This window comes from Bradyrhizobium sp. WSM2254 (genome assembly GCF_000472645.1).
GTDB lineage: Bacteria > Pseudomonadota > Alphaproteobacteria > Rhizobiales > Xanthobacteraceae > Bradyrhizobium > Bradyrhizobium niftali.
The window spans coordinates 56,786-114,456 of sequence record NZ_AXAB01000028.1; the positions used below are offsets into that span (position 1 = coordinate 56,786).

The window sequence follows — 57,671 nt, forward strand, 5'->3', positions numbered from 1 at the left end:
TACCTCATCCGCAACCGGGAGCGCGTCGTTAGCAAAGACGACCTCATTAACGCCATTTGGAATGGGCGCAGCGTGTCGGATGCAGCGTTGACGACCCGCCTGAATGTTGCCCGGAGCGCGGTTAGCGACACCGGGGACGAACAGCGCCTCATCAAGACGTTGCCGCGGAAGGGCTTTCGTTTCATCGGGTCAGTGCAGGAAGAAGGGGGCGATAGCCCGGCAGTCCCTGACAACAGGGTAGAGCCAGAGACACTTACCCTCGCGCTGCCCGATAAACCCTCTATCGCCGTGCTGCCGTTCGAGAACATGAGCGGCGATCCCGAGCAGGAGTACTTCGCGGACGGAATGGTGGAAGAGATCACTAGTGCTCTTTCGCGGTTCAAATGGTTGTTCGTGATCGCGCGCAATTCGAGCTTCACCTTCAAAGGCAAAGCTGTAGACATCAAGGAAGTCGGACGCAGACTTGGCGTCCGCTATGTCCTTGAGGGATCTGTGCGCAAGGCGGCGGGGAAAGTTCGCATCGCAGGGCAGTTGATTGACGCGGTTACAGCGGCGCACATCTGGGCGGACAGGTTCGAGCGCGACCTGACGGATGTTTTCGCTCTGCAGGACGAAGTCACGGTCGCGGTTGTCTCAGCCATTCAGCCAAAGTTGCTTCAAACGGAAATAGGGTTGGCGACGCGACGACCGGAGAGCCTCACTGCCTATGACTTCTATCTCCGTGCTATGCAGCAGTATTACCTGACGACCCGCGAAGGTTTGGCCGAGGCGATCAGGCTGGCGCATCGGGCTTTAAAGCTAGACCCGCGGTTCGGCTTTGTCGCGGCACTCGCAGGTTCCTGTCACTTGCGAAACGTCCTGTGGGGCTATGCTGCTGATCCCCAATTCGAGCGCAACGAAGCAATTCGGCTTCTTCGCTTGGCATTGAGCATCGACGATCATGATCCAGATGCGCTGGCGCTGGCTGCGGCGACATCGGCCTTCATGGTCGGCGATTGTGAAAGTGAGATTGAATTGGCTGACCGGGCGGTTGCGCTCAACCCAAATTCATTTGTGGCATGGAGTTGCAGAGGCCAAGTCTATAGAATTGCAGGGCTGCACGAGGAAGCGATCCGCAGCTTTGAACGGGCCATTCGCATGAGCCCGGTAGATCCGCGGCTACACCTGCTGTTTGCTGGGATGGGGAGTGCCCTTGTTGAGCTTCGTCGATTTGGCGAGGCCGTCGCCGCAGGGAAGAAAGCCCTTCGTCAGAACCCCTCCGATCTAGTGGCTTACCGCTATCTAGCATCCGCTTTTGCCCATCTCGGACGTGAGGCTGAGGCCCGTGAGGCGGCGGCGAGTGTGCTTGCAGTTGATCCCGCCTTTACAATCTCGGCATTCATCGCGCGGGGCGGGCAATCAAACGCGAAGCTGTTGATCGAGGGCCTTCGCAAGGCGGGGTTGCCAGAGTAAGCCCGTGATCGCTTGTGCGGACGGTTGATTGAGCGCGAGACGCAATGTCTGCAATTGGCCCCTTTGAGACATGTCGCCGGCGCGCGACTATGTCCGCTGTTGGGGTTAGACCGGAAGTGAACTACATGCGGCCAAAGTGACGCGATTGACCCCAAGCGGACCTCATGCATGGTTCGCTCCTATGCCTGCTATTTAGGGGCATAGCGGACAAGCTGCGCTCAGCATGAGCGATTTCGACTTTGGCCCCAGAGAAGACTTTCGGCAGCGGCGCAGCATCCGTGAGGCCGCCTGTGCTGCGCCACGGTCACCATTTTTGACGGTACATTCCGCGGATGGCGCGTAGTCGAGCACGCTTTCCGCATCTGCAAATCGGTCTCGAAGAAACCGACCCTTAAGCTTTCAGGTCCGTGATCCTCATAATTGCGACCACGTTTCCATCATTGTACGCCTGCTCTTTTGTGTCCTTGTTGCAGGTCCAGACAAAGTTTTTCTTGCCCGTAAAGGTCTTGCCCTCCTGATCGAGCCGAAGCTCCCCTTCGGTGACGTGGCAAACCATGGCATTCATCATCGGCGGGCCCATGGTCTTCGAACCCGGCTGCATGATGACGTCGCGCATTGAGACGGTCTTGAAACCGGGGATGAGGGATGGTGTCTCGCCCTCGTATTCACGCACCACCACTCCTGGCCACGGCGTCGTATCCTTGTAGCCCGCGGTTTGAGCAGCGGCGGGCTTCATCACGGCTGCGGTGGCCGCTGCCAACCCGATTCCCAATGCAGACCTTCGATTGATCTTGCTCATCGCTTTCTCCTGAAGTTACTGCAACGCGCCGCGGCAAAAGCGGCTCACGCATTTCGTGGACTGTGAATTGTCGTGCGAGACCGAAAGGGTGCGGTCTCATAAGGGTGCGTACCTGCCGACAGCATTAGTTCTGCTCGTTCGTCCCGAACGGCGACTTCGGCACATCCCGCTTTAACGGCAACTACATTCTACGCCGCCTGGGGCGCTTGAGAAACAGGCGGTTTCGTTTAAAGACCCGATTGGCATACCGCCCAAAGTCGGCGCCTACGGCTCCAAGGAGTGTCCGGAGCTGGCCCTAATGCGAAGTCAGAGCGGGCTCTGAGACTGTCGGCTTGTCGGGGTAGACCGGAAGTGATTGGCCGGCTTCGCAAACGCCGCTTTTGACCCAACAGAGACATGACCCGGCTTGAAAAAACATCCCAAGAGCCTATCCGAACCCCTTCGGGCATTAGTCTGAGATCCTGACCTTCCGGGGGCAATAAGGCTGCGCGAGTTCATCACGCGTTGTGGGCGACATCCGCCACACGCGGCTGTCACAGTTCTCTAGGTGGCTATCCACCGCTACACGGGGTTAAGCTGTCGATCGAAGGCCATCGACGTAAAGGTGGGTACCGCTGTAAAATATGGCGTCGTCCAACCCCTCGATCGCCACTCAGCTAAATCATTTGTGCCCTCATATCTTTGATAGAGGTCAAGAGAGCGGCACTCAATGTCAGTTCTGTTCAGGCCAGTCCATTGGTGAAAAAGGCAGGAAGCGATGAAAACCGCGGCTCCTATGATGAGGGAGAGAGCGCAGCCACTGCGGGCCGAGAAGGAGCGAGTTTCCCGCGGCAAGAAGGTAACCCCGCAGAGCCGCGGGCCTGATCCCTCGCTGGACGAACTCTTGGCGTTTGAACGTCTGCGCTTTGATCTCTCCTCCCGCTTCGCCAACGTTGCCGCTGACCAAGTGGTCGCAGAAATTGAAATTGCGCTTAAGCGACTCTACGAGTTTCTGGGCTTTGCTCGCGCTACCTTTGGGGAGTTCAGCGATGCAGGCGAACTTTCCGTTCTGTGCTCGGCAGCCGCTGAAGGGTTAGAACCGCTTCCGCGTGGCCCGGTATCGCCTTTCAGAAAATGGGCTGAAAGAGAGCTATTCTCTGGGCGTACAATCGTATTCCGATCATGGGAGGATTATCCCCCCGAGGTATCCGCAGCTGCCGACGAACACTATCGCCAACGCGGCATTGTCCCGCAGCTTTTAATTCCCCTGACCGTGGGTGGCAAGATCGTTGCAATGATCGCTCTTGTTGCATTCCAATCCAGTCGGGATTGGCCGGACGAGTTCGTCGCGCGGATAAAAGTCATTGGAGAAGTGATGGCCCAAGCGCTAGTTCGTAAGCGCTCCGAGGCCGAGCTTCAGGCCACGCAGTCTGAGCTTGTACGAGTTAGCGGCCTCACAGCAGTTGGACAGATGGCGGCCTCGATCGCGCACGAAATCAACCAGCCACTGAATGCGATCGTAACAAATGGCAGTGCGGGCCTGCGCTGGCTCTTGAATCCAGCGCCGGATCATCTTGAGGAAGTGCGCGCCGCGCTCGAGCGCATCGTTAGGGAGGGCAATCGGGCGAGTCAGGTAATCGACCGCATTCGGGCGATGTTTAGGAGCGATAGCCGGGAAAAGGCGTCGGCGGACATCAACCGGCTGATCCGCGAAGTCCTTGCTCTACTGGATTTCGAGTTGCGAAGGAGCGAGATTTTGGTGCGGGCCGAGCTGATCCCGGAGCCGTTGATGGTGTTGGCGGATCGGGTGCAAGTCCAGCAGGTTATCGCCAACCTGATTACAAATGCGATTGAGGCCATGAGTACGGTGAGCGATCGCGCGCGAATACTGCGCGTAACATCGGCGATCAACAAACCTGATGCCGTCTCAATCAGCGTCGAGGACTCCGGACCAGGAATTGATCGAGAAAACCTTGGCCACATCTTCCACCCGTTCTTTACGACGAAGCCCCGGGGCATGGGGATGGGCCTGGCAATCTGCCGGTCGATAGTCGAATCTCATGGTGGCAGCCTCTCGGCGTCGGCGGCGTATCCGCACGGCGCCGTTTTTCGCGTTGTTCTTCCGATCGAAATGACGGACGGCGAATGAAGGAAGACGATCCCAAGAACCAGCCGGTCGTTTTTGTCATCGACGACGAAGCGCCCCAGCGCGACGCACTCAGCAGCCTGTTTCGATCCGTCGGATTGCAGGTCGAGGTATTTGCTTCCGCCGCGCAGTTCCTCGCACACAAGCGTTCCGACGTCGCCAGTTGCCTTGTGCTCGATGTCCGGCTGCCTGACCTGAGTGGACTGTATTTTCAAGCCGAATTGGCCAAGGCGAACATTCACATCCCGATCGTTTTCATGACCGGCCACGGCGACATACCGATGACCGTGCGGGCGATGAAGGCCGGCGCGGTCGAATTTCTAACCAAGCCATTTCGTGACCAGGACATGCTGGACGCAGTACAGGCCGCCATTGAACAGGACCGGAACCGGCGTAAAGACGCGAGCGATGTCTCCAGATTGAAGTTGAGTTTCGATTCTTTGACGGCTCGCGAGCAGGAGATCATAGGCTTTGTGACCTCCGGTCTGATGAACAAGCAGATCGCTAGCGAAATGGGAGTCAGCGAAGTCACCGTGAAAGTCCATCGCGGCAGCGTGATGCGCAAGATGGGCGCAACATCGTTCGCCGAGTTGGTGCGGATGGCAGAGGCATTAGGCGTTCGCGGCAAGCCAAAATAGTATCCTATACCTATGTATAGTTTGTTCAGCCTTTCCGTCCTTCATCCTTCCGAGTGGACAGTGTCGCGTTGCGCCTAACGGCGCTATGTCTTCCGTCCCCGAGCAAGGACTCCAACAGTGTGAAGGTTCCGCTGATCTCCATTGTTGACGATGACGGACCTAATCGAGAGGCCACGGAGGCGCTCATTCGGTCGCTGGGTTACACTGCCGTCACCTTCGCTTCCGCTGAGGAGTACCTGCAGTCCGACTGCGTTCGAAGTTCTTCGTGCCTCATAACAGATCTGCAGATGCCGGGTATGAGCGGAGCCGAGCTGCAGGATCGGTTGATTGCTGACGGCCACCAAACGCCAATCATTTTTGTGACCGCGTTTCCTGAAGACAAAATCCGCACGCGCGTCCTGGGAGCCGGAGCGCTCGGCTTCCTGAGCAAGCCTGTCAATGACGAATGCCTGATCCAATGCCTGGACAAGGCACTCAGGAGTCCTGGGGTTCGCTGAACACTGGTTCGGCATCAGTCCCGCTATCCCTGCTCAGAACACGCCAAGTCAGCGCTTGCCAGGCCGCATGTTCGGCCGCGCGAAAATGTCCAGGCTATACCGACGTATAGGCTCTTTAGACGTTTCCGGTTCCAATCGTTACCAACGTACAATGGATTGGCGCGACAATTCTAGTCTCCTCGTCGAGCAGAACGGCAACACGACGGGGACACAACATGACTCCAAGTGTCGCGCTGCATGGCATGAGAAGGCTCGAACTGAACAGACAATGTTCAACCCGGGAAAGGAAGTAATCATGTCTCGTCGACGCGGTATTTCGCTTGCGGCCATTGTCATCGGAATTGCGTGTCTGGTGACTGTTTCGTCTGACGCCTTCGCGCGTCCTGGACGTGGAGGTGGTGGCTTTGGCGGTCCTGGAGTTGGTGCCGGTGGCGCCGGACGCCCCGGGATCGGGGTTGGAGGTGCCGGACGTCATGTCCATCACCATCACGTCTATCGCCATCCCGTAGCCCGTGGCGCTGCAGTAGTAGGCGTCGGTGCTGCCGCTGCCGGAGCTTATTACGCCAGACCACAGTGCGGATACTACCCTTACCCACCGTGCTATTAGCTTAGACGGAGGGATAGTCGCTTACGTATCGCGGCACTTCGCCGTGTCTCGTCGACCTCAGCGAGTTCGCCATGACTCATCGCGCTCGATGTGGCTCAAGATCTGGCTATCAACCCGGCTTCCGAATCGCTTGTTTGTTGTCCGTCGCCGTCTCGCTGGCTGGTTGCAGCGATCGGAGCGAGGGATCGTCCAAGCCGCCGACGCTGGTTCGCACTGAAACGGTGCGGCTTCAGGGTCGCCAGCGATCGGCCACGCTGACGGGCGACGTTCAGGCTCGCGTGCTCGCTGAACTCTCCTTCCGCGTCAGCGGCCGGGTGACCGAGCGGCTGGTCGATGCGGGAGCGCATGTGAACGCCGGAGACGTGCTGGCGCGCATCGATCCAAACCAGCAGCAGGCCGATCTCGACGCAGCGATCGCGAAGGTCGCGGGCGCAGAAACCGACCTCCGCGTCACGTCGGCCACCTTCGCGCGACAGAACACCCTGTTTGCGCAGGGCTTCACCACGCGTTCGTCGTTCGATCAGGCGCAGGAGTCGTTGCGCACGGCGCAGGCATCGCTCGAGTCCGCCAAAGCAGAGGTCGGCACCGCGAAAGACAATTTGAGCTACACCGAGCTGCGCGCCGAGGCCTCGGGCGTGATCACGGCGCGCAATCTCGAGGTCGGCCAGGTCGCCCAGGTGGCGCAGTCGGCGTTCACGCTGGCCCAGGACGGCGCCCGCGACGCCGTTTTCGATGTCTATGAGTCGATCTTTTTCGAGCAGCCGGAGACCAGTGCCATCACGTTGGCGTTGGTCTCGGATCCGGCCGTTACGGCGCAAGGACGGACCCGCGAAGTCGCGGCCACCATCGATCCGAAGACGGGAACGGTGCGGGTCAAGGTCGCGATCGATAGCCCGCCCGCGAAGATGACGCTGGGAAGCCCCGTCACGGGAACGGTGCGATGGACGCCGCGGAACCGGATCGTTGTGCCGTGGAGCGCGCTGACGGCCGCCGGCGCCGCGCCCGCGGTCTGGGTGGTCGACCCCGCGGCCAAAACGGTGTCGCTGAAGCCGATCGCCGTCGACAGCTACGAGACCGGAATAATCGTGATCAAGAGCGGCCTGGTGCCCGGCGACCACGTCGTCACTGATGGCGGCAAGCTGCTGAGACCGGGACAGAAGGTGACGTTCGGCGCAGAGGGAGCGTCATGATGGAACGCGGAATTCGTGTCGGTGCGGTGCTTGCCATCTGCGTGGCGGCAGCCGGATGCCAGGATGAAACGACCGTATCGCTACCGGTGCGCCCGGTGTTGTCGACCATCGTTACGCCGGTTCAGGCCGAGGATGGCAGCATCGTCGGTACGGTGGAGCCGCGATTCAAAACCGATCTGAGCTTCCGCGTGCAAGGGCGGCTGATCGCGCGCCCGGTCCATGTCGGCGACACGGTCGACAAAGGACAAACCGTAGCGGCGATCGATCCGATCTCGCTGGAACTTGCCGTGCGTTCTGCGGTTGCGGACGTGGCGAGTGCTCAGGCCAAACTGACCAACGCCAGTGGTTTCGAAGACCGCCAGCGCACGCTGCTCAAGACCCAGGTGATTCCCCAATCAGAGATGGAAAGCGCCGAGCAAGCCACCGCCTCCGCGCAGGCGACCTTGGCCCGCGAACAGGCCGATCTGGCCAAGGCGCGCGAGAATCTCGGCTACGCGCAATTGAAGGCAGAATTCGCCGGCATCGTCACCGCGGTCGGTGCGGAGGTCGGCCAGGTCGTCTCGTCCGGCCAGGCCGTCGTGACGGTCGCGCGCCCCGAGATCCGCGAAGCCGTCGTCGATGTCGCCGACGACGTGGCCGACACGTTGCAGATCGGCCAGCCTTTTACGGTCAGCCTTCAGCTCGATCCCGAGATCCGGGCCGAGGGCAAAGCCCGCGAGATCGCGCCGCAGGCCGACGCCGTGACGCGCTCGCGGCGCGTTCGTATCACGCTCGACAACCCGCCCACGACCTTCCGGCTGGGGACGACGGTGACGACGGCGGTCACCAGCAGCCGCCCGGTGCTGCGGCTGCCGGCCTCGGCCATTCTCGCCAAAGACGCCAAGACGTTTGTGTGGCTGGTCGATCCGTCCAAAAGCACTGTGGCGCTACGTGAGATCACGAGCGAGCCGGACGATGGCGGCGGCGTGCGCGTCGTCGCCGGCGTCGAGGCCGGCTTGCGCGTGGTGACCGCGGGCGCGCACAGCCTCGCAGACGGCCAGAAGGTCCGTTATTGAGAAGGAAGCTGCGCCATGAAGTCGTTCAACCTCTCCGACTGGGCGCTCGAGCATCGTTCGCTGGTCTGGTATTTCATGGTCGCGTTCATGGCCGCGGGGCTGTTTTCCTACCTGCAACTGGGCCGTGAGGAAGATCCCGCGTTCACCATCAAGACCATGCTGATTAGTGCGCAATGGCCCGGCGCGTCCGCCGACGAGATGACGCGTCAGGTCACCGAGCGGATCGAGAAGAAGCTCGAAGAACTGGAATCGCTCGACTATACGAAGAGTCTGACGGTCGCCGGCCAGACGACCGTTTACGTCAATCTTCGCAACAGCACTAAGGCGCGGGACGTGGTTCCGACCTGGCTGCGGGTGCGTAACATGATCAACGACATCAAGGGCGAGTTTCCGCAGGGCGTGATCGGTCCAAGTTTCAATGACAGGTTCGGCGACGTCTTCGGCAACATCTACGCGTTCACGAGCGACGGGCTGAGCCAGCGTCAGCTGCGCGACCGGGTCGAGTACGTCCGTTCCAAGGTTCTCACGGTGCCGAATGTCGGTCGGGTGGATACCATCGGCGCACAGGATGAAGTGATCTATCTCGAATTCTCCACCCGCAAAATCGCTGCACTGGGGCTCGACGAGCGCGCGATTCTGACCTCGCTACAGGAGCAAAATGCGATCGCGCCCTCGGGCATTTTCCAGGCGGGCCCGGAGCGAATCAGCGTGCGGGTGGGCGGGCATTTCACGTCCGAGGCGAGCCTGAAGGCGGTCAATCTTCGGGTCAACGACCGGTTTTTTCCGTTGACCGACGTCGCCACGATCACGCGGGGCTACTCCGATCCCCCGACCAAGCTGTTCCGCGTCGGCGGAGAGCCGGCAATCGGGCTCGCCATCGGCATGAAGGCCGGCGCCAATCTGCTGGAATTCGGCGCCGCGCTGAAAAAGGAGATGGCAAAGGTGGTGGCCGACCTGCCGATCGGGGTCGGAGTGCATCTGGTGTCGGATCAGCCGGTGATCGTGGATCACGCGGTATCCGGCTTCACCAAGGCGCTGTTTGAAGCCGTCGTCATCGTGCTCGCCATCAGCTTCCTCAGCCTGGGGGTGCGGGCTGGGCTAGTGGTTGCGATATCCATTCCGCTGGTGCTCGCGATTACCTTCCTGGTCATGGCCGCTGCCGGCATCTCGCTGCAGCGCATTTCGCTCGGCGCGCTGATCATCGCGCTTGGCCTCTTGGTGGATGATGCCATGATCGCGGTCGAGATGATGGTGGCGCGGCTGGAAGTCGGAGATACGCTGAAGAAGGCGGCGACATACGTCTACACGTCGACGGCGTTTCCGATGCTGACGGGAACGCTGGTCACGGTCGCCGGCTTTATTCCGATCGGCCTGAACGACAGCAGTGCCGGCGAATTCACCTTCACGCTGTTTGTCGTCATCGCAGTGTCCCTCGTGGTGTCGTGGATCGTTGCAGTGCTGTTCACACCGCTGCTGGGCGTCACCATCCTGCCGGATACGATGAAGGGCCACCATGGGCAAAAGGGCCGGTTAGATCGCGGCTTCTCTCGTATTCTCGGCCTCTGCATGCGCTGGCGTTGGGCAACCATTGCGGTCACGCTTGCGGTGTTCGGTTTGTCGCTGGCCGGCATGGGCTTCGTGCAGCAGCAGTTTTTTCCGGCCTCCGACCGCAACGAGCTGATCGTCGACATGAACCTGCCGCTGAACAGTTCGATCGCCGAAACCGACGCGCAGATAGCTCGTTTCGAGCGGGAAGCGCTCAAGGGCAATCCGGCGGTCGATCGCTGGTCGAGTTATGTGGGACAGGGCGCGCCGCGTTTCGTGCTGTCCTTCGACGTGTTGGCCGCCGATCTGGCGTTTGGCCAGGTCGTCATCGTCACCAAGAGCCTGGAGGTGCGAGACCGCCTCAAGACCGAATTGCAGGCCTATTTGAAGAAGACGTTCCCGGGTACCGACGCCTTCGTCAAGCTACTCGATATTGGGCCTCCAGTCGGACGGCCGGTGCAGTTCCGCATGAGCGGTCCCGATGTCGCCGGTGTGCGGGAATCGTCCCGGCAACTGGCGGGCATCCTGAGCACCAATCCGCATCTCGGCGACGTGGTGTTCGATTGGGCGGAGCCCGCGCGCGTCGTCAAGGTCGATGTGCTTCAGGACAAGGCGCGCCAGCTCGGCGTGTCCTCCGAAGACATCGCTACGGCGTTGAACGGTGTGCTGGACGGCACCAACGTCACCCAGGTGCGCGACGACATCTACCTGATCAAGGTGCTCGGCAGAGCCAAGGCCGGCGAACGCCGGTCGATTGAAACGCTGCGCGATCTGCAATTGTCCGGAACCAATGGTCAGTCGGTGCCGCTCGCCGCCGTGGCCACGCTGCGCTACGAGACCGAGGATCCCACGATCTGGCGGCGGTCGCGTCTGCCGACCATCACGCTGAAGGCGGGGATTCTGGATTCGGTGCAGCCGGCCACCATCGTCGAACAGCTCAAGCCGCAGCTAACGGACTTCACCGCAAAACTGCCGCCCGGCTATTCGCTGGCGACCGGCGGCAGCGTGGAGGAGAGCACCAAAAGCCAGGCGCCGATCCTGGCCGTGATCCCGCTGATGTTGTTCATCATGGCGACTTTACTGATGCTGCAGCTACAGAGCTTCCAGCAACTATTCCTGGTGTCCGCCGTCGCGCCGCTGGCCCTGATCGGCGTCGTGGCCGCGTTGCTACCTAGTCGCGCGCCGCTTGGCTTCGTCGCCATCCTCGGTGTGCTGGCGCTGATCGGCATCCTGATCCGCAACTCGGTGATCTTGATCGTGCAGATCGAACAGTTGCGCGACGAAGGGAAATCCCCATGGGAGGCCGTGGTGGAGGCGACCGAACACCGGATGCGGCCGATCATGCTGACGGCTCTGGCGGCCAGCCTCGCGTTGATCCCCATAGCGAGCGAGATATTCTGGGGGCCGATGGCGTATGCGATGATGGGCGGCATCATCGTCGGCACGGTGCTGACGCTTTTGTTCCTGCCGGCGCTATACGTCGCCTGGTTCGGGATCAAGGCGCCGGTCGATTCGCAAGCGCTACCGGCAGAACCGAAGGCGTGAACGAAAAACTGCCGCCGGGTTTCACGCACGAAAGTGGTCAAGAGAGATCCCAGCGATGTCGGTGAAAAAAATCAGGACTCCGGCAGTGTACCGTTCGATTCCGGCAGCGCGGCGTTTGAATACATACGCGACGTGCAGCAGTGCAATTTGATGTTCTGGGACGTCATGCGCCAACGCGGCAACCAATATCGTGAACATCAGGCCGAAACGGTCCCCCACTTTCTCGACTATGCGGTCGAACTGGTTGTCGATGGGCGTACGCTCGAACGCCCCGTTCAATTATGGATTGGTTCGCATCGTCCCGCCTGAAGGTGTAGAGATTGATCCGACGCGCCGTCCGTTTATGGTGGTTGATCCCCGCGCAGGGCACGGCCCGGGGATCGGCGGGTTCAAGGCTGACAGCGAAATAGGTGTGGCCCTCAAGGCTGGGCATCCCTGCTACTTCGTGGGCTTCTCTCCGGATCCCACGTCTCGGCTAATAACTTGCCTGGCGCGTTCGCTCAGGGTGGTTTGCTGCGGTGCATGAGTCTGGTTGTGGCCCATTGCGTCGATTGGCAAATGTCCACTTTAGCGCCGCTTGTGGGTGCGAAGCGGACGGTCACCCAACATGGCCGAATGGTCGCGAACCCCGCTGGCGAGGGGCCCATGCTTCGCGACCATGTATAGCCATCGCATCGACCTAGCAGGCTGTCCACCGTCTTGCGCTTGAAACGCGTGCTGGACGGCACAGAGATCGACAAAATCATCTTGGACGTGGTGACGCGCAAAGCGCTCGCGGTCGAGCAGCAGCGCCGGGCTGTCTGGCGCAAGCGCGATCTGGCGGCGAGCCGCTTTCGCGCGAAATGTGATCACGCCAATGACACGCCGCTGCCACGTTCTGCGCCAGATCGGGTGAGGTAATGGGCGACGCAACGAGATCAGAAGGCACGGCGGATGTAACCGGCTTGATGATCTGAACGGCCCCGGCGCGCTTTATCGCCGGGGCCGTTCACATTCTTGCTTACCGCTGATGCCCTAAACCGATGCCCATCGCACGAGCCTTCTGTCGCAGGGAGCCCTCGGAACGCTTCATCAGTTTCGACACTTTGGCAACGGGCGTGCGGGCTTTGGAATGTGTCCTGAGCAGCTTCACGTCTTCTTTGGTGTACTCTTTGCGCTTGCTCTGAGTCGTCTTTGCCACTTGATGCTCTCCACGTCGATTGATGATGGGATTGCGTAGATATGAGCGTTGAACTGCTTCATCAAGTGAACGCGTGTGAATGGGCTAAAAACAGCCTTCACAATCCATGTCTCCAACGCAACAGGTTCGTTGCCTCACATTCGTCTATTCGTCTACCACGCAAGGTAAGCACGTTTGCTGGCATCAAATACCTTTCTACAGGTATTGCTGTTCTAACTGTTTGCTTGATCTGACTCTTGTCCCTGCTGGACGCCCCGACCTCTCAACGCCTCATAAAGCTGCGCGGGCCCTAGCAAGTGAGCCAGCGGCAGACACGCATGGCGAAGTCACGGGTGAGACTAATAATGCCGATGTTAATCGCAGGTCAACAGTGCTGTCGCTTGACAGTAGCTCGCGCCGTAGACGCGACCGCGACGGCGGGGACCGCGATGTAAATGGTACCTAGGGCAAACGGCTCAGGCATTATGTCGAATGGAAACTTTCATGATGCTTGAAGAAGAGATCAAGCTTCACAGGTTTGCCGGTATCTCGCCAGAACAAGCTTTTACCCATACTGCCCGCCACCGCGAGGCGGTGGTGGCCGCCGATTAGAGTATGATCATCCGTTGCTATGGCGATGATATCGCCGTCTTCATCAACGATGGCTTTCATGCGCCGCCTCCAATGCAACGCGCCGGTCAGCGCAGCCGCGATGGTACGCAATCTATCTAACCTCGTGTCGGCCCTCCGCGTTCCAACCAAGAAGAATCATGGCTTCCGTAAGCCCCATCGCGCACCGCCTTTGTGTACCGAGTGGCACAAAATTTAATCGAAAGAACAAAATGGGCGGCTACGTCGGTTTTAGGCGCTTCTATTTCGATAAAGAAGTGGGGGGCATTAGGAGTGCCGGCTACAGTCGCTTCATATCCCTGAACAAAGGGCATTTTGGTCTCCTTTTCTGTTTAACCGGGCTCAACTTGCCCGCTTCTCAGCGTCCCCGCTCGCCCTGAAATTCGCAAGTAGCCCGTTTGCGCTCTCCCCAATCTTGCGCCTTGCAGCGACCGGGTCGAAGGTTTGTCGATGCATCGACTAACGTGATGACCAGCGCATGTTCACAGACGGCCAACGAAGCTCCGAAACGATCGCAGACTACCGCCGCGAGGCCAACCGACTGACGGCGCAGTACCTGCGCGAGCCGACCAAGGATGGGGGTCGATCATCTACGATAGGCCGCTTCTCCAGACCGCCAGTTCGTTCTTGAGCTCACACGAGCGCTGGGGCCAGAACACGATCCGGCGCTTTGCCGCGGCGCTCCATCAAGAAGTTGAGGAGCTGATCCTGGTGGGAGAAGTGACGAACAAGTCTAGACTTCAGGTACCCCGCGATATGCGCATGGATGTACGCAGGGGTAGGAACCACAGGCAGAATTTATTCGATGTCAGCCGGATCGCCGTCTCTCATGTTCGCAGACCAAGCGCGCGGTACCTGCTGCCTGGCCATTAGCTCGATAGCTTCCGAGAAGAGCTGTTATCGGAAGTAACTGGAGCAACCTTCAGCTACGGGAGGACTGCAAGCCAGCGAGTTCAGGTGTCCCGGCTTGGACTGAAAAGAAGGAGATTGGGGCGCTTCGGTCGCTTGTGAATCCAAGAGCGCCGAACTTGAATGCCAATGCCCAGCTAAGCGGTTTTGGCTTCTAATCGGCCCAAGATCGTAGCGAGCGTCTGGAGCTCGTCGTCAGTTGCTCTCGTAAGATCATATGTTGCGATGCTGCCAGAATGCACCATTGCCTGGGGCGCCTTTCCGACCGCGCGGTCAAAGATTTCTCTGATTGCTCCGAGCTTAACGGCTTCGCTTTCGGCAGCCATCGACATCGACCCAAGTTGCTCGATAGCCCTCGGGACGAATTGCATTGCTAGCTCCTTAAGCTCGCGCGTAACCCTATCCCAGAGGCGACCGTAGTCTGATCGCGTTGCCGCTTTCTCGATTTCATCGATGAGAACAAGCGGACAGGCGATACGCCCTTGCGCGATGGCAAGGAACGGATGGCACGGCTCGGCCGAGTACCAGCGGCGGTCCGTACCTCCAAAGACCGCGCCATCCGAGCGGCTGCCGTCGGTGCGCCAGACGCTGACACCCAGGACCTCGCCGAGGCGGCGCGCAAACCGGCTCTTTCCGCCCCCGGGCTCGCCAACAATCAGGAGAGGGCGCAAATGGACCGTGGTGTGCCCGACGAGATCGGCCAGCGCAAAATCGATGACGTCGGCTGCGTACGGGAACTCGAACAGCAGAGCATTGCGCGCCTCGTGGAGCGGCGGCACCTCAACGAGCGGCAAAGCAGTATTGATGACGCCCTTTAGCGGGCCGAGGATTTCCTTGAGTTTGGTGTTCTTCATCTCCGCCTCGGACAGACGCGCGACCACGAGATGATGGTCGGGAATGGATTCCGCGGCCACGGTGGCCTGAGGCTCGACGGCTTCGGCCCGATCTTCAGCCGCCCGCTTCTTTCTGCGTTCTTCTTCTTCCTTGAGTTTGCTTCGTAGTGCCGCCTTGGCTGCCGAGATACGATGCTCTGCCATGCGGTGTCCGACCTGCGCGGCGTTCATTGCTGCAGAGAACTTCCCCGGCAAAAAATGCGTGCAGGCCGGCAGCGCGGCCCAGCCGTAGGTGAACAGCTCGAGATCGCAGCGCACCTGCTCTTCGATTCGCAACGAACTCACCTGAAATGCCTTGACCAGCGCCTTGGCGACCCTGCGATGCAATTCGAAGTGCTCGTCGTTACGCGGTGTCGGCAAGGTCACGAGCCGAATGCTATCGGCAAGGCTCCTGAGATTGGGCTCATTCTGGGCAGCCGCGCGGCGGTCGAGTTCAGCTGCGAGTGCCAATCCGTTGGCCAACGTTGGGGCCAAAGCCCATGCGACATTGTGAGGCAGCCCCGGGCAAAGTTCGTTGATTTCCGGGATAAGCCGTTCCTGAACGTGATCGGCTCCGTCGACGGCGAGCATGGCATAGCGCAGAAGCCTGGGCAAACCCTTGAGGCGTTCGTCCCAATCGGCCGAATCCGCAGCCGCGCCAGTCGAGACCGCGTCCTCGGCGGCCGGCAGGTCGAGATCGTTGCTGTCGTCGCTCGTTGTGCTCATGCTTCGGCCTCCGCACGGTAGTTGGCTGAGTCCGCCACCGCGCTCTTGTTTTGGTCGGAGTTTTGGAGGACGCGGAGCGCGCCCTCGCCGGAATGGCTGGCAGCCCGCCCGCACCAAAAGGCCGACAACTCGGTTGCGAATGGATGGTCGAGTTCGACGCGGTGAAGGAGATTCGCAACGACCATGGCGGCCGTCGCGTCGCCAGCGAGAGCACAGCGCAGCAGCGCCGTCATGGCAATGTCGACGGTGAGTGTCTCCTGGTGGATGGGCATCAGCGAGAGTGCCACCCCGACGGCCGAGGTGGCGTCGTCGCGCAACGCCGCAGCAAACTCGTCGTGGCGGTCCATCACGCAGATGGTGTCGAGCGTGTCGATCACCAGCTGTTGCTCAGCATCGCGCAGGAGATCGGAGGGCAGGGTCCGCCACCACGCGAGCCGCGACACATCCTGAGCGGTGATGGGCCACCCGGAGATGGACGGCCTGGAGATATTCCGGGCCGGACCAGGAGAATCGCTAGTCGGGAGCGGGAGGTCTTGATGCCGGCGCTCGCGCGCCGGCATTTCCATTTTGTTCGACATGATTGATCCCTCAGCCCGCGATCAAGATCGGTTCGGGATAGCGGGGATTGACCCATTTGCCGCTGCTGACGTGCGCGCCGGTCACGACCTTCGCCGCGATGGCGGCCGAGGGGAAGCAGACGGCCACGCGGAGGCGCGCCCGGTCGTCGATGCCGGGGATTATGGCCAGTGCGTCGGCCGCGGCGAGTTCGGCCCGGCGGGTGTGCAGGATCGGGTTGACGCTCGGGTTCACGAGGCTGCGCACCTCCGACCCGGCCGTCACCACGAAGCCGTCGCGGACCGGGTAACCCCGCGCCCAGAGGTCGCCATAGGCGAGCTCGAGCTCACTGCCGAGCGGGGGCAAGCCCGTCACGTCGATCTGCATCGGCCCGGTGTCTTCGGGCCCGATCGCCATATCGGCGTCCGCCGTTTCCGGCTTGCGGCGCTGGCTCGCGAAGTTACTGCGGAGCACGCGGCATCCCGCGTCGAACAGCAGGCGCTCGCCGTGCTCAACGAAGTGGTCGAGCGAGGCGCGCTTGTGATTGGGGAGCTCCAGCACTTGCGGGTTCGTCCCCTTCATGATGTCGACCAAGTCGGCCTGCTCGGCGATTTGCGTGAGACGGAACTGCAAGTAGATGGCGGCCGTCTTGTCGAACCAGGCACGCTGGTACCCGGAGATGACGTAGACTTCGCGGGCGAACGCTTTCGACGGATCGCCGGAATGCTCGCAGAGCCTGCGGCCAGCGTTGCCGGTCTCGCCGATGTAGGCCGTCGCATGATCCGCAAGTATGTAGCAGGCCGGCACAGCGGCGAGAGTGAGTGAGATGTCTCTCACCATCGCGAACGGGAAGGCCGAGACGGTGAGGCGACCGACGTCGTCGTGGACCTCCCGAAGGTCGGCGATGCCGCCCATCGGACGGTGGATGTTGCTGGTGCAGGCGGGCTGCATGGAGGTGTTGTTGAAGAAGAAGGACATTGTGTATCTCTCTGGGTTGAGAGATCACGAGGCCAACGTCGTTGAACTAGACCGAACCTTTGAGCCGTCGCGCCTGCACTGCGGAATATCGCAGTGAAAGATGTTCGGCATCATCGGCTGTTTGATCTACGCTTTCCAGCTGAGAGCAGATGCGGGGCATCCGCGAGCACGGCCGTGGGCGTGGAACGAAAGCGATCGATCAGTCCATGTGGCGCGTCTGCGTCACACGACGTCGGGCCTCGCGATCTGGTTCTAGCCGATGAACGACTGGCTGATGGGGCAGGTCATGTCGGTCGCCAGGGCCACTGGATTGGCGGTGGGTGCGATGCCGACGTCGGTCAAATGGGACCGAACCTGAAACACCAGAGAGGGAGGGGGCAGAGGCGCCGAATCGGCGCTATAGTCGCGGTTAGCCATGATCGATTTCCTTACAATCGCTTGTGGTTAGGCTGCCGTTCGGTGTTCCACCACCGGCGGCAGCCGCTTAGTCCCCCAAATATGCTCATACGTGCGGCGAGATGCCAGTCTTACCGCGATGGAGTGGTTAACGCACGGTAGGAATTGGGCGCGTGTAGCCGCTACGGCGGCTCAGCCCGGCTTTGCAGGGCTGAAGCGCCTAGCTTGTTATCCTAGCAGTTGCTGATGCGCGTTCGCCCGAATCGCCGTTGCATTCAACTTACCAACCCACTCTCCTGCAATCGCTCGATGCAGCCTCGCCCGATCGGCTTCTCGGAGATGGTTTTGGGAATCTCGCCGAGGACCTGGATAATCTCGGGTATGCGAAAACTAGAACGAAGGCGCTGGCACATGGGTTGCGTGCGTGGCAATCGGAAGCAAGATCGGGCCACAGCTGCGCGCCAAGACTCTCTAGGCGCGCGATCGGATCCGTTTAGATAGCAAGCTCGTTACTTATGCCGAACACGCGCTGTGGCTGCGAAAATCCGGCAATGGGAAATTCGCCGAGATCGGTCCAGCCGTGGGCCAAGACACCCGCAAAAGCGCTCGACGCCACAATAGTACGGCCGAGCTTACCGGCGATCTTCTCAAGCCGCGCAGTGAGATTGACCGAGGGACCGATGCAGGTGAAATCGAGCCGACTCGAACCACCGATGTTGCCGAACAGGATTTCACCGATGTGGAGCGCGACACCGAAGCGAAAACGCTCTATGCTTTCTCCGGTGGGATACTGCATGGCATCGACCGCGGCCTTGGCTTCGCGAGCTGCATCGAGCACCCGGCCGCAGACTTCCCCGAGATTGCCGCCATCCCTTGCGATCGGAAAAACCGCGAGCAAACCGTCGCCCATGAATTTGAGAATCTCGCCGCCATGCTTGCGGATAGCGGGTACCTGACAGTCGAAATACTGGTTGAGGATATCCACCACGTTCTCCGCCGCCAGGCGGTCGGAGAGCGCGGTGAAGCCGCGCAAATCCGACAGCCAGATCGCCGCTCTCATGGACTCGGCATGACCTCTGCGAATTTGTCCGGCCATGATGCGCTCGCCGGCTCGGTTGCCGACATAAGTATCGAGCAGTGACGCCGCGGTGCGGCGCAGAGCGAATATTTCTGCGAGTCGCGTGAAAGGCAGAAGGATCGACCGCAACACAGAAAGGTGCTCGTCGGTAAATCCGCCCGGCTCCTTCGTGGCCCAACTCGTCGCGTGCAGCGTGCCGTCGGTAAACTGCAGCGGCAGGGCGATGTACTCCGTCACGCCATCCGCACGCAGGTCGTCAAAGAAAGGGAAGCGCCTGCTTTCGGGATCGTCCAGCCGGTAGCCGACCTCATGACCGCTGGCATAAAGGATCGCGAACGGACTCTGGTTAAACCGCTCCGACTCTGGAAGATCGAATCCTGCTGTGTCGATGGCGACGCCGGCATCCGGCCGCCAAACGAAACTTCGTCCGAGCGCATCTGGATGTAGTGTCTGGACAAACACACCAACCCGCCAGAGTGGCACACCGGCGTTGACGAGCCGCTCACAGATCTCGCTCAACACGATGTCGGGAGATTGTGCGCCGCGTGCGCCGGCCATCAGCCATATGGTGAGTTTCTCAATTTCTGCCGCATTCATATCCGGTACCTATTGGCTCCTATCATGAAGCCGCTGGTGGCGACGGTCGCATCGCCAATTTCAATTGAAGGATCCGATTTCTGTTGAAGTATCGCATTCAGGCATTGGACCGGTACGGCGTGGATCATTGATGCTCTGTAGCTAATGCGCGATCCACACGGTCATGCCCGGTTCGAGGCCCGATACCTCCTTCTCCGGATCGAGACGCAGGCGCAGCGTGTTGCGGTCGTGATCGCCGATCACCCGTTCGGCCTGCCAGGTGGCGAACACGCCGAGAGGCCGCAGCTCGGTCACAAGCGCCTTGGTTGCGCCATCCGCGCCGTGCCGCCCCACGCTTACCGTGTCGTTCATCGCGACGCGACCGAGGTGGTCCTCGCGCACATTGAAGGAGAGCCACTGCTTGCCCGCCGCCTCGACCATCAGGATCGGCTGGCCGGCGCGAACGTTCTCGCCCACCTCGGCGGCGATGACGCTGACCGTGCCGTCGGCGGGAGCGCGCAGCACCATCTTGTTGAGCCGGCGCTCGAGCACGGTGACGGCGGCGGCCGCGGCCTGCACCTGCGCATCGGCAATGGCGCGCTCCTCCCGGGTCGGACCCGCCACCGCCGCATCGTAATTGGCCTGGGCCTCCGCGACGTCGGCACGTGCTGCCGCTACGTCGTTTTCGGCCTGGTCGAGCGACTGCTGCGATTCGAAGCTTTGCCGTGCGAGCGTGCTGGTCCGCGTGAGCTGCGCCTGCACATAGTCGAGGCGGGCGCCTGCCTTGGCGATGGCGGCCTTCAGGGAATCGACCTGTTCGCGGCGGATGCCGGCATAGACGTTGTTACGGCTTGCGACTGCGGACGCGAACGCGGCACGCGCCTGGTCCGCCTGCGCCGTCAACTCAACTGCCGAGAGCCGCGCAACGACGTCGCCTCCCTTCACATGGGCGCCTTTCTCGACCGCGATCGAGGCGAGCTGGCCGTTGACCTCCGGCTCCACCCTGACCTCGGTCGCCCGCACGACGCCGACGATGGCCGCGGGCAGTTCGGAGTGACGCGTGGCATAGATCAGTGCGGCCGCGACGAGCGCGAGCGGAATTGCGAGGAAGGCGGCAGCTCTAACGTTGGGCATGTCCCTGTCCTCTCTTGACGGCAAATGCCGAGATCACCGCGAGCGCGAAATAGCCGAGCGCCAGGCACCACAATGCGAGCCAGTCATGCGCAACCTCCCAGATGCCAGCCCCTAGCTGGTTGATGCGCACAAGGCCGTTGATCGCGGAGTCGGCCGGGAACAACCGGCCAAACGCAAGGGCGACGTCCGGGATCGCTTCGCGTGGCCACGCAAAGCCGGCCATGAAGAACTGCGGCAGGCTGGTCGCCAGCAGCAGAATGGTTGCGTTCTCCGGCCGCGTGAACCAGGCCCCGACCGCCTGTCCCATGAAGCTCGTCGCCAGCAGAAATACACTCGCGAGCGCGAGGATTTGCGGAAGATGGCCGAGCGTCGAAAACCCATAGATGCGCGGCAGCACGATGACGTAGAGCGCAAGGGCAGGGAGGTAGATGGTGAGGTGAGCGACGCCGCGGCCGAGCACGCCGGCAAAGGCTGAGCCTCCCGCCGCCAGCGCAGTGCCAGTCAACATCGCCGCGCCGATCAGCAAGGTCTGCTGCAGGATCAGGATGAACGCCGCCGGAACGACGTAGCTCGCATAGCCGCCTACAGGGTTGAAGATCGGCTGCAGCAGCACATCGGCCGGGCTCGAGCTCGCGAGCTTCGCCTTGACGAGGCTTCCATCGGAGCGCGCGCCGCGCGAAACGAGCTCGGACGCCAAGGTTCCGATGGCGGTGGCGACGCCGCTGGCGCTCGATCTGAAGATGAACAGATAGGTTGCATCGGCGTAGACTGGGACGCGGGCGGTGATGCCCTTGAGCACATCGCGCTCGGTGTTGGGCGGAATCTCGACGGCGGCAAAAGCCTGCCCGCGATCGATTGCGTTGCGCGCTTCGGCAAGCGTTCGGGCGCGAACCGTCACGCTCAAGGCGCCGCTCGCATCCAGTGTCTCGACGATTTGCCGGCTGAGATCACTGAGATCATTGTCGACGACCGCGATGGGAAGCTTACGAAGGATCTGGTTCAGATAGGGTTGTGGATAGTAGATGCCGTAGACCAGGGGAGCGAGAAACAGCAGGCTGAAGGCGCTCCGCGTTCCCAGCACGCGGCGCCACTCTGCCTTGAAGGCACCGCCGATGCCCGCTGGCGCTTCTTCTGTTTCGGTCGGCTCGGTAGTTCGCGCCGTTGCAAACCAGCTCTTACGGGTGACGTTGGCCATGCGCAGCCATGCGAGGCCGGCAAAGAGCAGAGCGAGACCGGCAAGTGCGGCGAAGGGAATGGCGGAATCGGCGATCGGCAATCCCCGTGCGGCCTGTCCGAGCAGGACAGCCATGTACCAGCGCAGCGGCAGGATCGAACTCCAGGTCTGCGCAAAGGCATTCATGCCGATGGTGGGAAAGCCGACGCCGGCGTAACCGAATGCAGGAGAGGCGATCAGACCTGCAAGTCCCAGTCCGGTCGCGAGATCACCGACCAGAAGCTGGAGCAGGGCGCCAAGCGACAGATAGGCAATGATCAGCAGCGAGGCCGCGGCGATCATCAACGGCAGATCGCCCTTGAAGGGGATTTCAAGCACACCCTCGAGGAATAGCGGCTCGGCCAGCACGATCAGAAAGAAGATGCAGAACAGCGGTGCGAGCTTACCGGCGAGCGCGACGAGCGGATCTCCGCCGGCGCTCTCGAGCCAGGCTCGCACGTCGCGGCGGCGGAATTCGGAGCCGACCGAATACCCGGCGGCAAGCGTGATCACGACATGAATGATGGTCGGCAGCAGGGCGCGCAGCAGAAACTGCGCATAGTTCTTTTGCGGATTGACCAGCGCCATGGTCTCCGCCTTGAGCGTTCCCAAGGACGCCGGTGCAGGCGCAGCGCGGCTGGCGGGAGCGGCCACTGCCGCCGCGGCGGAGAGCGAATCGCTCAGGCCCGAAGACGCGATGCCGGACGGGGTCAGGAACTGCTGGTTGTAGAAACCGACGACCTGCGGGCGGCGTGCGGCCTGCAGGTCGCGCTCGAAATTCGGCGGGATATAGACGGCCGAAATCGATCTGCCGGAGCGTATGTCCTGCACGGCCGTGGAGAGTGTGCCGGAGCGGTCGACGATCTTCAGGCTCGGAGACGCCGCGACATATTCCGCGAGGGCACGCGAGGCGTCCGACTTGTCCTCGTCGACGACTGTCACCCCGAGCCCGCGAATGACTGGGTGACTGAAGACGGTCGTGAGAACCACGAACGCAAAGAGAGGCACGCCGAAGATCAGGAGCAGCGCGACGCGATCGTGAAACAGCCAGCGGCACTCGCGGCGCGCGACCAGCAGGAATCCGGGCTTTGGCGCCGATGTCATTGCCGCGACCGCCAGTCAAGATAGGCGCTCATTCCGGGCCTGAGCTCGGGTACCGGCTGGACCGGGTAGGCGCGGATCGAAAACGTCCGCAAATCGAAATCGCCGGACGCACGCGTGGCGCGCCAGCTTGCATATTCGCCCTTGGTTGCGATGAGCTTGACCTCGACCGTGACGCGTCGATCGTTGAGGGCGGGTACCCGGACGTCGAAGTGGTCACCGACCTTGAGGCCTTTGACGAGATCCTCGCGAAGGTCGAAATGAATCCAGACGTCGGCGAGATCGATTAATGTCACGAGCGGCACGCCCGGGGATACATACTCACCAGGCTCGATATTGCGCTGGTAGACCTGGGAAGCGACCGGAGCGTAGACAACAAGTTGATCGATGACGGACTGGACGCTTTGGATATCGGCGTTGGCCTTCTCGACATTGGCCTTCGCGATCGCCCGTTCTTCTTTCGTGTAGCCGTTGACCGCCTGCTCGTAGGCCGACTTCGCTTGGTCGACTGCGCGCTCGCTTTCATGCAGCGCATCGGTCACTTGGTCGAGGCGGGCTTGCGGCGCATTGCCTTGCTCGGTCAGGGTATGCGTGCGGTCGAAGGTCTTCTGAGCCAGCACCAGCGCTGCCTGCGCGCGCTCCATTTCCGCCTTGCGCGCGACGATGGTCTCGACGCGCGTTCCGACCAGGACGTTGGCGAGTTGGGCATCCGCAACAGCCTTTGCCGCTCGCATCTGCTCGTGTTTGGCCACTGTCTCGGGATTGTCGATCCGCACCAGGACCGCGCTCGCAGGAACGTTCTGGCCGCGTTGGACGGGTATCTCCTTGACCCTGCCATCGACACGGGCCGCGATGTCCAGTCGCGTTGCATCGGCTTCGCCCTGCACCAGCAGCGGTTCCGGTCGCAAGAGATAGAAGGCCGAAAGCGCCACGACGCCGATTGCGACGAGGCCGACGATGATCGACGGCACCCCTGTCGGACTGCGCGCGGCCTCCGCCTTTGCCTCGCTTGGCGCGCTCTGCTCTTTGTCATCTACGGACGGCATGTCCATGCCAAACGTCCTTCCGCTACAGCAGTGGCTGTTTCTCTGTCGTTGCCGTCAGGCCGCAAGCCTCGGGATCTTGCCGGCTTGCAAGGCGCGATGAATCGTCACCGCACCTGTTCGTGTCCGACTTCCGGCATGACGGCGCCATTCTCCATCGCCTGGCTCGGTGCAACCTTCCTGGAGCACCACCGAGAGATTGCTGTCGGAGATTCCGGTGTTGTCCTGGAGCATCTTCCAAGGGGCCTGGACGAGCCTGGTCTTCAGCTCAGGCGCGCGGCCGGTGCGGATGGTCCCGATGATCGAGGCGATCGGCGAAGGGTTTTCCGCGACGTAGGCGTGACCTCGCGGATAGGTCAAAAAGATCGAGTGGACCAAATTCGCCGGAACCTGATTGGTGGTCGTATGGATGCGAACCAGCTCGGCAGCTATGAACTCCCGCTGCTCGGCGGACAGCAAGCCATCCGGTGTCGTAACCGTGTAGAGCGGCATGCGCTATTTCCTCGTGGTCCCGGCACGCATCGATCGCGCGACGGGAGAACCCTCATCTCTCGGGGATCAAACACCAGGGAGATTCCCTCAGCTTGGACGTCCTTGTCGCGGCTAGGCTAATATTGCGATCGAGTCTTAGGCGATTAGCTTCGCCTGGCCGTCCAGTACCCCGAGCAGCGCGCAGATCCGGAATAGCCGCTCCAGAGCCCCTGACCGGCTTCGCCGGAAAGCCGACCGATGCCGGAGGCGTATTTGTCATGAACGGTGACCGATGCGCGGACCGCGCCAGATCGCGCGACATTGCCCCTGAACTTGACGAGGTTCGGATGCGTCACGATCCCGTCGGAAATGTTGACCGAGAAGCTGCAGCTCTGATCGCAGGTGCCGTTCTGTGTCACGAAGACGAGATCTCAGGCGCCGTCGAAGTTCGAGCGAGCCTGGGCACCGGAATTCATGACCACGAGACAACCAACAACTGCCATCCAGCGCACGAGCTTCATCATAAGGCCTCCAAATTGATGGCGCTTGGTCCAATTCGCCAATCGGCCCGCAGACTATTGGAAGCGTGCGACGGCGGGATTGTCGAAGTCTGCTGCAATGATGGGGGATTCCGCTCGGCTTCATCGAGAGCCGAGGATCAACTCAGTGACATCTGCGCCGCGCTGGAATGGAGCGTCGGGCCCCGCGGCGATCGCGAGATAGCCCGACGACTGGCGAACGTCGCTTCCATTCTTGGCCAGTCGCCTGAGCGAGCTGCCACGGCGTCAGATCCAGGTACTGAGGAAATACTCGACTGGCCCAGAGCCGGCGAGCGGGCTCGTGTCGCCGCAATTGGCTACAAATCCGCGCAACCCTCTCCAAGCCTGATCTCCTGGCGACGTGCATGCTCGGGCCGAAAATGGTCGTGGAAGGTGACGCCATGAGCGGCGATCGGGATGGTGCTTACACGACCCGTGCCGCCCTGCACGGCCGCGGTGGCGAGGTGTGGAGATGGTGAGGGAGAACTTGCTCTGATCAGCGCATTCTCGCCCGACAGGCGACCGGTCACAGGGCATTGCGCCGGCCGCATTCGAAGTGTCAATTTCCTCAAACAGGTGCTTCCCGACATGAACGACCGATTCAAACGAGGCCAGCGTTGGCTGGCGTCCCTCAGGCGAGGACGCCTGCGTCTGGCCTTGTTGAGCGTTGTGGCCGCTCCTCTTCCCTCCCTTGCGCAGGGGACGCCGGAGGAGCGACGGGCGTGTACACCCGATGTGTTCCGTCTTTGCAGTGCCTTCATCCCTGACGCCGATGACATAACGTTATGTCTCAGGCAGAGACAGCGGGAGCTCAGCGACGCATGTCGCCAGGTAATCGGGGCAGGGATGAGCTCATCCGACGGCGGAACGGTCGAAGGGCGGCGGCGCAGTCCAAGATAGGACGGGCGGCGCGTGCCGGACCGTGTCGGAGGATCGCTATTCGGCGCTCGTGACGCGGCAAGAACGTCCTCTGCACCGCAATACGGTTCAAGATGCGACCGGACAGCCGCGATATCGGGGGCCGGCCGGGAGCGCTTGGGTCCGAAGCGAACGCAGTGCTTGCGGTCATAGCTGACGACTTAGCGCGTAGGCTACATTGAAGGGCGAGAGCCGGCGCGCCTCGGCCAAAGCTTCGCCCACCCGCAACCGCGCTTCATTGATGCGACCTGTGCAGACGAGTGCTCGGTAGTAGTACAGTCGAACGGAGACGTACGGGTCTTCTGGCGAAGGTACGAAGGCGCGAAGCGCCGGATCCCACAAGGAAATGGCGTCTTCGCAATGGGTGCATGCGTCAGCGAATCTACCGGAAGCGGAACAAAAGACCCCGCTCGCATGGAAACCGCAATGCTTCCATTTTCGGATCATTGCGGAGCTGGCCCTGATGGCGCAGCTCTTCGGCGAGCGATTCCGCTTGGTCGAGTTCGGCTCGCACGTAACGGTAGACAAATTGGCCCCAGAGGACCGGTCCAAGTTGTGCTGGTCGGTTTAATTCCTCACAAAGTTGGCGGGCGCGGGCATAGGCCTCGCCAGGCTCGTCTGCGGAATATCCCTTGATCGTTGCGAGCGCGTGCCCGAGCTCGATCCGCAGGTCAAGCTCGCGCTCCTGGCGCGCCGGGCCGTCGGGCAGGCCTGGCAACAGGTCGAGGCCCTTGCGGAGCTGCGCCACCGCCTCGGTCATCGCCCATCGGGCGATGGCTTGCCTTCCTGCCCTCAGCCAATAGTCGACGGCCCTCTCGAGGAACTCCGCTTCGGCATAATGGCGCGCCAGGACCTCAGGCTGTGCCTCCCCGATCTTCGGGAATTGCCTTTCCATGGTCGCAGCGATGCGGCCGTGGAGCTGCTGGCGGCGGCTTCTCAGCAGAGTGTCGTACGCAGCATCCTGAACGAGCGTATGCTTGAAGGTGTACTCCACATCTAGTGTCGTGCCTCGAGGAAAGATCAGCTCCGCGGCGACCAGTTGGGCGAGTGCATCGTCGAGCCGCCGCGGCGGCATTTCCGCAACAGCGCAGCCGCACGACGGCCATGCCCCTAAGGTCGTGGAACATGAGATCGCCGATGCCGGCACGGTCCGACAGCGTGCCCGACGACCATCTGCTACGATTGCGACGACATCAGGCGCGCGTTCTTCGACCACGATCGCTTGGAGAGCTTTAGTTGCGTTGAGCGGTCCAGTACCCAGAACAGCGCGAACTTCCCGAATAACCGCTCCATGTCCCGCGGCCGGTATGGCTCGAGAGCCGACCTGAGCCGGATGCATGCTTTTCGTGGACCGTCACCGAAGCGCGAGCGGCGCCCGACCGTGCCACGTAGCCTCTGAACTTCACCAGATTTGGATGGGTGATGATTCCGTCGGTGATGTTGACGGAGAAGTCATAGGTTGGGTCGCACGAACCTCTCTGCGTCACGAAGAGGAGGTCCCAGGAGCCGTCGTAGGCCGAGTGAGCCTGCGCCGCGGAGGTCAGGGCAACAAGGGAGATTGCGGCGGTCATGCAGAGCAAGGAATGTTTCATCGTCATATCTCCGAAGTCTGGTCGGCTTTGTCGGGGATATATGGGATTGAAACGCTGGAGGCTTGTTCAAAACTGCTTCAATCGTTGGCGATCGATCATACCTCGATCTGATCGCGACCACATCTTGGGACGATAGCTTCGCGATACCCCTCACCTCATCCTGAAACCGGATGTGGCTCGGATCCAACAAAGAGAGGGACAAGCATGGCACTATCATTCAGATCGATCGTCGTATCCACTCTGGTACGCGCAGTCGCTTACGCCACGATCGCAACGCCGGCTTCGGCGCACACCTACAAATACTTCCGTAGGGACGTTACGTCATTCATGGAGCCCTGCAGCTTTGACACTCTGGCCCAGTGTCACGCTATGTCCTCGCGGTGGCGATTGCTATCGTGATCCGCTCTTGAGCGATGCGATCGGCTCCTGTGTTCACACGCCGAATCGCGCCCTTACGCGGCTGTGCCGAGCAAGGTTAACCGAGCCTCCGCTGCCACCAGGATAGCGTATTGCCGCGCCCGCGACCCTTGCCCGGTCGCGGGCGCTGTGTTTTCTGATTCGAGCCGCAGCGTGTATGTCAAAGGCGCCCTAGAACTTGTTGCAGGCAGTTCGCCAACGTCTCCGCCTCAAGCGGTTTGCGAAGAAAGCAACACGCTCCGCTGGACATCGCTTTCTCCTCGATGCCAGGTTCGGCGCGGGCGGTGATCATGATCACCGGCAGCGAGCCGTGGTGCGCGCTGAGCTCGCGCTTCAGCTCAAAGCCGTTCATTCCCGGCATCTGAATATCGGTAATGGCGCAGGCATATGCTCCGAGATTGCTCGATGCGAGAAAATCCTCGGCCGACGCAAAGTCGCGCACTTCGTAGCCCAGCGAGCGAACGAGGCCAACCAATGCCTCGCGCATGGAGGCGTCGTCGTCGATGATCGAAATCAACTGATCGGCCATTCGCTGGTCTCCTTGCGAGGTGGCCGTCGGGCGTAGCACATATACATAGGTGAGCGTTCTCAACGTGTCCTGTTCTTCAACGTATCCGCCATGCGGACCAGATCCGCCAGCGAGCGGGCTCCCATCTTGCGCATCGCCGCGCCGCGATGGATTTTGACCGTCACTTCGCTCAAACCAAGTTCGCCGGCGATCTGCTTGTTCATCCTGCCGGCTGTCACAAGGGCCATCACTTCGCGCTCCCGCGGAGATAGCGTTGTATAGCGATCGGCAATGGCGATCGTCTGGCCCTCGGCGGCCCGCCGGGTCAGGTCCCGATTGATCGCTGCCGTCACCGCGTCGATCATGTCCTGATCGCGAAACGGTTTAGGCAAGAAATCGACCGCGCCTGCTTTCATGGCTCGAACCGACATCGGAATGTCGCCGTGTCCGGTCATGAGGATCACGGGCAAGTGGATGCCGAGTCCGGCCAGCCCTTCCTGGAAGTCCAGCCCGTTGGTTCCGGGCAGCCGGATGTCCAGAACGATGCACCCCGGAGAGTCCAGGCCGTCCGACTTCAGGAAATCCTGGGTTGAACCGTAGGTTCTCGCCTCCAGTCCCACAGAGCGGAGCAGGCTTTCGAGCCCGCTGCGCATCTCCGCATCGTCATCGACGATGTGCACGACGGGAAGCTCCTCTGGGGCGTTGGGCATACGTGGATCCGGGCAAGTGAGAGTACGTTTCCTTAGCACGGCAAGGCCATCAAGATCATCACACCAAGGTATGATCGAGTAGGGGCCCGCTGTCCTCCGGCCACCCGCGGCGCGGGCTCAGACCTTGGTGTGATGCGCTCAGACGCATGCACGATTGGCGTTGTTTGGGACTGCAGCCATCCTTGACATTGACCAAGGCGACGGACTTCGCATCGGTAAGTCAGCGCCAGGTAAGCGGCACAAGATGCAGGAGCGGCTGATGTTGAGAGCGATGGACGACCTGGACAGCGAAGGTTTCGGGCATTCTATTCTGCCGGTCATCCTCCAGGCGGAATCTGAATTGTCGGTGCCGCAACTGCTGCAGTCCGGCACGATGGTGTCGACGGGATTTGCTCGTGGCGGACTGCCTCCCAGGGTGCTGCGGCGGATTCGCGAGCATATCGAGGGCCACATCGACCAGCGGATTACCGTGGAGTTTCTGGCCGGACTGGCAAAACTGTCGGTCTGCTACTTCGTGCGGGCCTTCAAGCAGTCCATGGGCATCACGCCTCACGACTACCTGATCCGCCAGCGCGTGGAGAGGACCAAGCGGCTGCTCGCCCGCACCGACATGCCGCTGTCCCAAATCGCACTTGCCGCGGGCTTTGCGGACCAGAGCCACTTTGCCCGGCGCTTTCGTCAGCACGTCGGAATGTCGCCGCGCGATTATCGGTGGTCGTGTCCCTAGCCGGCGGCCGCCGACGCATCGTCCTGCTGCAGGACAGGGAGACGGATCGCGAACAGGGCTCCCGATTGCTTGCCGGATGTCGCGGAGATAGATCCTCCGTGGCTCTCCACGATCGTCCGGCTGATCGAGAGTCCCATCCCCATCCCGTCAGCTTTCGTCGTATGGAAGGCGCTAAAGAGATGGTCGGCCATCTTTGGATCGATTCCGGTTCCGGTGTCCTCGATCTCCAGGACGGCCATTCGGGAATTCGACTGCCCATATGACGTCCTGGACGTGATGGACAGACGCCTTGTCCTGCCTTCGATCTGCGACATCGCGTGTATGGCGTTGACGACGACATTGATGACGACTTGCGCAAGCTGCACACGATCGCCAAGCACGAACGGCGCGGGCGCCTGAAGATCAAGCCTGAGCGCCACATCATTGTTATGCATCTCCCGCTCGACGAGCGGGATAACGTCGGTAACGATGTCGTTCAAGGTGAGGACCGTATGGGACGGATTGCTCTTGCTCGCCAGGGCGCGAAGGCGGGCAATGACCTCACTCGCACGTCGCCCGTTGCCGATCATCCGCTCGACCGCTCGGCGAACTTCTTCAAGATTTGGTTCGTCGCGCAAGAGCCACCGCAAGCCGGCTTCGCCGTTGGTTACGATTGCCGCGAGCGGCTGGTTGACCTCGTGCGCAATCGACGCGGTCAATTCGCCGAGTGTGCTGACGCGGGTGACGTGCTCCAGTTGGCTACGTGCATCGTGCAGCGCGTCTTCCGCGTGCTTCTGCTCCGTGATGTCGCTGTTGGTCTCCATGGTGGCAACCGGACGTCCCCGTTCGTCGCGTTGCACCGCCCAACGGCTTGCAACCCATATTTCACTGCCGTCGCGTCGGGTGTGAATCAGTTCACCTTGCCAGCGGCCGGGGTCGTCTAGCTGCTCGAGCGGACTGGTCGACGGTGGATATTTTGTCTTCAGCAGACTGTTGGCATTTCGCCCGAGCGCCTCTTTTGCCGGCCAGCCGTACAGCTCCTCGGCACCGGCATTCCAATAGGTGATGATATCGTTTCGGTCCCGCACGAAGATGGCATCGTGGGTCAAGTCGAGAAGAGCTGCCTGGGCAATCAGGCTTTCCGCCGCTTCCCGGTTCCTCAGCGCGGCTACTGTTGATACGCCGATCGCACAGAGACCGATCAAGGCGCGCAGCGCTGGTCCGCTTCCGAAGGACTCCCCGTGAACGATCGCATAGCTCAGAACGGTCAGCAGGATGCAGACAGCGGAGACAAGCAGGATGCCGCGCCGACCGAGAAAATCCGCTGAAGCAATGACTACGACGGCGTACAGCACTGCGATCGCGATCTCGATCGGCGCGAAGGTGTCTATTGCGAAAATGGCCGCCACGCCAAGAAGCATGAAGGCGATTGGCAGGCCGGTTGGCCTGCTTATGATTCGAGATAGTCGTTCCGGCATCGGTCGATCGGTGGCGTTCTGAGAGTCTGCCTACGGGCGGAGCATCCAGTGTACTGGAGGACGGCCGGCGGCCGTTTGTCCTTGCATGCTTCTAATTGCAAGTTCGTGCGGCAACTCGTCGCGTTTGGGCGAGCCGCGACATCAAACGGCAGGAATCTTCAAATTATCGCACGGCTTTTCAAATCATGGAACTCCTCTCCGCCCAAACATCCGGCGCAATAGCTCAGGCGCTGCGAGCTGGGGCCGGCCGACTTGACCCTCCTGGGCGGCCGCCGGACCAAGCTCGTCAATGTCCATGTCGGAGACGAGGTCGAGGCGGGCCTGCTCGGATATGACGCGTCGGTCAAGGGCACGATCGAAAGCATCACAGGCGGCATCAGTGCGGCGAACGCAGCAAACAGTACGCAGGGATTGCCGAACGTCGATCCAATATTCACCTGGGTTCGTCTGGCAAAGCGTATACCGGTACGGATCAGGATAAGCCACGTTCCCCAGGGTGTGCCACTCATCGCGGGGATGACCTGCAACGTTTCCGTTGTCGGAGCCAAACCGGCGGCGGCACCGAATCCGCCCCTTGCGGAGGCGGGTCTCTACGTGTGCATCCTCGTGAGCCTGATGGCATATTGGCTGTGAACGCCAGCCGCGGCGTGCCCGGATCATCCATTTGATATTGTTGAGGTTATCTCTTGTTGCGCCGCAATTAATGATTCAGAACGCTACTTAACAAGCTAAACGGGATGGTTTGCACCATGCTTCTCTCGGGCTGGGACGCACGTCGAGGGATTGACCATGGAAGAGTCTCAAAGCACCGCGCAGCAATTTTGGCCGACTGGTCCCGAGTTCAGCTACCTGGCCGGAAGCCTCGCCGAGCTCCTCGACGTGGCCAGGCGGGAATTTGAGCACGATCGCGAGGTTGCGAAGGCGTCGCTGGCCGCCGCTTCGACCATTTTGCAGTCTGAGATCGAGCGTCACTCGGGTGCAAGACGGTCCAGGGCCGTCGGACTGGTCGGCTGGCAGATCACGCGGGTACGAATCTTCATCGATAAAAATCTGCATCGGACCATTCATACGCGAGACCTCAGTGCTGTCGCGAGGCGAAGCCCCGCGCACTTCTCGCGGTCTTTTAAGCTGACCTTTGGGGAACCGCCACATGCCTATGTGGTCAAGAGACGATTGGAGAAGGCCTGCCGTCTGATGATGACCAGCCCGGATTCGCTGAGTGAAATCGCGCTGCGCGTTGGATTTTCGGATCAGGCGCATCTATGCAGACTGTTCAGGCAGGCCTTTGGGCAAAGTCCAGCCAGTTGGCGACGCGAATTTGAGGTGCAGTAGAGAGGTCGACATCGGTCCGCCTCCATGGGTGCGCGCGTGGCCGATCCCGAGCGGGATTATCTTCGCGATGACGGTGGGCTTGATCTTACCGCGACTGCTGTTCGAGCACTCTTTGCCGGCGCTTGAATGAAGCGACAAGAATGTTCTAAGGAACGCAGCGCCGTTCAATAGCCGTTGTGAACGATCCGATAAGAACGAATGGCTGGGAGTGCGTACAACGATCGGGTGCATCATTGAGCACAGTTCTGACCAAATCCTTCCCGCCGGAAAAGCCGGCAGAAGCCAAGGCCGCTCTCCGCAAGAGGCGTGTCGTCATCGCCGGCGGGGGATTTGCCGGCATCGCGGCAGCGCGCGCGCTGAAGCATTCCGACGTCGAGATCCTGCTGGTCGACCGGCGCAATCACCATATCTTCCAGCCGCTGCTGTACCAGGTCGCAACCGCGGTGCTGGCGCCTGCCGAGATTGCCGCGCCGTTCCGCCAGCTCGAGGCGAAGCAAAAAAATCTCAGCGTGTTGTTGGCCGAGGTCACTGGCATCAATGCGGCGGCTCGCACGATCGAGGCGACATGTCCAGGCGCCGGCAGCCGCAAGATCGAGTACGACTTTCTCGTTGTGGCCGCGGGCATGCGCCCGAGCTATTTCGGACATGATGAGTTTGCCCGGTTCGCACCGGGGCTGAAGAACCTCAACGATGCCGAGACCATCCGAACCAAGATCCTGGGCGCCTTCGAACTGGCCGAATCGACCAGCGACGAGGAGGAACGCGCGCGCCAGATGACGTTCGTGCTCGTGGGTGCCGGCCCGACCGGCGTCGAGCTGGCCGCCTCGATCGCCCAGCTGGTTTCGGTGACGCTGCGCAGGAATTTTCGCAACATCGATCCCGCCAAGAGCCGGATCCTGTTGCTGGATGGCGGGACGCGGGTCCTTCCGACCTTTGCCGAATCGCTTTCCAGAAAGGTCGCCAAGCGGCTGAAGAAGCTCGGCGTCGAAGTCATGAACGGGGTGAAGGTCGAGAAAGTCGACGACCAGGGCGTGATTGCTGCCGGCGAACGGATTGCGAGCGCCACGGTGCTCTGGACCGCCGGCGTTGCCGCTTCACCGGTTGTGAAGATGCTCGGCACCACCATGGACAGGGCTGGACGCGCCCTGGTCGGTCCCTTCCTGGACCTCCCTGAGTCACCTGACGTCTTTGTGGTGGGCGATGCCGCCGCGATGACCCAGGACGGTCATCCCGTGCCCGGCGTGGCGCAAGCTGCGATCCAGCAGGGACGCTTTGTAGGGCGGTTGATTGCCCGCCGGGTCAGGGGACGCAAGGAAGGCCGTCCCTTCCGCTATCGGAGCAAGGGCAACATGGCGGTGGTCGGCAAGAACTTCGCCATCCTTGAGGCCGGCTGGCTGCGCACCGGCGGCTTCCTGACCTGGCTGGTCTGGGCAGCGCTGCACGTGCTGTCGCTGCCGCAGCTCCAGAATCGGTTCCGGGTTCAGACCCAGTGGTTCTGGTCATACCTGACCGGGCAGCGCAGCTCGCGCCTGATCTCGGAAGCGCCGCGTCCGCCAGCGTCGCGCTAGCCATCGGCGAGAGGGGCGCCCATGGAAGCTTCGATCACCTCCGCCTTGGCTGCGCTGGCTGGCACCACGATCGGCGGCTTGACGAGCGTGATCGCCAACTGGCTGAACCAGAAGAATCAGGTTCGCGCCCAGTGGCTGCACTACGAGAGGAACCGGCGGCAGGTCCTTTACCGGGATTTCATCGAGGAAGCCTCGAAATGCTACATCGACGCCCTCCAGCACGATGAAGCCGACATTTCCGGTCTTGTCGGCCTCTATGCGAAGCTGAGCCGGATGCGCGTCTCGTCCTCGCAGCCAGTCGTGCATTGTGCAGAGGGGATCGCCCGAAAGATTCTCAACACCTATCTGGAGCCGGACAAGAACTTCGTTGAGCTGCGCGACATGGCGATCAACGGTTCGATCGACCTACTGCACGAATTCAGCAATGCCTGTCGCAAGGAATTCGACGAGTTGCGCGCCAGAGAGTTTTGAATCCCGGCCATTCCAGACCAAACAAAATGCGGGCCCGCCGGGGGAGGCGAGCCCGCAATCAAACCAGCACTTGCATGGTCAAGCGGTGATGGCAGATTTGGTCTTCGTGAAGTCCGGCGCACGCTTCTCCATGAACGCCGTCAGCGCTTCCTTGGCGTCGGCCGAGCGGACCTGCGCGCTGAACTCCTCGTTCTCGGCCTTCATTGCCGCCAGGATCTGCTGACGGAACGGCTGCCTGATCAGGCGCTTGCTGGCTTGCAGGGCGCCGGCGGGCTTGGCGGCCAGCTTATGTGCCGTCGCCGTCGCCACGGACAGGAGATCCTGATCCGGGACGACCTGGGTGGCGAGACCCAGCTCCAGGGCACGCCTGGCATCGTAGCGCGACCCCAGCATCACCAGCTCGGCGGCGCGCAGATGTCCGACCCTGGCCGGAACGATCGAGCTCGAGCCGAACTCCGGCACCAGGGCGAGATTGATGAAAGGCATCTGGAATTTCGCGCTTTCGCCGGCATAGATGAAGTCACAATGCAGCAGCATGGTGGTGCCGCCGCCGATGGCTGCGCCGTGGACCGCCGCGACGATCGGTTTCTCGAAGTCGATCAGCGCGTGCATGAGCTGCGATTGCGGAGACTCTCCCGGACCTGGCGGATTCTTCAGGAAGTCCTCGATGTCGTTGCCCGCGCAGAAGGCGTCTCCGGCGCCATGCCAGAGCACGACCCGGGTGACCTCGTCCCTGGCTGCCTCCTTCAGAATGTCAGCGAGGGCCACGTACATGCCCGAGGTCATCGCGTTCAGCTTTTTCGGACGGTTCAATTGGATGCGCAGGACGCTTGCGTCGCGCTCATGGAGGATGTCACTCATGTGGTCTCCTTCAGAGCTGATAGTTGGCGGATGACGATGCGAACTCAGGGGCGGGTGCGCTCGACCCAGCTTGCAAATGCTTCCATGAACTGCCGCAGGAATTTCCGGGTGCCGTCGTTGACGAGCTCGCCGCGTTCGTCGAACAGCTTGTCCGCATGGCCGATATAGGCTTCGGGCTGTTGCAGGATCGGCACGTTCAGGAACACGAGCGACTGCCTCAGATGGTGATTGGCGCCGAAGGCCCCGATCGCGCTCGGAGAACAACTGACAATCGCGCCGGGCTTGCGGTCCCATACGCTGCTGCCATACGGCCTGGAACCAACATCCAGGGCATTCTTGAGCGCGGCCGGCACCGAGCGGTTGTACTCGGGGGTGACGAACAGAACCGCGTCCGCCGACTTGATGCGCTGGCGAAACGAGGTCCATTGCGCAGGCGGATTTGGGTCGAGATCCTGATTGTAGAGCGGCAGTTGCCCGATCTCGACAATGTCGAGTTTCATCGAAGGCGGCGAAAGCGACATCAGCACCTTCGCCATCATTCCGTTGATCGAATTGCCCCGCAGGCTTCCGACCAACACGGATACGCTCGCCGATCTTGCCATAGTCGTTCTCCAGGATAGCGTGATGAAGCTGTGGCTACGCCACCTGTTGCTTCGGCTTCGGGATGGCGCCGCCCGCACGCAGGGCGTCGATTTCCGCCGCGGCAAATCCAAGCTGGCGCAACACCTGCTCGTTGTGCTCTCCGATATCGGGAGCGCGCTTCGCCGGCACCTTGGTGACACCATGGACCTGGATCGGGCTGCTGATCGTCGACGTCAGCTTGCCGCCGGCGCCTTCGAGTGGGACGATGATGTCATTGGCACGAAGCTGTGGATCGTTCACGACCTCCTGCGGACCGCGCACCGCGCCGAATGTGACGTGCACGCCGTTGAAGACCTCGTACCAGTGCGCCATCGGCTTCGAGCAGAAGATTTCGTCCAGAATGGCCGTGAGTTCCGGCATATTCGCCATCAGCTTCTTGGGATCGGCGAACCGCGGGTCGGTCAGCAGATCTGTGCGACCGAGGGCCTTCATGACGGCGGCCAGCTTGTCGGGCGTGACGATCAGCACGAACCAGGTACCATCCTGGGCGCGGTACACGTTCATCGCGGCATTGGCCGGATGAGTGCGGTCGTGCAGCCCGAAGAATTTGGCATCGCACAGTGCGGCCTGGATCGACACGCTCGCGGACCATACGCCTTCAGCGAGCAGCGAAGTCGTGACGTGGGCTCCCTCGCCGGTACGCTCGCGACGATAGAGCGCGGTGACGATCGCGGAATAGAGCCCGACGGCGGTGGCGTTGTCGCCGCTGCCGGCCACTGGCCAGGTCGGCGGCGCGCCGGCGTCGCGCGTGAGCGACAGCAGGCCGCTACGCGCCCAGTAGGACGTGATGTCGAAGCCGGGAAGATCGGCATCCGGCCCCTTGTCGCCGAACCCTGAGATATCGGCATAGATGAGGCGGGGATTCCACTGCACCACATCCTGATATTCGAGCTTCAGTCGCGCACGCGCCGGATGAGGCGTGTTCACGACGAGCACGTCGGCCCATTTGACCAGCTTTTCCAGCACCTGGTGCGCCGCTGGGGATTTCAGGTCGAGCGCGATGCCGCGCTTGTTGCGATTGGCCAGATGCCAGGGATAGGCGTCCTCCGCGACCGGCTGCGGCGGAAGATGATTGGCATGCCGCCAGAGCTCGCCGCTCGGCGGCTCCACCTTGATGACGTCGGCGCCGAAGTCGGACAGGATCACGGCGGCGCTCGGGCCTGCAATGAAGCTTGCGAGATCCACCACCTTCAGTCCGGAAAAGATGTTGTCGGTCGGCATTGCTGTCTCCTCAGTGTTGAAGTTCGGGTACGAATGAAACGCGACGATGATCGTTGTTGAGCTTTTCCAGCGTCTTGGATATCCAGCCGAGCAGGCGTTTGTGGACCTCGTACCGGTTGATCTCGTTCAGCATCTCGTGTCGACCGCCTGGATAGGCGTCGATAGCGATGTCGCGCAGCCCGGCATCGGCATAGCGGTTTATCAACGTGTGGATTCCGCGCAGGTGCTGCCCGATGGGGTCTGCGTCGCCGCAGATCAAATAAACCGGCAAATCGCGGCGCACCCTGCGGAGCGAGGCCGGATCGTGCAATTGCGGCGCAGCGCCGAGCAAGGACGCGAGAGAGGCGACGCTGAGGTTTGCAAAGCAGAGGGGATCCGCCATGAACGCATCGACGGTTGCCCGATCGCGGCTCAGCCAGTCAAAGGGCGTGCGCGCCGGTTCGAATGCGGCGTTGAGCAGGTTGTTGCCTGCGGGCGGCAGCAGCGCACTGCGTGCCAGCCGATCGAGCACCCCCGATCCAGAGAGGATCAGGCCATCGATCTCGTAGCTGTGATCGATGATGGATCTCTGCGCCGCGAACGATCCCATGTTGTGCCCCAGAAGGAGCAGCGGCAGGTCGGGATTTTCTTCTCTGGCGAGTCCGGTCAGTCGGGCCATGTCCTGTACGAGCAACTCGAAGCCGCCCGTGCCAAACTCTCCCAATCGCGCGTGGGCCGAGCGGCCGTGCCCGCGATGATCGTTGGCGTAGACGATGAGACCAGATGCAACGAGGATATCGATGGTGTCGGCATAACGCCCAATATGCTCGCCCATCCCGTGGGCGATCTGAACCACCGCACGGGCCGGGCCGCGGCTCTCCCAGCGCGTACAGGCGATGCAAAGTCCGTCCGAGCTGGTCAGCCGGAATTGCTCCATCGGAGCCGAGGTAGGAAGAGACGTTGCCATGGCCACTGTCCGGTCTCGTTTGCGCTTTTGGATTTCAGCGTCCGTGAAACTGGGGTGCGCGTTTCTCGAGGAAGGCGGAGGTACCTTCCTTCTTATCTTCCGTTGCCGCGCAGATGCCGAAGTAGGACGCTTCGAGCGCAAAGCCCTCGGCCTGGCTGGTGTCCATTCCCTTGTTGGCCGCTTCCAGCGAGAACTTCACGGCGATCGGCGCGTTGGCGGAGATCTGTTTCAGGATCGCCTCGGCGCGCGCGATCAGATCGGTCGCCGGTACAACTTCGTTGACGAGGCCGATCCGATGCGCTTCCTGCGCGGAGATGGTCTCGCCGGTGAGGATCAGCTGCAGCGCGCGGCCCTTGCCGACCAGGCGCGGCAGGCGCTGCGTTCCGCCACCGCCCGGCAACAGGCCGAGCTTCACCTCGGGCTGGCCGAACTTGGCGTGCTCCGCGGCAATCCGGATGGTGCAGGCCATCGCCGTCTCACAGCCGCCGCCGAGCGCAAAGCCATTGATAGCTGCGACCACGGGCTTGCCGAGCGTCTCGATCAGATCAAGTACGCCCTGGCCGAACCGGCTGGATTCCTCGGCCTCATAGGCATCGACATGCGCAAGCTCGCTGATGTCGGCACCGGCAATGAACGCCTTGTCGCCGGCGCCAGTGAGGATGACGCCATGCACCGTCGCATCGGCCTTGGCGTCTTCAAAGGCGGTCTTCAGGTCCGTCCAGGTGGGCGTATTCAACGCGTTGAGGACCTTCGGACGGTTGAGGGTAACATAGGCGATCCCGTTCTTCTTTTCGTAGAGCACGTTTGTGAGTGCCGAGACGTCAGCCATTGTTGGCTCCTGTGTTTCGGTTAGGGTCGGGCGGGCGGAGATCCGCCCGCCTGGCGTCGCGATCAGACGAACGCGCTGATGCCGGTGATCGCCTTGCCGACGATCAGGTTCTGCATCTGGTAGGTACCCTCATAGGAGTAGAGCGCCTCGGCGTCGGCAAAGAAGCGGCCGATGTTGTAGTCGGCGATGATGCCGTTGCCGCCGAACACCTCGCGGCCCCAGGCGACGGTTTCGCGCGATTTTGCCGTGCAGAACGCCTTGCCCAGCGCCGCCTGGTGATCGCCAAGCTTGCCTTCGTCATCGAGCTGCGCCAAGCGCAGCATCAGGCACTGGCACGCCGTAACATTGCCGAGCATCTTGGCGAGCAGGTCCTGGATCAGCTGGAACGAGGCGATCGGCTTACCGAATTGCAGACGCTCCTGCGCATATTTCAGCGTAGTCTCGAATGCGCCCATCTGGATGCCGGTCGAAGCCCAGCCCACCATGTAGCGCGTCATGCGCAGGACGCGGGCGGTATCGCGGAACGAGTTGCCACCCTGTAGCCGATTGGCTTCGGGAACGCGAACGTCCTTCAGCGTGATCTGTCCATTCTGAACCACCTTCAGCGCGATTTTGTGCTCCATCTTCTCGACGCTGAAGCCGGGGGTCGACTTGTTCTCGACGATGAACCCTTTCACCTGGTTGTCGGCGACGTCGCGCGCCCAGATGATCGAGACGTCGCACCAGGGCGAGTTGCCGATCCAGCGCTTCTGGCCGTTGAGAACCCAGGTATCACCCTCACGCTTCGCGGTCGTGGTGAGGCCGCCGCCCGTGCCGGAGCCGACTAGCGGCTCGGTCAGGCCGAAGCATCCGATCTTCTCCCAGCGCGCCATCGCAGGAAGCCACTTCTGCTTCTGCTCCTCCGAGCCGTCGAGATAGATCGAGCCCATGGCAAGCCCGCTATGCACGCCGAAGAAAGTGCAGATCGATGCGTCGACGCGCGCCAGCTCCATCGCGACATAGCCGAACAGCTTCTGGCTGCCCCCGGCGCAGCCATAGCCCTCGAAGCCCAGCCCGCCGATACCAAGTTCCTTGAATGACGGCAGCAGCTCGAAGGGGAAGGCATCGTCCGACCAGTACTTGTTGACGATGGGCTTGACCTTCGATTCCATGAAGGCACGCACCTTCTTCACCAGCGCCAGCTCCTCGGCGGTCAGGAGCTCGACGAGCTGATAGAAGTCACCGTTCGGTACCGGAGGCGCCTTCGGCGCGTCCGTCTTTCGGGCTGCAGTCGCTGTGGTCATGTCGGTTCTCCCTGAATGAAGCGGATGATGATCTCCGCGAACAATCTGCTGCGGAAGCGGTCGGCATTCTTGAAGCAGCTTGCGGTCCCGGGGACATTCTTGCGCAGTTGTCTCACGCTTCCGCGTTTTGCCGGCGCGCAAAAAAGCCCCGAAGGGCGCTGGCCGTTCGGGGCTTTGATCTGCATTGGTCGGGTCTTAGAGAGCGCGCTCTTTCAGTCGCGGGGCGCCCGCCTGCTCGACTCTTTTGCGGAGCTCGATAAGGCCCAGCAGAACCTCGTCCCGCTCCGCTTCCAGCTCGCTGATCGAGCGCGAGCCGACCTCGGCGTGGACGCCGTCGATCAGCTTTTTCTGCACCTCCGGCGTCAGTTGCGGCGAGCCCAGCACTTTCCACCATGCCGTCATGGGACCGGTGAACTGGTGGAAGAAATGCTCGATGCCACCCTGGCCGCCGCCGAGATGATTGAGCATCAACTGGCCCATGATGCCCCAGCGCAGGCCCGGTCCCCAGCTCAACGCGGTGTCGACATCGGCGGCGCTGACGACGCCGTCGGCGACGAGATGGTAGACCTCGCGGGCGAGCGCGGCCTGCAAGCGGTTCGCGACATGCCCGGGGACCTCCTTGTTGAGACGCACGGTCTTCTTGCCGAGGTCCGTGTAGAAGGCGGCGGCGCGCTGGATCGTGCTTTCCGACGTCTTCGCGCCGCCGACGATCTCGACCAGCGGAACCAGATGCGGCGGATTGAAGGGATGGCCGATCACGCAGCGTTCGGGGTGTTTTTCGCAAGCCGCCTGGATTTCGCTCATTGTCAGGCCCGAGGAGCTCGAGGCAATGATGACGTCGGCGGGCAGCAGATCATCGAGTTGCCGATAGAGCGTCCGCTTGAAGTCGATCCTCTCTGGTCCGTTCTCTTGGACCAGGTCGGCGTCCTTCACGGCGGCGGCAAGCGCGGCCGTGAAAGTCAGCTTGTTCTGGGACGCGCCGGACGCGAGGCCTAACCGTTGCAGCGCCGGCCAGGCCGCTGCAACAAAGCGCTTCAAAGCCGCTTCCGCGTCCGGCGCAACGTCTGTTGCCACAACCTCAAGTCCTTTCGCGAGGAAAAGCGCGGTCCAGCTCGCGCCGATGACTCCGGTTCCGATGATGGCGACCCGGCGAATGGGTTTGGTTTGCGACATGTCACTTCTCCTTGGGGATTTCGGCATAGGCGATGCCGGTGAGGTTGCCCTGGGCGTACAGGAAGTTGCGCTCGCCGGATCCGTCGAGGCGCGCGGAGTAGACCGAGCCGGCGAAGTCGGTGACGAACATGCGGTCGCCGGGCACGTCGAGCGCGATACCGATGCCTTCCATCAGATGGGTCACCACGATCTCGGGCTCAGCCGGCTTGTCGTCGATGGACGCGCGGTTCACGGTGTTGCCGCGCGGCGGATCGCCACGGTCGGTCCAGTACATGACGCGGTTCTCGTGATCGAGCTCGAGGTCGATCGGCTCCGGGAGCCGGTCGAAGAAAACCTCGATGTCGGAGCGATTGGTCGCCGTCTGGCCGGCGGGGATTTCGAGATTGGCGCGGAAGATGGCGCCGCGGCCCGCATTGTCGGGGCCCTTTTGCGACCAGTAGATTTTCTTTTGCTGGGGATCGATGGAGAGCCCGACGCACCATTTGGTCGGATCGTGAGCGTCAGCACCGCTGCGCCCCGCTTCGATCAGCGTCTCGAGCAGAGACCCATCGAGGTTGCAGCGCATCACGCGCATGCCCTCGCGATCGCACCAGTAGAGCTTGCCGGACTTCTTTTCGAGAATGATCTGCTTTGGGGTGTGGGTTTCACCGACCGGGACGATAATCTTGCGGTTCTTGCCATCGAGATCGGCGCGCTCGATGGACCCGTCGTTGAGGTTGGGAATGCCCATATTGGTCCAGTAGATATGACCTTTCTCGACATCGACGACGATGCCGTCGGGCAGATGACATCCCGTCACGATCGTCTTGCGGTCGGAACCGTCGGTGTTCATCACGTGAATGTTCCCGGCGTTCAGCTCGAGAACGAAGAGGCGAGGTATCGTCGTTCGCGCGCTGGCGCTCTTGACCAGGTTCAAAGCCGTTTTGGACATGGGGCACCTTTTTGAGAGTTCTTCATCCGAAGCGAGGTCAATCTCGTTCCGGTTTCAAATGTGACGCAGCGGCGCTGCGCCTTATTGAATGGGATTGCCGCAGCCGGGATGGTCTTGCTCGGAAATGAACGCGGCTTCTCGTTGCGAAAACTGTACGGATGTGAAGACCTGGAGCCAGATCCAGGACGACAGAAGCGGAAAGAGAATCATAGGACAAACCTTTCGATAATGGCTGCGCGGCCGCGGCGCTCAGCCGCCGCACTTGCTCGCTAGCAGTTCGTTGAAGGTGCTGACCTCGAGATCGAGTGCACTGACGTCGAGGTCGCCCGTGCATCCCGCGGCCGCCTGACGGGTCGTTACCGACTCATAGAAGGAAGCGGCGTAAGCGCGGCAGGCGGTTTGCCGATCGGTGGCATTGCTCAACTGACTGCGGACGGCCGCCCAGTGCGTCCGGATGGTGGCGATTGTGGACGGCGCCGCGCATTGCGAAGCGGCGGCAGGAAGGGTGGAGGCATTGAGTGCTGCTGAGGCCAGTATAATGGCAAGCCGGATCATCATGGTGCAGCTCCAATATTGAAGGATGCTGCGATGCTATGGCTTCGACGAATCTGTCGCGCGAACGTCTTTGCTGGTTTTGGAACGGGCTTGCTGGAATGAGAGATCCGGGACGACGTCTGTGCGCTTCAAGCGTCGTCCCGATACACTCTCAACGCTGCATATGCAGGTCCATGATCTCCGGCCCCATCTTCATGTTGTCGTTCAGGTCAGCCATGATCAGAAGCGATCCGACAACGACGAGCAGCACAATCAGCACGCCGAAGGCGAGGGCCATCACGTTGTTGGTGTTGTCGGGGCCGGTGGTGACGTGCAGGAAAAATACCAGATGAATCCCCATCTGCGCGATCGCCAGCACGATCAGTCCGAGCGCGACGCCGGGCGGCCAGAGCAGCGAGGTATTGGCAACCCAGAACGACATGGCCGTGAGGATCACCGCCAGCGCCAATCCAATGTTGTAGACGAGTGCGCCGGAGGACGTGCCGCGTTCCACATCCGGTAGTGCCGACGCATCACCAGGTGCGCGATCATACTGCGTGTCGGTCATGAAACGACTCCCATCAGATAGACGACCGTGAACAGCCAGACCCAGACGATATCGAGGGCGTGCCAGAACAGCGAGAAGCAGAGCAGGCGACGTTCGACGTTCGGACGAAAGCCCTTGATGGCAACCTGGGCCATCATCACCGCCAGCCAGACCAGGCCGGCGGTAACATGCAGTCCGTGACAGCCAACCACGGCGAAGAAGGCGGAGAGGAAGGCGCTGCGTTGCGGGCCGGCGCCGATCGCAATCATGCCGGCGAACTCCCGTAATTCCAGTGCCAGGAACGCGGCCCCGAGCGCGAAGGTGACGAGGGCCGCCAGATAGGTGAGGCCAAAGCGCTGCGATTCGATGGCGAGCGACATCCGTCCGCAGGTGTAGCTCGAGGCTAAAAGACAGGCGGTTTCGATCGCGACGGCACGCTGATTGAACAGCTGCGCGCCGGTCGGACCGCCTGCGGTCGCGTGTACGAGCACCGCGTATCCGGCAAACAGCGCCGCAAACATCACGATGTCGCTCAGCAGGAAGATCCAGAAGCCGTAGCCGACCACGATCCGCTTGGTGGCCGGACCAGCTTCGCTTGCGCTCAGCCGGGCCTCGTGCCGAACGTCTCCATCAACTGCAACAGCGATGTTCATGCCGCAATCTCCATCGAATTCGCCTGTTCGAAATGCGCGATCTGATCGGGTGGGACTTCCGTCTCGTCTTCATCGCGGAACGCGAAGGCGAGCATGGTCAGGAAGATTCCGATCGCTCCAACCCCGGCCATCCACCAGATGTGCCAGATCAGGGCAAAGCCGCTGATGACGGCGAAGAAAGCGATGACGAAGCCGGCCGGGCTGCTCTTTGGCATCTCGATCGGCTCGAACCCGCTCTGCTTCGCCGGCTGGGGCTCATGCGAGCGTTCGCGCTGCTTCATGTTCCAGAACGCGTCGAGGCTCGTGACCTTTGGCAGCACCGCGAAATTCCAGGCCGGCGGCGGCGAGGCCGTCGCCCATTCCAGGGTGCGGCCGTCCCACGGGTCCGCGCTCGCCTTCAGCTGTTCGCGATTGCGGATCGAGACCACGAGCTGCACCACTTGGCAAACGACGCCCGCTAGAATGACGGCCGCGCCCACTGCCGCAGCGATCAGCCACGGCTGCCAGCTGACGACGTCGTAATGCTGCATACGGCGGGTCATGCCCAACAGGCCCAGCCAGTAGAGCGGCATGAACGCGAGATAGAAGCCGATCAGCCAGCACCAGAACGAAGCCGCGCCCCATCGCTCGTCGAGCTTGAACCCGAATGCCTTGGGGAACCAGTAATTATAGCCCGCCATCAGGCCGAACACGACGCCGCCGATGATGACGTTGTGGAAGTGGGCGATCAGGAACAGGCTGTTGTGCAGCTGGAAGTCGGCGGGAGGCACGGCCATCAGGACGCCAGTCATGCCGCCGATCACGAATGTTACCATGAAGCCGATCGACCACAGGATCGGAACGGTGAAGCGGACGCGGCCGCCATACATCGTGAACAGCCAGTTGAAGACCTTCACGCCGGTCGGCACCGCGATGATCATCGTCATCACGCCGAAGAAGCCGTTGACGTTGGCGCCGGCGCCCATGGTGAAGAAGTGGTGCAGCCAGACGATGAATGACAGCACACAGATCGCCATCGTCGCGGCGACCATGGAGCGGTAGCCGAACAATGGTTTCCCGGAGAAGGTCGACACCACCTCGGAAAAGATGCCGAACGCCGGCAACACCAGGATGTAGACCTCCGGATGGCCCCAGACCCAGAACAGGTTGACGTACATCATCGCATTGCCGCCGGCATCGGTCGTGAAGAAATGGAATCCGAGGTAGCGATCGAGCAGCAGCATCGCGAACGTTGCCGTCAAGACTGGGAACGCCGCGACGATGAGCAGATTCGAAGCGAGCGCCGTCCAGCAGAACACGGGCATGCGCATCAGGCTCATCCCGGGCGCCCGCGTCTTCAGGATCGTGGCGACGAAGTTTATTCCCGTCATCAACGTGCCCACACCCGAGATCTGCAGCGCCCAGAGATAGTAGTCGACGCCGACGCCGGGCGAGAATTGCAGCTCACTGAGCGGCGGATAGGCGACCCAACCGGTTTTCGCGAACTCGCCGACCGCGAGCGAGATGTTGGTCAGCAGGATGCCCGACGCGGTCAGCCCGAGGGCGACCGAGTTCAGGGTGGGAAAGGCCATGTCGCGGACGCCGAGCTGAAGCGGCACCGCGAAATTCATCATGCCGATCACGAATGGCATCGCCATGAAGAAGATCATGATCGTGCCATGCGCCGAGAAGATCTGGTCGAAATGCTCCGGCGGCAGATATCCTTGCGCGCCGCCTGCGGCAAGAGCCTGCTGCGCCCGCATCATGAGGGCGTCGGCAAATCCGCGCAACAGCATGATCAGCGCCAGAATAATGTACATGACGCCGATGCGCTTGTGGTCGACCGAAGTGATCCACTCCCGCCAGAGATAGGGCACATAGCCCTTGAGGGTGACCCACGACAGGATGGATACGATGACCAGGACCATGCCGCCCGAAGCGCCCATAATGATGGGCTGGTCCAGGGGAATCGCGCTCCAGTCGAGCTTGCCAAGTAGACTCATTGTTCTGCCCTCATTGAGGTGGGATAGCTGCGGCACAACGCTTCGTCAGACTGTTGCGTTTGGGAAACCTGGATCGTGTCGAACAGGCCGGGAACGACCGTGCGATAGGTGAACGGCGTCGTCGCAGCGCTTGGCTTGACCAGCTCCGCATATGTCGTGGCATTCAATTCGGGCCCGACGCTGCGCGTTGCGTCCACCCATTCCGAGAACTTTTCGGCTGCCACGGCGTCGACGTTGAAGTACATGTCCGAAAAGCCGTCGCCGCTGAATTGCGCGGACATTCCGCGGTAGCTGCCCGGCTGGTCGGCCTGCAGGTGAAGGCGCGTCACCATTCCGGCCATGGTGTAGATCTGGCTGCCAAGCTGCGGCACGAAGAAGCTGTTCATCACGCCGGAAGACGTCAGTTCGAAACTGACCGGCGTGCCCACGGGGATCGCCAGATAGTTGACACTGGCGATGCCCTGGTCGGGATAGATGAACAGCCACTTCCAGTCGAGCGAAGCGACCTGGACTCGCAATGGCTTCACTGTGGACACGATGGGCTTGCGCGGGCTGACATCGTGCGAGCCGACCCAGGCGACACCGCCGACCAGAAACACCGTCATCGCCGGAATCGACCAGACCAGCATCTCGAGACGGCCGGAGTAGGTGAAATCCGGCCGATAGCGCGCACGCGTGTTCGATGCGCGAAACCAGTAGGCAACGCCCAGCGTGGCGACGATCGTCGGGATCACGATCGCCAGCATGATGCCGAGCGAGTTGAACAGGATTTGCCGCTCGGCGATGGCAATAGGCCCTTTGGGATCGAGCACGCCGTCGCAGCCGCCCAGTGTCGCGGCACCCATCAGGACCGCGGCCAGTAAACCGTATCGCATATCAGACCTCGCCTGCGCTGATGTTGAGAGAAGGGGATGCGCTGCGAACCGAGCCCTGCAGGTGCTCGGCATGCACCCATCCGACGATGCGGCCGCCGTGCCTGGACGAGAAGGAACTGCCGCCCTGGTCGATCAGGAGCGCCGCAAACAGCACGAACAGATAGGAGATGGAAAATACGAACAGCCTGTGAGCGGCGCGGCGATCCGGCCCGGTGCTGCTGTTCAGTCGGACTGCGAGCAGGAGGAAGATCGCCCCACAGATTGCGGCAATCGCGCCATACGCGATGCCGGCAAATCCCAGCACAAAGGGGAGCTCCGAGGTGACGGCCAGCAAGCCGCTGTAGATCAGGATCTGTCGCGTCGTGGCCTGCCATCCCGCGACAACCGGCAGCATCGGCACGCCGGCGCGCTCATAATCCTCGTTCCGGTTGAGCGCCAGCGCCCAGAAGTGGGCCGGCGTCCACAGGAAGATGATGAGAAACAGCGTAAGGGATTCGAGCCCGATCTCCCCTGTCGCCGCGGCCCAGCCGATGACGGGCGGCAGCGCGCCGGCGGCGCCGCCGATGACGATGTTCTGTGGTGTGGACCGCTTCAGCCACGCCGTGTACACGACGGCGTAAAAGAGAATGGTCCCGGCCAGCAGCGCAGCGGCCACGAGGTTCGTGGCGAGCGCGAGGGCTGCGACCGCGACGACGGCAAGGGCGGCACCAAAGACAAGCGCTTCGATCTTCGAGACCCTGCCGCGGGGGATTGGCCGCATCGCGGTCCGCGCCATTACAGCATCGATATCGGCGTCGTACCACATATTGAGCGCGCCGGAGGCGCCGGCGCCGGCAGCGATGGCGAGAACCGCAGCAAGGGCTTCGAGGGGATCGAGATCGCCGTGCGCACAGGTCAATCCGACGACTGCGGTGAAGACGGCGAGCAGCATCACCCTTGGTTTGCCGAGCTCGAGGAAGTCAGACAAACGCCAGCGCTCGGTGAAACGATCCGCGCAATAAGGTGCGGAAACAGCCGGCCTGTGGCGAAGCGGACCAGCGATGATCTTGACGTTCATGGCGCTTGCTCCGGGTTCATCGGAAACGGGATGCGTTCGCGAACGGCAGACAACCGTCGCTTTCAAGAAGATTTTTCGAAGAGTTCATCGTTTCGCACCTGCCGACACGCTCTCGCTCAGAGCTCGGCGGCAATGTGATGCGAATGCTGGCTCCGATCTTGGATGAGATTGCCGCGGCTGGAACGGCTTTGCGTTCCGGAAGGACTCGCAAGTCACTTGACCAGAGGGCGATCCTCTTGCGTGGCGGTGCGCGGAAGATCTGGGTTCCGATGCATCCTTCGTCGCCCCAAGTGGACTTGCCGGGCATGGACCTCCGTTTGGTCCAAGGCGATCACTGGCCGTGCGTCTTTCTCGCCATTCCTAGTGCAGGCGGAGGATACGTACTGAGGATGACGCAACCGTAGAACGGTGTTTTATTTCCGAGGCTTAGCCGGTAAGATTGAGGGAAGCACACCTGTCCGCAGCGGACCGGGCCTGGCCTTCACTCTCTTGTCCTTTCATAACTAAGAAGTATTCGCCTTGCAGTCCGCAATTCCAACGAACGGCCCCCGCACTCAGGAGGTCGTTTCCTTCGGGCCATTTCGCTTGTTTCCCTCGGAGCGAGTTCTCAAGAGGGCCGACGAGACGGTCAAGCTTGGCAGCCGTGCGTTCGATATCCTGCTCGCTCTGGTTCAGAATGCGGGTGAAGTGGTCGGCCAAAGAGAGCTGATCGCCAAGGTTTGGCCCGGGATTTTTGTGGAAGAGGTCACCCTACGGGTCCACCTCACGGCGTTGCGAAAGGCCCTCGATATCGGCGAGGGCGGCGAGCGGTACCTCACGAATGTGCCGGGCCGCGGTTATTGCTTCGTTGCGCCGACGTCGCGGGAAATGGTTGGTTTGCCGACCGCCGATGAATTTCCTGAAGGCCACTACCCTCTGCCACCGGCGCTCGGGCAGATAGTAGGGCGTGACGAGATCGTCAGCGAAATCTGTCACAAGCTGACGAGCGAGCGGTTCGTGACCGTGGTCGGACCAGGCGGGCTGGGCAAGACGACGGTGGCGCTATCCGTCGCGCGCACATTGCTGCCCGAATTTTTTGGCGCCGTCTGCTTCGTGGAACTGAGCCCGGTCGCCGATCCGCGGCTGTTGGCGCCAGCCGTCGTGTCGGCCTTCGGCCTGCCGGTGCAGTCCGGCGATCCGATACCGGGATTGGTTGGCCATTTGCATGGCAAGCCCATCCTGCTGATTCTTGACGGCTCCGAACATCTTGTTGCGGAGGCGGCGGCCCTGTCGGAGAGGCTTTTTGCGGCGCTGCCGCAGCTTCATCTTCTGGTGACCAGCCGGGAAGTCCTGCGCGTCGGCGACGAAAATGTCTACCGCCTTTCCCCCCTCGAAACTCCGCCCGATAGCGCCAGCCTGACGGCCGCGGAGTTGCTCGGCTTCCCCGCGGTGAAACTGTTCGTGCAGCGCGCGACGACGAGCGGCGGGCAGATCAATCTGGCAGAGCACGACGTGAGGATCGCCGGCAATATTTGTCGCAAGCTGGGCGGCAACGCACTTGCCATCGAGCTGGCGGCGGGGCGCGTCGGCGCCTACGGCCTGCAGGAGATTGCAAGGTTGCTCGACAGCGAATTTGCGTTGCGCTGGCCGGGACGCCGGACCGCTCCGCCGCGTCATCAGACACTGGGCGCGACCCTCGACTGGAGTTACAATTTGTTGTCGGAGGTCGAGCGCACGGTTCTGCGGCGCCTGTCCGTATTCGTCACGGGCTTCACGCACGAAGCCGCGCAGCAGGTCGCAGGAGGCCCAGGGATCGGGGCGGAAGAGGTGTTCGACGCCGTTGGCGGGCTACTGATGAAATCGCTGGCCTCAGCCGACACCACGGGATCGGTCGCGCGTTATCGGCTGCTGGATACGACGCGTACCTATGCCGCGCTGAAATTAGCCGATGCCGGAGAGCTTGACCAATTCCGTCGCGCGCATGCGCAATACTATTGTGCATTGTTGAAGAGAGCGAATGAGGCGGATTTGCCGACGGACGAGCGGCGCGCCCTCGTCACGCATCTCGACGACATCCGCGCCGCGTTGCATTGGGCGTTTGGAAATTGCGGCGATCCGAGCATTGGCGTCGACCTGACGAGCCATGCAAGCTCAATCTGGCTGAGCAAAGCCTTGTTTGCCGAATGCCGAGACTGGACAATCCGGGCCGCCGCGGTTGCGCCCAACCGAGAGGACGGCAAGGCGACGGATCAGCAGATCGTGATTCATCTGGCGCTTGCGAGCTCCCAGTTGTTCACGACGAGCTTCTCGGTGGAGGCGATGGTCGCCTGGACCAGGACGCTGGAAAACACCGTTCGCGAAACGCAGGGCAAATTGATACTGCGTTACCTGGCATCTTGGGGAGGGAGTATCCGTACCCGCTACGATGAGGCGCTCGAACTTGCGCAACGTTGTGCCGAAGATGCGAAGAAGCTGTCTGATCCAGGTCCGACCGCTCTGGCGGAGTGGATGCTGGGGCATTCTCTGCATCATCTCGGCAGGCTGGCAGAGTCGCGAGCGCATCTTGAGCGCTCGCTTGCTGTCGACACGGAGAAGGCGCGGCTCGCGCAGGTCAATGCGATCGGCTACGACCGTCGCGTTGATACGCTCGGCAATCTCGCAAGCACGCTGTGGCTGCAGGGATTTCCCGAGCAAGCCGAGTCGACGGGGGCATGCATGCTCGAGGCGGCAAGGCCGCTTCAATTCGCAATGCCGCTCAGCGTGGCGATGACATGGGCCAGCTTCCACGGGTACCTGTCGGGTACCGACATCGACGCCGTCGAGCACGACATTGTCGAACTGATCGAGCACGCCAGAACCCACTTGATAAAACCGCAGGTGGGAATTGGGAATTGCCTTCTGGCACTGTGCCAGACGAAGCGGAATCAGTTCGACGCGGCGATGCCGCTGGCGAGCGAAGGGCTGCGGCAGCTGGCCGAAATGCAATATGAAGTGTTCGTTCCTCTCATCCTGGCTCATCTCAGTGAGTCCGCAATCGCGGCGGGTCGCCGTGCTGACGCTGTATCGCTGATGGCCCAGCTCGCAGGCAGGGATCTCAACAGGGAGCATTGGTGTACGGCCGAGGTCCTGCGGGTGAAAGGACTGCTCGCGCTATTGGACAACCGCGCCGATGCGGCAGCCGCTCTCTTCCTGCAATCGGCGGCACTGGCGCGCAAGCAAGGCGCGCTCGCCTGGGAGCTGCGCACGGCGATGAATCTCGCCCGGTTGAGGGCCAACCAGGGCAACCCAGACGAGGCCAAAAAGCTGCTGGAAGAGGTTTACGACAGGTTCACAGAAGGTTTTGAAACGGTGGATCTTCTTGCGGCGCGGAGCCTGCTCCGCGAACTCGCTCGATGAAGATTTCTATTGCGCCTGCGGGAGGCAGTTTTGACACCAGGTGGTAACCCAAGTCATACGTCTAACGACGTCTGTATTTAGCACGTTGCCCCGGACTGCTAACCGGCATATTTTGGTACGGCGAGCTGTTCCCAACGGCGGGAACAGAACCTTGCGGTCTTGGCGGAGCCAGTCATGCCAACGAAAGAAGTTGGCTCAGGGTCGGCCATCAGAATGCGTTTCGGCTCCTTCGAGCTGAACGTTGCAGAGCGATTGCTGAGGAACGCGGACGAGGTCATTCCGCTCGGCGGGCGAGCTTTCGATATTCTCCTGTCTCTTGTTGAGCACAACGGTGAGGTTGTCAGCAAGACCGAGCTTATCAAGAAGGTGTGGCCTGGGGTCACGGTAGAGGAGGGCAGCCTTCGCGTGCATATGTCAGCGCTGCGCAAGGCATTGGGTGACGGACGCTGCGGCAACAGATACATCACCAACGTACAGGGGCGCGGGTATTCCTTTGTCGCGCCCGTCACGCGTCAGTTTGGCGAACAGGATGGAGCGCGCGCATTCGCCGGGTTGGCCAATTTGCCGTCTCCCCTCAACCGAATGATCGGCCGTGAAGACGCCGTTGTCGCGATCCGATCTCATCTCCGGGCGGAACGACTGGTAACAGTGTTTGGTCCCGGCGGAATCGGCAAGACGGCGGTTGCCGTTTGGGTCGGACATGAGTTGCTTGCGGAATTCTCAGGAGCCGTATTCTTTGTTGATCTCTCGCTCGTTCGGGATAAGGAACAGATCGTCGGCGCGATAGCTTCCGCCATCATGCTTGAACTCCAGTCGATTGATCCTGAGGCCGTGCTGTCTAGGTATCTGCGGTCGCGACGGGCACTTCTAGTTCTGGATGGTTGTGAGCATGTGATCGAGAAAACCGCGGAAGTCGTAGATGGCATCCTTCGAAAAGCGCCAGAACTACAAGTTCTCGCAACAAGCAGAGAAGCCCTGCAAATTGCTGATGAATATGTATTTGCGTTAAATCCTTTGGCGTTCCCGCTAGAGCACGACGGGCAGACCGCAGATGGGGTTCTCGCCTATCCGGCGGTACGGCTCTTTGTCGATCGCATCAACGCGCGCGGCAATGAGTTTCGGCTCCACGACGACAACGCTCCGGTGGTAGCCGAGATTTGCCGCAAACTGGACGGAATTCCGCTTGCAATCGAGCTTGCGGCCGGGCGGGCCGCGATTTTTGGCGTAAAGGATACAGCGGCGAGGCTGAGCTCTCGGCTCGATCTACTGAGATTTGGTCGTCGAACAGCAAATCCGCGGCACCAGACGCTGCGGGCAATGCTGGATTGGAGCTATGACCATCTATCCGAGAGCGAGCGTGTAGTATTTCGCCGCCTGTCGATCTTTACCGGGCATTTCGTCTTGCAAGCTGCGGTTGCCGTGACGGCGGAGGAAGGCGCGGGGCAGCCAGACGTTACGGGTGTAGTGGGTTGTCTGGTCGAAAAATCCTTGATCGGACCTCGCTCGGAATCTGGCGCGATTTCCTACAGGTTGCTGGATACGACGCGCGCATACGCTCTCGAAAGACTGGTTGCCAGCGGTGAGCACGGCGTGATTGCGGAGCGGCACGCGAACTTTGTAACCGCATATTTGGAAACCAATAGCGTCGGTCTGTTTGAGCTGGGTACCTCGCGGGCTGCAGCGGGTTCGCTGCGGGATTTTCTTGGGAACGTTCGATCCGCACTAGACTGGAGTTTTGGCACTCACGGAAGCGATCGCATTGCCATTAGATTAGCGGCGGCAGCCGCGCCGCTGTTTCTAGGTTTGTCCCTACTCTTGGAATGCAGGAGTTGGATGTTACGGGCGATCGAACGGATGCCGGAAGGCTGCGACCCGCAGCATCAGTTCGAGATTCACGCGTCCCTGGCCCTTTCGCGGATGCTCACTGAGAGGTATTCCGAAACGGTTCGCGACGCGTTCAACAGCGCGTTGACTTTGGCCGAACTGCAACCGGACATACGTCCCCAACTCCTCTTGCTAGGCGGACTGTTCTCGTATTTTCTTCACATCGGGGACGCGAAGGAAACCCTCGCGCTGGCGCTTCGTGCCGAAGCGGTTGCGAGGACTGGAAAGCCGGATGATGCCGCGATTGCCGATACGATGCTGGGCGCAGCACGTTGGCTTTCCGGTGAGCATCGCCGAGCTCAAAAACATCTTGAGCGGGCACTACTTCACTCTCCACCATTGCGTAGGTTCAACGCACGCCAATATCTGTTCGATCCGCGGAGGATATCGCTGCTTGTTCTTGGCCTCTCAAATTGGTTCAGTGGAAATCTCGATCGGGCTGTTTGCTGTGCCGTAATGGCTGTGGAGGAAGCAGAAGGGTCGGACCATCCGACCGCACTATGCCGCGGGCTCATTCTGACGATCTTACTTCATTTCTGGCTCGAGGATGATCTACAGAAAATCGCACGAGCGCTCTCACGACTTGATACAACAGTGGCGAAGCATTCATTGGAGCCTTTCCGTGCCGCCGCTCTAGCATTCCGAGGATGGTATCTCATCCGGCTTGCGCGAGAGTCAGAAGGTGTGCTGCTTCTCCGTGATAGTTTGGACAAACATCTACGATTTGCAGGATTTGTGACGCAGTTCGTCGCCGAATTGGCGGTATGCCTGGCCAAGCAGAACGAGCGTACAGAGGCATTGGCTCTCATCGATGAGTCGATCGCGGCGGAAGTCGCTTCCAACAGGGGCCTTCATCTTCCCGCACTATTCTTGGCCAAAGGCCAAGCATTCACCTTTGGTGACGTGCCCGACCTCCCGGCAGCTGAGCAGTGCTTTGAGAGGTCAATGGAGCTGGCGCGACAACAATCGGCATTGGCATTCGAATTGAGGGCAGGATTGGAGCTCGCGCGCGTTTGGATCGCGCGCAACGAAGCCCGAAGGGTTCATGATCTGATCGCACCCATCTACGACCGTTTCACTGAGGGCTTCGCGACGCCTGATCTCGTCCTGGCAAGGAGGTTGATCAAGCAGACCGACTCGCGAGCGCCGGCGGCATGATCGAATAGTGAGGCTCTACACTTCGTGAGTCTTGGTTTTGCCGAATCCGAAGTGGCCGCTGCATCCACCGGCGTCCACTCGGGAACCGAGGCAGATCGGGGCTTCCGGCTTTGACCCATAACGAAGCACCAAGTCTTGGGCGGCCTTGCTGGCGTTGGCCACAGGCGGGGCCGGCCGTAAGATAATAACATCCGACAAGGGAGGGACTCGATGGCATACGACTATGTCCTCGCAGGCGGCGGCTCTGCCGGCGCGACGCTCGCGGCGCGCCTTTCGGAAGATCACAAGGTCACCGTCTGCCTGATCGAGGCCGGCGGCGAGGGTAGGGGCGTTGTCGTCCGGGCGCCGATCGGCGTGGCGGCAATGCTGTCGGGCAAGCCGAAAATCAACAACTGGGCTCTCGAGACAGTGCCGCAGCCCGGGCTCAACGGACGCCGAGGCTACCAGCCGCGCGGCAAGGCGCTGGGCGGATCGAGCGCGATCAACGGCATGATCTATATCCGCGGCCATCATACCGACTATGACGACTGGGAAGCGCTAGGATGCGAGGGCTGGTCATGGAAGGAGGTCCTGCCCTACTTCAAGCGTGCGGAAGGTAACGAGCGCGGCCTCGATGCTTTTCATGGCGGTGACGGTCCGCTGCGCGTCGCCAACCAGCGCAGCCCGCGGCCGATCGCGTCAGCGTTTGTCGAAGCTTGTGCGGAAAACCAGATCCGTCGCAATGACGATTTCAATGGACCGGAACAGGAGGGTGCCGGTCTTTATCAGGTCACCCAGTACTGGGGCGGCGACAGGAACGGCGAACGCTGCTCGACGGCTGCCGCCTATCTGCATCCCGTGATGAACCGGCCGAATCTCACGGTCATTACCAACGCGGATGTAACCGGGATCGTGTTCGACGGCAAGGGCGCGACCGGCCTGCGCTACCGCCGTGACGGGCGCGAAAAGGTCGCCGAGGCCTCAGGCGAGGTGATCCTTTGCGCACGCGATGCCGAGATCATGCTGAAGGGCGTCAAGCTCGTGCGGCGGATCGTGCAGGCGCCGGCATTGGCGAAATACCGCGACAAGGATCTCTTCGCCGCCGGGATCACCTCTGACGAGGCCCTGATGGATCACATTCGCAACAGGGCCGATACGATCTATCACCCTGTGGGGACCTGCAAGATGGGTATCGATGATACGTCCGTAGTGGACTCCAAGCTGCGCGTGCGCGGATTGCAGAGACTTCGGATCGTCGATGCTTCGGTCATGCCGACGCTGGTCGGCGGCAACACCAATGCGCCGACCGTCATGATTGCCGAGAAAGCGGCGGACTTGATCAAGGCGGCATAGCCGGGTTTTGTAACGAAGGTCGGGCTTTGACCTTAGCTGACCCAATGCGAAGTCTGGATTGGACCCATCAACGGTGTGTTTGTTGGGGGTAGAACGGAAACGACAAGCCTCCTGCGTCCAGCTTGCGTCAATCAGGCTTTGGTTGCGTGTTATTGAGTCTGCGCCCTGGGTGACCCGCTCGGTCGCTCCCATCGCTGCTCCCGGCGCCGGCGCTTTCGCGGCAAAGCGGACATCAACCAGTCGACAATCTTCGCTGAGTCGGTCGTAAATGAGCCATCTGCGACATCCCGCTAGGTCCCCTTTGCGCCGCCGTCTGAGGGCATGTCCGCTCGAACTGATTAATCCGTTTCCTGAGAGAGTTGCTCGGCGACCAGAGTGACCGCCTCGATCGCCTGCTCACCGTTATCGAGAACGATAAGAAGCTTTAAATTAACTGCAAATCTCAAGGATGTCGCGATGGCTTCCGCAAAATGACGCGGATCGGTCAAGCTTCCCAAGTCCGCCAAGGGGACTTGTCCACGGCCAGCGAAGGGGACGAGGGTGCCGACGAACGAGTAGCCCCGTCCCTTGATGTTTGCAATGTACTGGTTGCCAAATTGGCCGTCACCAAGTGCCTTGCGGATCGCGGCTACGTGGACTCGCAGGGTCCCCTCCGCTACGGTCACGTCTGACCAGACGTGATCGATGAGCTCTCGCTTCGCTATGACCTTCCCCGCGCGGTCGGCAAGATAGATCAAGATATCCAGTGCTCGAGCGCCGAGGGGAAGTGCGCGACCGTCGCGTCGAAGCACCCTCTCGCCAACCGAAAGTTCGAAAGGGCCGAACCTCAGCTTCCTGTGAATTATGGCACCATGCATGTGTCAGCCAAACGATGGATCTTCTCGGTCCCGTATGGGTATCGTCGGTCCACAAACGCCGCAATCGTGCGCGCGTAAAGTTGGCCCCAACGAAGCTCGTAGTCTTTCTCCACCTTTGGAAAGCACGAGCTAAACCTTGGTATAGCTCAATCACCGTCAACGCGGAGTTGAGACGAACCGCTGCCCGCTGCGACCATGACAGACAGGAGCAGCGTGCGCCGGCGCGACCGTCCTGCGATGCACGTCTAGTCGCTGAAGCGTGTTGCGCCAACACCAGTCAGTTGATAACGGGTAGGTCTTATAGTTCGCGCCTCTGCGATGCCGGCCTGAATTGAGTTGCATCGCCAACGGCCAGCGGAGGCGACCTGTCGCGTACCCAGCGGCCAATCGATGCAACGCAGGCAAACTAAGGCGCGCCTCTATTTCTCTTTGCGCGATCTAGCGCGGTCTCAATACAGTTCAGGAGGTCGCTCTCATCGAACGGCTTGGGCAAATAGCAGATGACGCCGGCTTGAAGTGCGCGGGCACGAATATCATCGCTCGGATATGCAGTTATCAGTATGGTGGGGATTTTTTTACCCGACAAAGATAAAGTGTTGTGCAGATCAAGGCCACTCATCTTGGGCATGTCGAAGTCGACAACCAAGCAGCCGGTGCGGCTCAGTTCGGGTGAGCGCAAGAACTCCTCTCCGGACGAAAATGCCTGGGCGACCAATCCTATCGAACGCATCAAAACTTCGATTGCGTTGCCAACCGCCTCGTCGTCGTCGACTATAGCAACAATTGGTCCGCTATTTGGCACTTGGTAAGACCATTAAGCCGCGAGACTCTCTCCTATCCAGCCTAGTCGCAACCGCTGCGTGCTTCGATTATACAAATGTATAGGAACTCGACGATTGGCTTCGGCGGATCGGAAATTTTGCGGTCCATGTAGCACGCTGCGTCACAGGCACCCCCTAGCCCCTGTTAGCTCACAAGCGCCCCTCCAGCTTGGACTG

51 protein-coding genes and 1 pseudogene (1 of these 52 cut by a window edge) are annotated in these 57,671 nt (G+C 61.3%); 18 read left to right on the forward strand and 34 right to left on the reverse strand.

The window, feature by feature from the left end:
• Positions 1-1,452, forward strand: partial view of a winged helix-turn-helix domain-containing tetratricopeptide repeat protein gene (locus A3M7_RS0121150; protein ID WP_027545685.1) — the 3' portion only. The gene continues 105 nt to the left of window position 1, outside the view; the window shows 1,452 of its 1,557 coding nt (coding positions 106-1,557); its start codon lies off the left edge, out of view; it ends in the stop codon at positions 1,450-1,452.
• A 391-nt stretch (positions 1,453-1,843) separates the two neighbouring features.
• On the opposite strand, the gene A3M7_RS0121155 is transcribed toward A3M7_RS0121150, so the two are convergent.
• On the reverse strand, positions 1,844-2,251 hold the full coding sequence (locus A3M7_RS0121155; RefSeq protein WP_027545686.1) for a hypothetical protein: 408 nt from the start codon (positions 2,249-2,251) through the stop codon (positions 1,844-1,846).
• Between the two features lie 757 nt (positions 2,252-3,008).
• On the opposite strand from A3M7_RS0121155, the gene A3M7_RS44730 reads away from it, so the two are divergent.
• The 9 genes from A3M7_RS44730 to A3M7_RS0121200 all read left to right on the forward strand — a co-directional run bounded on the left by A3M7_RS44730 (position 3,009) and on the right by A3M7_RS0121200 (position 12,353).
• Positions 3,009-4,379, forward strand: a complete 1,371-nt coding sequence (locus A3M7_RS44730; protein WP_084302347.1) for a sensor histidine kinase — start codon at positions 3,009-3,011, stop codon at positions 4,377-4,379.
• Positions 4,376-5,014, forward strand: a complete 639-nt coding sequence (locus A3M7_RS0121165; RefSeq protein ID WP_027545687.1) for a response regulator transcription factor — start codon at positions 4,376-4,378, stop codon at positions 5,012-5,014. Before A3M7_RS44730 ends, A3M7_RS0121165 begins: the two co-directional genes overlap by 4 nt.
• A gap of 119 nt (positions 5,015-5,133) precedes the next feature.
• Positions 5,134-5,511: a response regulator transcription factor gene (locus A3M7_RS0121170; protein ID WP_063629455.1), complete on the forward strand. Its 378-nt coding sequence runs from the start codon at positions 5,134-5,136 to the stop codon at positions 5,509-5,511.
• A gap of 678 nt (positions 5,512-6,189) precedes the next feature.
• Positions 6,190-7,308 (forward strand): efflux RND transporter periplasmic adaptor subunit, encoded by a 1,119-nt coding sequence (locus tag A3M7_RS44735; protein ID WP_084302349.1) that lies wholly within the window; start codon positions 6,190-6,192, stop codon positions 7,306-7,308.
• On the forward strand, positions 7,305-8,363 hold the full coding sequence (locus A3M7_RS0121185; RefSeq protein ID WP_027545689.1) for an efflux RND transporter periplasmic adaptor subunit: 1,059 nt from the start codon (positions 7,305-7,307) through the stop codon (positions 8,361-8,363). Before A3M7_RS44735 ends, A3M7_RS0121185 begins: the two co-directional genes overlap by 4 nt.
• 15 nt (positions 8,364-8,378) lie before the next feature.
• Positions 8,379-11,453 carry an efflux RND transporter permease subunit gene (locus A3M7_RS0121190; protein WP_027545690.1) on the forward strand — a complete coding sequence of 1,025 codons (3,075 nt, stop codon included), beginning with the start codon at positions 8,379-8,381 and terminating at the stop codon, positions 11,451-11,453.
• 33 nt (positions 11,454-11,486) lie between these two features.
• Positions 11,487-11,762 (forward strand): DUF3141 domain-containing protein, encoded by a 276-nt coding sequence (locus A3M7_RS51310; protein ID WP_371090210.1) that lies wholly within the window; start codon positions 11,487-11,489, stop codon positions 11,760-11,762.
• Entirely contained in the window at positions 11,704-11,979 is a 276-nt protein-coding gene (locus A3M7_RS46935; protein WP_371090212.1) for a DUF3141 domain-containing protein, read from the forward strand. Before A3M7_RS51310 ends, A3M7_RS46935 begins: the two co-directional genes overlap by 59 nt.
• A 179-nt stretch (positions 11,980-12,158) precedes the next feature.
• Positions 12,159-12,353, forward strand: coding sequence for a hypothetical protein (locus A3M7_RS0121200; protein WP_027545692.1), 195 nt, complete (start codon positions 12,159-12,161; stop codon positions 12,351-12,353).
• A gap of 100 nt (positions 12,354-12,453) precedes the next feature.
• Here A3M7_RS0121200 and A3M7_RS46940 read toward each other — a convergent pair whose 3' ends face one another.
• From A3M7_RS46940 to A3M7_RS0121280, 16 genes are all read right to left on the reverse strand, one after another.
• Positions 12,454-12,633, reverse strand: a complete 180-nt coding sequence (locus A3M7_RS46940; protein ID WP_084302350.1) for a hypothetical protein — start codon at positions 12,631-12,633, stop codon at positions 12,454-12,456.
• Positions 12,634-13,095: 462 nt separating this feature from the next.
• Positions 13,096-13,284: a hypothetical protein gene (locus tag A3M7_RS46945; RefSeq protein ID WP_084302363.1), complete on the reverse strand. Its 189-nt coding sequence runs from the start codon at positions 13,282-13,284 to the stop codon at positions 13,096-13,098.
• A 1,004-nt stretch (positions 13,285-14,288) separates the two neighbouring features.
• On the reverse strand, positions 14,289-15,749 hold the full coding sequence (locus A3M7_RS44740) for an ATPase (RefSeq protein WP_245284300.1): 1,461 nt from the start codon (positions 15,747-15,749) through the stop codon (positions 14,289-14,291).
• Positions 15,746-16,327 carry a hypothetical protein gene (locus tag A3M7_RS0121220; RefSeq protein ID WP_156936955.1) on the reverse strand — a complete coding sequence of 194 codons (582 nt, stop codon included), beginning with the start codon at positions 16,325-16,327 and terminating at the stop codon, positions 15,746-15,748. Before A3M7_RS0121220 ends, A3M7_RS44740 begins: the two co-directional genes overlap by 4 nt.
• A gap of 10 nt (positions 16,328-16,337) precedes the next feature.
• On the reverse strand, positions 16,338-17,282 hold the full coding sequence (locus A3M7_RS0121225) for a hypothetical protein (RefSeq protein ID WP_027545694.1): 945 nt from the start codon (positions 17,280-17,282) through the stop codon (positions 16,338-16,340).
• 252 nt (positions 17,283-17,534) lie between these two features.
• Positions 17,535-17,699 carry a hypothetical protein gene (locus A3M7_RS48760; protein ID WP_156936956.1) on the reverse strand — a complete coding sequence of 55 codons (165 nt, stop codon included), beginning with the start codon at positions 17,697-17,699 and terminating at the stop codon, positions 17,535-17,537.
• A gap of 472 nt (positions 17,700-18,171) precedes the next feature.
• Positions 18,172-19,353 (reverse strand): adenylate/guanylate cyclase domain-containing protein, encoded by a 1,182-nt coding sequence (locus tag A3M7_RS0121235; RefSeq protein ID WP_027545695.1) that lies wholly within the window; start codon positions 19,351-19,353, stop codon positions 18,172-18,174.
• A gap of 141 nt (positions 19,354-19,494) precedes the next feature.
• A complete protein-coding gene (locus A3M7_RS0121240) occupies positions 19,495-20,466 on the reverse strand; it encodes an HlyD family secretion protein (RefSeq protein ID WP_027545696.1) in 972 nt (323 codons plus the stop codon).
• Positions 20,453-22,783, reverse strand: coding sequence for an ABC transporter permease (locus A3M7_RS0121245; protein ID WP_027545697.1), 2,331 nt, complete (start codon positions 22,781-22,783; stop codon positions 20,453-20,455). Before A3M7_RS0121245 ends, A3M7_RS0121240 begins: the two co-directional genes overlap by 14 nt.
• Positions 22,780-23,832 (reverse strand): HlyD family secretion protein, encoded by a 1,053-nt coding sequence (locus A3M7_RS0121250; RefSeq protein WP_027545698.1) that lies wholly within the window; start codon positions 23,830-23,832, stop codon positions 22,780-22,782. Before A3M7_RS0121250 ends, A3M7_RS0121245 begins: the two co-directional genes overlap by 4 nt.
• A gap of 48 nt (positions 23,833-23,880) precedes the next feature.
• Positions 23,881-24,315 carry a tautomerase family protein gene (locus tag A3M7_RS0121255; protein ID WP_027545699.1) on the reverse strand — a complete coding sequence of 145 codons (435 nt, stop codon included), beginning with the start codon at positions 24,313-24,315 and terminating at the stop codon, positions 23,881-23,883.
• Between the two features lie 143 nt (positions 24,316-24,458).
• A complete protein-coding gene (locus A3M7_RS0121260; protein ID WP_245284301.1) occupies positions 24,459-24,713 on the reverse strand; it encodes a hypothetical protein in 255 nt (84 codons plus the stop codon).
• A gap of 1,420 nt (positions 24,714-26,133) precedes the next feature.
• On the reverse strand, positions 26,134-26,826 hold the full coding sequence (locus A3M7_RS0121265) for a hypothetical protein (RefSeq protein WP_027545700.1): 693 nt from the start codon (positions 26,824-26,826) through the stop codon (positions 26,134-26,136).
• A 157-nt stretch (positions 26,827-26,983) separates the two neighbouring features.
• A complete protein-coding gene (locus A3M7_RS0121270; protein WP_027545701.1) occupies positions 26,984-27,343 on the reverse strand; it encodes a hypothetical protein in 360 nt (119 codons plus the stop codon).
• Positions 27,344-27,920: 577 nt separating this feature from the next.
• Entirely contained in the window at positions 27,921-28,289 is a 369-nt protein-coding gene (locus A3M7_RS0121275; protein ID WP_027545702.1) for a response regulator transcription factor, read from the reverse strand.
• A 59-nt stretch (positions 28,290-28,348) separates the two neighbouring features.
• On the reverse strand, positions 28,349-28,978 hold the full coding sequence (locus tag A3M7_RS0121280; protein ID WP_027545703.1) for a response regulator transcription factor: 630 nt from the start codon (positions 28,976-28,978) through the stop codon (positions 28,349-28,351).
• A gap of 259 nt (positions 28,979-29,237) precedes the next feature.
• Here A3M7_RS0121280 and A3M7_RS44745 point away from each other — a divergent pair, with 259 nt between their 5' ends.
• Positions 29,238-29,705 (forward strand): helix-turn-helix domain-containing protein, encoded by a 468-nt coding sequence (locus A3M7_RS44745; RefSeq protein WP_198033788.1) that lies wholly within the window; start codon positions 29,238-29,240, stop codon positions 29,703-29,705.
• Here the strand turns inward: A3M7_RS44745 and A3M7_RS44750 are convergent.
• Positions 29,702-31,162, reverse strand: a complete 1,461-nt coding sequence (locus tag A3M7_RS44750) for a nitrogen regulation protein NR(II) (protein WP_049823607.1) — start codon at positions 31,160-31,162, stop codon at positions 29,702-29,704. The two genes, A3M7_RS44745 and A3M7_RS44750, sit on opposite strands and share 4 nt — an antisense overlap.
• 276 nt (positions 31,163-31,438) lie before the next feature.
• On the opposite strand from A3M7_RS44750, the pseudogene A3M7_RS0121295 reads away from it, so the two are divergent.
• The 4 genes and pseudogenes from A3M7_RS0121295 to A3M7_RS0121310 form a co-directional block, all read left to right on the forward strand.
• Positions 31,439-31,699, forward strand: a pseudogene (locus A3M7_RS0121295) (efflux transporter periplasmic adaptor subunit); the annotation flags it as partial.
• A gap of 252 nt (positions 31,700-31,951) precedes the next feature.
• Entirely contained in the window at positions 31,952-32,494 is a 543-nt protein-coding gene (locus A3M7_RS44755; RefSeq protein ID WP_049823608.1) for a helix-turn-helix domain-containing protein, read from the forward strand.
• Between the two features lie 233 nt (positions 32,495-32,727).
• Positions 32,728-34,062, forward strand: a complete 1,335-nt coding sequence (locus A3M7_RS0121305; RefSeq protein ID WP_084302351.1) for an NAD(P)/FAD-dependent oxidoreductase — start codon at positions 32,728-32,730, stop codon at positions 34,060-34,062.
• 21 nt (positions 34,063-34,083) lie between these two features.
• A complete protein-coding gene (locus tag A3M7_RS0121310; protein WP_027545706.1) occupies positions 34,084-34,533 on the forward strand; it encodes a hypothetical protein in 450 nt (149 codons plus the stop codon).
• Positions 34,534-34,611: 78 nt separating this feature from the next.
• On the opposite strand, the gene A3M7_RS0121315 is transcribed toward A3M7_RS0121310, so the two are convergent.
• The 14 genes from A3M7_RS0121315 to A3M7_RS44775 form a co-directional block, all read right to left on the reverse strand.
• Complete coding sequence (locus tag A3M7_RS0121315) at positions 34,612-35,394, reverse strand: enoyl-CoA hydratase (protein ID WP_027545707.1); 783 nt, start codon at positions 35,392-35,394, stop codon at positions 34,612-34,614.
• Between the two features lie 44 nt (positions 35,395-35,438).
• Positions 35,439-35,996: an NADPH-dependent FMN reductase gene (locus tag A3M7_RS0121320; RefSeq protein WP_027545708.1), complete on the reverse strand. Its 558-nt coding sequence runs from the start codon at positions 35,994-35,996 to the stop codon at positions 35,439-35,441.
• A gap of 34 nt (positions 35,997-36,030) precedes the next feature.
• The gene (locus A3M7_RS0121325; RefSeq protein ID WP_027545709.1) at positions 36,031-37,257 is read right to left on the reverse strand and encodes a CaiB/BaiF CoA-transferase family protein; all 1,227 of its coding nucleotides are present in this window, start codon (positions 37,255-37,257) and stop codon (positions 36,031-36,033) included.
• Positions 37,258-37,267: 10 nt separating this feature from the next.
• Positions 37,268-38,203, reverse strand: a complete 936-nt coding sequence (locus tag A3M7_RS44760) for an alpha/beta fold hydrolase (RefSeq protein WP_198033789.1) — start codon at positions 38,201-38,203, stop codon at positions 37,268-37,270.
• A 34-nt stretch (positions 38,204-38,237) separates the two neighbouring features.
• Positions 38,238-39,032 (reverse strand): enoyl-CoA hydratase-related protein, encoded by a 795-nt coding sequence (locus A3M7_RS0121335; RefSeq protein ID WP_027545710.1) that lies wholly within the window; start codon positions 39,030-39,032, stop codon positions 38,238-38,240.
• Positions 39,033-39,094: 62 nt separating this feature from the next.
• Positions 39,095-40,315, reverse strand: coding sequence for an acyl-CoA dehydrogenase family protein (locus A3M7_RS0121340; RefSeq protein ID WP_027545711.1), 1,221 nt, complete (start codon positions 40,313-40,315; stop codon positions 39,095-39,097).
• A 195-nt stretch (positions 40,316-40,510) separates the two neighbouring features.
• On the reverse strand, positions 40,511-41,488 hold the full coding sequence (locus A3M7_RS0121350; RefSeq protein ID WP_027545713.1) for a 3-hydroxyacyl-CoA dehydrogenase NAD-binding domain-containing protein: 978 nt from the start codon (positions 41,486-41,488) through the stop codon (positions 40,511-40,513).
• Position 41,489: 1 nt separating this feature from the next.
• Positions 41,490-42,419 carry a hypothetical protein gene (locus A3M7_RS0121355; RefSeq protein WP_027545714.1) on the reverse strand — a complete coding sequence of 310 codons (930 nt, stop codon included), beginning with the start codon at positions 42,417-42,419 and terminating at the stop codon, positions 41,490-41,492.
• Between the two features lie 249 nt (positions 42,420-42,668).
• Positions 42,669-42,977 (reverse strand): hypothetical protein, encoded by a 309-nt coding sequence (locus A3M7_RS0121365; protein ID WP_027545715.1) that lies wholly within the window; start codon positions 42,975-42,977, stop codon positions 42,669-42,671.
• A 148-nt stretch (positions 42,978-43,125) separates the two neighbouring features.
• Complete coding sequence (cyoD, locus tag A3M7_RS0121370; protein ID WP_027545716.1) at positions 43,126-43,521, reverse strand: cytochrome o ubiquinol oxidase subunit IV; 396 nt, start codon at positions 43,519-43,521, stop codon at positions 43,126-43,128.
• Positions 43,518-44,153 carry a cytochrome o ubiquinol oxidase subunit III gene (cyoC, locus tag A3M7_RS44765; RefSeq protein WP_049823610.1) on the reverse strand — a complete coding sequence of 212 codons (636 nt, stop codon included), beginning with the start codon at positions 44,151-44,153 and terminating at the stop codon, positions 43,518-43,520. Before cyoC ends, cyoD begins: the two co-directional genes overlap by 4 nt.
• On the reverse strand, positions 44,150-46,135 hold the full coding sequence (cyoB, locus tag A3M7_RS0121380; protein ID WP_027545717.1) for a cytochrome o ubiquinol oxidase subunit I: 1,986 nt from the start codon (positions 46,133-46,135) through the stop codon (positions 44,150-44,152). The genes cyoC and cyoB overlap by 4 nt, the downstream gene beginning before the upstream one ends.
• Positions 46,132-47,010 (reverse strand): ubiquinol oxidase subunit II, encoded by an 879-nt coding sequence (gene cyoA, locus A3M7_RS44770; RefSeq protein WP_049823611.1) that lies wholly within the window; start codon positions 47,008-47,010, stop codon positions 46,132-46,134. Before cyoA ends, cyoB begins: the two co-directional genes overlap by 4 nt.
• Position 47,011: 1 nt before the next feature.
• Entirely contained in the window at positions 47,012-48,067 is a 1,056-nt protein-coding gene (locus A3M7_RS44775; protein ID WP_063629456.1) for a heme o synthase, read from the reverse strand.
• 519 nt (positions 48,068-48,586) lie between these two features.
• Between A3M7_RS44775 and A3M7_RS0121400 the strand changes: the two genes are divergently transcribed.
• The 3 genes from A3M7_RS0121400 to A3M7_RS0121410 all read left to right on the forward strand — a co-directional run bounded on the left by A3M7_RS0121400 (position 48,587) and on the right by A3M7_RS0121410 (position 55,816).
• On the forward strand, positions 48,587-51,442 hold the full coding sequence (locus A3M7_RS0121400) for a winged helix-turn-helix domain-containing protein (RefSeq protein ID WP_084302352.1): 2,856 nt from the start codon (positions 48,587-48,589) through the stop codon (positions 51,440-51,442).
• A gap of 174 nt (positions 51,443-51,616) precedes the next feature.
• Complete coding sequence (locus A3M7_RS0121405) at positions 51,617-54,484, forward strand: winged helix-turn-helix domain-containing protein (protein ID WP_027545720.1); 2,868 nt, start codon at positions 51,617-51,619, stop codon at positions 54,482-54,484.
• 210 nt (positions 54,485-54,694) lie between these two features.
• The gene (locus A3M7_RS0121410) at positions 54,695-55,816 is read left to right on the forward strand and encodes a GMC family oxidoreductase (RefSeq protein WP_027545721.1); all 1,122 of its coding nucleotides are present in this window, start codon (positions 54,695-54,697) and stop codon (positions 55,814-55,816) included.
• 338 nt (positions 55,817-56,154) lie between these two features.
• Here A3M7_RS0121410 and A3M7_RS0121415 read toward each other — a convergent pair whose 3' ends face one another.
• Together A3M7_RS0121415 and A3M7_RS0121420 are read right to left on the reverse strand one after the other, a co-directional pair.
• Positions 56,155-56,673 carry a transcriptional regulator gene (locus tag A3M7_RS0121415; RefSeq protein WP_027545722.1) on the reverse strand — a complete coding sequence of 173 codons (519 nt, stop codon included), beginning with the start codon at positions 56,671-56,673 and terminating at the stop codon, positions 56,155-56,157.
• A gap of 406 nt (positions 56,674-57,079) precedes the next feature.
• The gene (locus A3M7_RS0121420; protein WP_027545723.1) at positions 57,080-57,475 is read right to left on the reverse strand and encodes a response regulator transcription factor; all 396 of its coding nucleotides are present in this window, start codon (positions 57,473-57,475) and stop codon (positions 57,080-57,082) included.
• Positions 57,476-57,671 lie beyond the last annotated feature (196 nt).

Bases quoted from the DNA above. Each gene is read 5' to 3' on its own strand.
- A3M7_RS0121315 (WP_027545707.1), bottom strand. From the start codon at position 35,394: ATGAGTGACATCCTCCATGAGCGCGACGCAAGCGTCCTGCGCATCCAA.
- cyoC (WP_049823610.1), bottom strand. From the start codon at position 44,153: ATGAACATCGCTGTTGCAGTTGATGGAGACGTTCGGCACGAGGCCCGG.
- A3M7_RS46945 (WP_084302363.1), bottom strand. From the start codon at position 13,284: ATGAAAGCCATCGTTGATGAAGACGGCGATATCATCGCCATAGCAACG.
- A3M7_RS0121365 (WP_027545715.1), bottom strand. From the start codon at position 42,977: ATGATGATCCGGCTTGCCATTATACTGGCCTCAGCAGCACTCAATGCC.
- A3M7_RS0121255 (WP_027545699.1), bottom strand. From the start codon at position 24,315: ATGCCGCTCTACACGGTTACGACACCGGATGGCTTGCTGTCCGCCGAG.
- A3M7_RS0121415 (WP_027545722.1), bottom strand. From the start codon at position 56,673: ATGCATGGTGCCATAATTCACAGGAAGCTGAGGTTCGGCCCTTTCGAA.
- A3M7_RS0121275 (WP_027545702.1), bottom strand. From the start codon at position 28,289: ATGGCCGATCAGTTGATTTCGATCATCGACGACGACGCCTCCATGCGC.
- A3M7_RS0121270 (WP_027545701.1), bottom strand. From the start codon at position 27,343: ATGAAACATTCCTTGCTCTGCATGACCGCCGCAATCTCCCTTGTTGCC.
- A3M7_RS0121405 (WP_027545720.1), top strand. From the start codon at position 51,617: ATGCCAACGAAAGAAGTTGGCTCAGGGTCGGCCATCAGAATGCGTTTC.
- A3M7_RS0121335 (WP_027545710.1), bottom strand. From the start codon at position 39,032: ATGGCTGACGTCTCGGCACTCACAAACGTGCTCTACGAAAAGAAGAAC.
- A3M7_RS0121250 (WP_027545698.1), bottom strand. From the start codon at position 23,832: ATGGACATGCCGTCCGTAGATGACAAAGAGCAGAGCGCGCCAAGCGAG.
- A3M7_RS0121410 (WP_027545721.1), top strand. From the start codon at position 54,695: ATGGCATACGACTATGTCCTCGCAGGCGGCGGCTCTGCCGGCGCGACG.
- A3M7_RS0121350 (WP_027545713.1), bottom strand. From the start codon at position 41,488: ATGTCGCAAACCAAACCCATTCGCCGGGTCGCCATCATCGGAACCGGA.
- A3M7_RS0121190 (WP_027545690.1), top strand. From the start codon at position 8,379: ATGAAGTCGTTCAACCTCTCCGACTGGGCGCTCGAGCATCGTTCGCTG.
- cyoB (WP_027545717.1), bottom strand. From the start codon at position 46,135: ATGAGTCTACTTGGCAAGCTCGACTGGAGCGCGATTCCCCTGGACCAG.
- A3M7_RS44750 (WP_049823607.1), bottom strand. From the start codon at position 31,162: ATGCCGGAACGACTATCTCGAATCATAAGCAGGCCAACCGGCCTGCCA.
- A3M7_RS0121355 (WP_027545714.1), bottom strand. From the start codon at position 42,419: ATGTCCAAAACGGCTTTGAACCTGGTCAAGAGCGCCAGCGCGCGAACG.
- A3M7_RS0121220 (WP_156936955.1), bottom strand. From the start codon at position 16,327: ATGTCGAACAAAATGGAAATGCCGGCGCGCGAGCGCCGGCATCAAGAC.
- A3M7_RS0121320 (WP_027545708.1), bottom strand. From the start codon at position 35,996: ATGGCAAGATCGGCGAGCGTATCCGTGTTGGTCGGAAGCCTGCGGGGC.
- A3M7_RS0121240 (WP_027545696.1), bottom strand. From the start codon at position 20,466: ATGCCCAACGTTAGAGCTGCCGCCTTCCTCGCAATTCCGCTCGCGCTC.
- cyoD (WP_027545716.1), bottom strand. From the start codon at position 43,521: ATGACCGACACGCAGTATGATCGCGCACCTGGTGATGCGTCGGCACTA.
- A3M7_RS44755 (WP_049823608.1), top strand. From the start codon at position 31,952: ATGGAAGAGTCTCAAAGCACCGCGCAGCAATTTTGGCCGACTGGTCCC.
- A3M7_RS46935 (WP_371090212.1), top strand. From the start codon at position 11,704: ATGGGCGTACGCTCGAACGCCCCGTTCAATTATGGATTGGTTCGCATC.
- A3M7_RS48760 (WP_156936956.1), bottom strand. From the start codon at position 17,699: ATGGCTAACCGCGACTATAGCGCCGATTCGGCGCCTCTGCCCCCTCCC.
- A3M7_RS44735 (WP_084302349.1), top strand. From the start codon at position 6,190: ATGACTCATCGCGCTCGATGTGGCTCAAGATCTGGCTATCAACCCGGC.
- A3M7_RS0121280 (WP_027545703.1), bottom strand. From the start codon at position 28,978: ATGCCCAACGCCCCAGAGGAGCTTCCCGTCGTGCACATCGTCGATGAC.
- A3M7_RS44740 (WP_245284300.1), bottom strand. From the start codon at position 15,749: ATGAGCACAACGAGCGACGACAGCAACGATCTCGACCTGCCGGCCGCC.
- A3M7_RS0121245 (WP_027545697.1), bottom strand. From the start codon at position 22,783: ATGACATCGGCGCCAAAGCCCGGATTCCTGCTGGTCGCGCGCCGCGAG.
- A3M7_RS0121265 (WP_027545700.1), bottom strand. From the start codon at position 26,826: ATGCCGCCGCGGCGGCTCGACGATGCACTCGCCCAACTGGTCGCCGCG.
- A3M7_RS0121325 (WP_027545709.1), bottom strand. From the start codon at position 37,257: ATGCCGACCGACAACATCTTTTCCGGACTGAAGGTGGTGGATCTCGCA.
- A3M7_RS0121340 (WP_027545711.1), bottom strand. From the start codon at position 40,315: ATGACCACAGCGACTGCAGCCCGAAAGACGGACGCGCCGAAGGCGCCT.
- A3M7_RS44730 (WP_084302347.1), top strand. From the start codon at position 3,009: ATGAAAACCGCGGCTCCTATGATGAGGGAGAGAGCGCAGCCACTGCGG.
- A3M7_RS0121155 (WP_027545686.1), bottom strand. From the start codon at position 2,251: ATGAGCAAGATCAATCGAAGGTCTGCATTGGGAATCGGGTTGGCAGCG.
- A3M7_RS44775 (WP_063629456.1), bottom strand. From the start codon at position 48,067: ATGAACGTCAAGATCATCGCTGGTCCGCTTCGCCACAGGCCGGCTGTT.
- cyoA (WP_049823611.1), bottom strand. From the start codon at position 47,010: ATGCGATACGGTTTACTGGCCGCGGTCCTGATGGGTGCCGCGACACTG.
- A3M7_RS0121165 (WP_027545687.1), top strand. From the start codon at position 4,376: ATGAAGGAAGACGATCCCAAGAACCAGCCGGTCGTTTTTGTCATCGAC.
- A3M7_RS0121235 (WP_027545695.1), bottom strand. From the start codon at position 19,353: ATGAATGCGGCAGAAATTGAGAAACTCACCATATGGCTGATGGCCGGC.
- A3M7_RS44745 (WP_198033788.1), top strand. From the start codon at position 29,238: ATGTTGAGAGCGATGGACGACCTGGACAGCGAAGGTTTCGGGCATTCT.
- A3M7_RS0121185 (WP_027545689.1), top strand. From the start codon at position 7,305: ATGATGGAACGCGGAATTCGTGTCGGTGCGGTGCTTGCCATCTGCGTG.
- A3M7_RS44760 (WP_198033789.1), bottom strand. From the start codon at position 38,203: ATGGCAACGTCTCTTCCTACCTCGGCTCCGATGGAGCAATTCCGGCTG.
- A3M7_RS0121225 (WP_027545694.1), bottom strand. From the start codon at position 17,282: ATGTCCTTCTTCTTCAACAACACCTCCATGCAGCCCGCCTGCACCAGC.
- A3M7_RS0121310 (WP_027545706.1), top strand. From the start codon at position 34,084: ATGGAAGCTTCGATCACCTCCGCCTTGGCTGCGCTGGCTGGCACCACG.